52 protein-coding genes, 4 tRNA genes and 1 riboswitch (1 of these 57 only partly in view) are annotated in these 57,671 nt (G+C 38.8%); of the genes, 20 read left to right on the top strand and 36 right to left on the bottom strand.

The window, feature by feature from the left end:
• Positions 1-217, top strand: the 3' end of a protein-coding gene (locus SKA34_RS12520; RefSeq protein ID WP_006645901.1) for an ROK family protein. The gene continues 998 nt to the left of window position 1, outside the view; 217 of the gene's 1,215 nt are visible here — the last part of the coding sequence; its start codon lies beyond the left edge, outside the window; the stop codon is at positions 215-217.
• 35 nt (positions 218-252) lie between these two features.
• On the opposite strand, the gene SKA34_RS12515 is transcribed toward SKA34_RS12520, so the two are convergent.
• The 9 genes from SKA34_RS12515 to bioA form a co-directional block, all read right to left on the bottom strand.
• Positions 253-1,155, bottom strand: coding sequence for a LysR family transcriptional regulator (locus SKA34_RS12515; RefSeq protein ID WP_006645900.1), 903 nt, complete (start codon positions 1,153-1,155; stop codon positions 253-255).
• Between the two features lie 163 nt (positions 1,156-1,318).
• Positions 1,319-2,071 (bottom strand): lactate utilization protein C, encoded by a 753-nt coding sequence (locus tag SKA34_RS12510; RefSeq protein ID WP_006645899.1) that lies wholly within the window; start codon positions 2,069-2,071, stop codon positions 1,319-1,321.
• A 16-nt stretch (positions 2,072-2,087) separates the two neighbouring features.
• On the bottom strand, positions 2,088-3,500 hold the full coding sequence (locus SKA34_RS12505; protein ID WP_006645898.1) for a LutB/LldF family L-lactate oxidation iron-sulfur protein: 1,413 nt from the start codon (positions 3,498-3,500) through the stop codon (positions 2,088-2,090).
• Positions 3,501-3,512: 12 nt separating this feature from the next.
• Positions 3,513-4,232, bottom strand: coding sequence for a (Fe-S)-binding protein (locus SKA34_RS12500; protein WP_006645897.1), 720 nt, complete (start codon positions 4,230-4,232; stop codon positions 3,513-3,515).
• A 99-nt stretch (positions 4,233-4,331) separates the two neighbouring features.
• A complete protein-coding gene (locus SKA34_RS12495) occupies positions 4,332-5,915 on the bottom strand; it encodes an L-lactate permease (protein WP_006645896.1) in 1,584 nt (527 codons plus the stop codon).
• Between the two features lie 638 nt (positions 5,916-6,553).
• Entirely contained in the window at positions 6,554-7,252 is a 699-nt protein-coding gene (locus tag SKA34_RS12490) for a ChrR family anti-sigma-E factor (protein ID WP_006645895.1), read from the bottom strand.
• Positions 7,242-7,814: a sigma-70 family RNA polymerase sigma factor gene (locus tag SKA34_RS12485; protein WP_006645894.1), complete on the bottom strand. Its 573-nt coding sequence runs from the start codon at positions 7,812-7,814 to the stop codon at positions 7,242-7,244. The genes SKA34_RS12490 and SKA34_RS12485 overlap by 11 nt, the downstream gene beginning before the upstream one ends.
• A 124-nt stretch (positions 7,815-7,938) precedes the next feature.
• Positions 7,939-8,508, bottom strand: a complete 570-nt coding sequence (locus SKA34_RS12480; RefSeq protein ID WP_006645893.1) for an LON peptidase substrate-binding domain-containing protein — start codon at positions 8,506-8,508, stop codon at positions 7,939-7,941.
• A 163-nt stretch (positions 8,509-8,671) separates the two neighbouring features.
• On the bottom strand, positions 8,672-9,946 hold the full coding sequence (bioA, locus tag SKA34_RS12475) for an adenosylmethionine--8-amino-7-oxononanoate transaminase (RefSeq protein ID WP_369750682.1): 1,275 nt from the start codon (positions 9,944-9,946) through the stop codon (positions 8,672-8,674).
• A 224-nt stretch (positions 9,947-10,170) separates the two neighbouring features.
• Here bioA and bioB point away from each other — a divergent pair, with 224 nt between their 5' ends.
• Genes bioB through bioD form a run of 4 tightly spaced genes read left to right on the top strand, consistent with a single transcriptional unit; the run spans position 10,171 to position 13,884 of the window.
• Positions 10,171-11,223 carry a biotin synthase BioB gene (bioB, locus tag SKA34_RS12470; RefSeq protein WP_006645891.1) on the top strand — a complete coding sequence of 351 codons (1,053 nt, stop codon included), beginning with the start codon at positions 10,171-10,173 and terminating at the stop codon, positions 11,221-11,223.
• The gene (gene bioF / locus SKA34_RS12465; RefSeq protein WP_006645890.1) at positions 11,210-12,394 is read left to right on the top strand and encodes an 8-amino-7-oxononanoate synthase; all 1,185 of its coding nucleotides are present in this window, start codon (positions 11,210-11,212) and stop codon (positions 12,392-12,394) included. The genes bioB and bioF overlap by 14 nt, the downstream gene beginning before the upstream one ends.
• Complete coding sequence (gene bioC, locus SKA34_RS12460; protein ID WP_006645889.1) at positions 12,387-13,211, top strand: malonyl-ACP O-methyltransferase BioC; 825 nt, start codon at positions 12,387-12,389, stop codon at positions 13,209-13,211. The genes bioF and bioC overlap by 8 nt, the downstream gene beginning before the upstream one ends.
• A complete protein-coding gene (gene bioD / locus SKA34_RS12455; protein ID WP_006645888.1) occupies positions 13,204-13,884 on the top strand; it encodes a dethiobiotin synthase in 681 nt (226 codons plus the stop codon). The genes bioC and bioD overlap by 8 nt, the downstream gene beginning before the upstream one ends.
• An 89-nt stretch (positions 13,885-13,973) precedes the next feature.
• Here bioD and SKA34_RS23360 read toward each other — a convergent pair whose 3' ends face one another.
• Positions 13,974-14,135 (bottom strand): hypothetical protein, encoded by a 162-nt coding sequence (locus tag SKA34_RS23360; RefSeq protein ID WP_006645887.1) that lies wholly within the window; start codon positions 14,133-14,135, stop codon positions 13,974-13,976.
• 446 nt (positions 14,136-14,581) lie between these two features.
• Here SKA34_RS23360 and htpX point away from each other — a divergent pair, with 446 nt between their 5' ends.
• A complete protein-coding gene (htpX, locus tag SKA34_RS12445; RefSeq protein WP_006645886.1) occupies positions 14,582-15,469 on the top strand; it encodes a protease HtpX in 888 nt (295 codons plus the stop codon).
• A gap of 80 nt (positions 15,470-15,549) precedes the next feature.
• Here the strand turns inward: htpX and SKA34_RS12440 are convergent, their stop codons facing one another.
• From SKA34_RS12440 to SKA34_RS12430, 3 genes are all read right to left on the bottom strand, one after another.
• Positions 15,550-16,767, bottom strand: a complete 1,218-nt coding sequence (locus tag SKA34_RS12440) for an MFS transporter (protein ID WP_006645885.1) — start codon at positions 16,765-16,767, stop codon at positions 15,550-15,552.
• Positions 16,768-16,815: 48 nt separating this feature from the next.
• Complete coding sequence (locus tag SKA34_RS12435; protein ID WP_006645884.1) at positions 16,816-17,001, bottom strand: hypothetical protein; 186 nt, start codon at positions 16,999-17,001, stop codon at positions 16,816-16,818.
• Between the two features lie 179 nt (positions 17,002-17,180).
• Positions 17,181-17,534 (bottom strand): DUF6404 family protein, encoded by a 354-nt coding sequence (locus tag SKA34_RS12430; protein WP_006645883.1) that lies wholly within the window; start codon positions 17,532-17,534, stop codon positions 17,181-17,183.
• 267 nt (positions 17,535-17,801) lie between these two features.
• Between SKA34_RS12430 and SKA34_RS12425 the strand changes: the two genes are divergently transcribed.
• The 4 genes from SKA34_RS12425 (at position 17,802) to SKA34_RS12410 (ending at position 20,099) form a co-directional block, all read left to right on the top strand.
• Positions 17,802-18,263, top strand: a complete 462-nt coding sequence (locus SKA34_RS12425) for a hypothetical protein (protein ID WP_006645882.1) — start codon at positions 17,802-17,804, stop codon at positions 18,261-18,263.
• Positions 18,264-18,713: 450 nt separating this feature from the next.
• A complete protein-coding gene (locus SKA34_RS12420) occupies positions 18,714-19,109 on the top strand; it encodes a hypothetical protein (protein WP_006645881.1) in 396 nt (131 codons plus the stop codon).
• Between the two features lie 21 nt (positions 19,110-19,130).
• A complete protein-coding gene (locus SKA34_RS12415; RefSeq protein ID WP_006645880.1) occupies positions 19,131-19,922 on the top strand; it encodes a phosphorylase in 792 nt (263 codons plus the stop codon).
• Between the two features lie 86 nt (positions 19,923-20,008).
• Positions 20,009-20,099, top strand: a tRNA-Ser gene (locus SKA34_RS12410).
• Positions 20,100-20,276: 177 nt separating this feature from the next.
• Here SKA34_RS12410 and SKA34_RS12405 read toward each other — a convergent pair.
• Genes SKA34_RS12405 through SKA34_RS12395 form a run of 3 tightly spaced genes read right to left on the bottom strand, consistent with a single transcriptional unit; the run spans position 20,277 to position 22,554 of the window.
• Positions 20,277-21,824 (bottom strand): IS66 family transposase, encoded by a 1,548-nt coding sequence (locus SKA34_RS12405; RefSeq protein WP_006644249.1) that lies wholly within the window; start codon positions 21,822-21,824, stop codon positions 20,277-20,279.
• Positions 21,825-21,883: 59 nt separating this feature from the next.
• On the bottom strand, positions 21,884-22,237 hold the full coding sequence (tnpB, locus tag SKA34_RS12400; RefSeq protein WP_006643801.1) for an IS66 family insertion sequence element accessory protein TnpB: 354 nt from the start codon (positions 22,235-22,237) through the stop codon (positions 21,884-21,886).
• Positions 22,234-22,554, bottom strand: a complete 321-nt coding sequence (locus SKA34_RS12395; RefSeq protein ID WP_004998436.1) for a hypothetical protein — start codon at positions 22,552-22,554, stop codon at positions 22,234-22,236. Before SKA34_RS12395 ends, tnpB begins: the two co-directional genes overlap by 4 nt.
• A gap of 1,019 nt (positions 22,555-23,573) precedes the next feature.
• Between SKA34_RS12395 and SKA34_RS12390 the strand changes: the two genes are divergently transcribed.
• Positions 23,574-24,203: a DUF1919 domain-containing protein gene (locus tag SKA34_RS12390; protein WP_006645879.1), complete on the top strand. Its 630-nt coding sequence runs from the start codon at positions 23,574-23,576 to the stop codon at positions 24,201-24,203.
• 340 nt (positions 24,204-24,543) lie between these two features.
• Here the strand turns inward: SKA34_RS12390 and SKA34_RS12385 are convergent, their stop codons facing one another.
• Both SKA34_RS12385 and SKA34_RS12380 read right to left on the bottom strand, forming a co-directional pair.
• Positions 24,544-25,197 carry a nitroreductase family protein gene (locus SKA34_RS12385; protein WP_006645878.1) on the bottom strand — a complete coding sequence of 218 codons (654 nt, stop codon included), beginning with the start codon at positions 25,195-25,197 and terminating at the stop codon, positions 24,544-24,546.
• A gap of 143 nt (positions 25,198-25,340) precedes the next feature.
• Positions 25,341-25,721 (bottom strand): hypothetical protein, encoded by a 381-nt coding sequence (locus tag SKA34_RS12380; protein ID WP_006645877.1) that lies wholly within the window; start codon positions 25,719-25,721, stop codon positions 25,341-25,343.
• 213 nt (positions 25,722-25,934) lie between these two features.
• Between SKA34_RS12380 and SKA34_RS12375 the strand changes: the two genes are divergently transcribed.
• The gene (locus SKA34_RS12375) at positions 25,935-26,216 is read left to right on the top strand and encodes a hypothetical protein (RefSeq protein ID WP_006645876.1); all 282 of its coding nucleotides are present in this window, start codon (positions 25,935-25,937) and stop codon (positions 26,214-26,216) included.
• 43 nt (positions 26,217-26,259) lie between these two features.
• On the opposite strand, the gene SKA34_RS12370 is transcribed toward SKA34_RS12375, so the two are convergent.
• From SKA34_RS12370 to SKA34_RS12355, 4 genes are all read right to left on the bottom strand, one after another.
• Complete coding sequence (locus tag SKA34_RS12370) at positions 26,260-26,772, bottom strand: hypothetical protein (protein WP_006645875.1); 513 nt, start codon at positions 26,770-26,772, stop codon at positions 26,260-26,262.
• Positions 26,769-27,884, bottom strand: a complete 1,116-nt coding sequence (locus SKA34_RS12365) for a cytochrome-c peroxidase (RefSeq protein WP_006645874.1) — start codon at positions 27,882-27,884, stop codon at positions 26,769-26,771. Before SKA34_RS12365 ends, SKA34_RS12370 begins: the two co-directional genes overlap by 4 nt.
• Before the next feature lie 171 nt (positions 27,885-28,055).
• Positions 28,056-29,525, bottom strand: a complete 1,470-nt coding sequence (locus tag SKA34_RS12360) for a C69 family dipeptidase (protein ID WP_006645873.1) — start codon at positions 29,523-29,525, stop codon at positions 28,056-28,058.
• 242 nt (positions 29,526-29,767) lie between these two features.
• The gene (locus tag SKA34_RS12355) at positions 29,768-31,570 is read right to left on the bottom strand and encodes a hypothetical protein (RefSeq protein ID WP_006645872.1); all 1,803 of its coding nucleotides are present in this window, start codon (positions 31,568-31,570) and stop codon (positions 29,768-29,770) included.
• Between the two features lie 210 nt (positions 31,571-31,780).
• Between SKA34_RS12355 and SKA34_RS12350 the strand changes: the two genes are divergently transcribed.
• Positions 31,781-32,260: a mechanosensitive ion channel family protein gene (locus SKA34_RS12350; protein ID WP_006645871.1), complete on the top strand. Its 480-nt coding sequence runs from the start codon at positions 31,781-31,783 to the stop codon at positions 32,258-32,260.
• Positions 32,261-32,355: 95 nt separating this feature from the next.
• Here the strand turns inward: SKA34_RS12350 and SKA34_RS12345 are convergent, their stop codons facing one another.
• Positions 32,356-32,691: a hypothetical protein gene (locus SKA34_RS12345; protein ID WP_006645870.1), complete on the bottom strand. Its 336-nt coding sequence runs from the start codon at positions 32,689-32,691 to the stop codon at positions 32,356-32,358.
• 259 nt (positions 32,692-32,950) lie between these two features.
• Here SKA34_RS12345 and SKA34_RS12340 point away from each other — a divergent pair, with 259 nt between their 5' ends.
• The 4 genes from SKA34_RS12340 to SKA34_RS12325 all read left to right on the top strand — a co-directional run bounded on the left by SKA34_RS12340 (position 32,951) and on the right by SKA34_RS12325 (position 44,294).
• The gene (locus SKA34_RS12340; protein WP_006645869.1) at positions 32,951-37,585 is read left to right on the top strand and encodes an alpha-2-macroglobulin; all 4,635 of its coding nucleotides are present in this window, start codon (positions 32,951-32,953) and stop codon (positions 37,583-37,585) included.
• Positions 37,575-39,806 (top strand): penicillin-binding protein 1C, encoded by a 2,232-nt coding sequence (gene pbpC, locus SKA34_RS12335; RefSeq protein ID WP_006645868.1) that lies wholly within the window; start codon positions 37,575-37,577, stop codon positions 39,804-39,806. The genes SKA34_RS12340 and pbpC overlap by 11 nt, the downstream gene beginning before the upstream one ends.
• Positions 39,807-40,027: 221 nt before the next feature.
• Entirely contained in the window at positions 40,028-41,224 is a 1,197-nt protein-coding gene (locus SKA34_RS12330; protein ID WP_006645867.1) for an efflux RND transporter periplasmic adaptor subunit, read from the top strand.
• Positions 41,211-44,294, top strand: coding sequence for an efflux RND transporter permease subunit (locus SKA34_RS12325; protein WP_006645866.1), 3,084 nt, complete (start codon positions 41,211-41,213; stop codon positions 44,292-44,294). The genes SKA34_RS12330 and SKA34_RS12325 overlap by 14 nt, the downstream gene beginning before the upstream one ends.
• A gap of 81 nt (positions 44,295-44,375) precedes the next feature.
• Here SKA34_RS12325 and thiD read toward each other — a convergent pair whose 3' ends face one another.
• The 11 genes from thiD to SKA34_RS12270 form a co-directional block, all read right to left on the bottom strand.
• Entirely contained in the window at positions 44,376-45,218 is an 843-nt protein-coding gene (thiD, locus tag SKA34_RS12320; RefSeq protein ID WP_006645865.1) for a bifunctional hydroxymethylpyrimidine kinase/phosphomethylpyrimidine kinase, read from the bottom strand.
• A gap of 100 nt (positions 45,219-45,318) precedes the next feature.
• Positions 45,319-45,418: riboswitch (TPP riboswitch) on the bottom strand.
• Positions 45,419-45,681: 263 nt separating this feature from the next.
• A tRNA-Val gene (locus tag SKA34_RS12315) sits at positions 45,682-45,758 on the bottom strand.
• Positions 45,759-45,804: 46 nt separating this feature from the next.
• Positions 45,805-45,881: transfer RNA gene (locus SKA34_RS12310), tRNA-Val, on the bottom strand.
• Positions 45,882-45,927: 46 nt separating this feature from the next.
• Positions 45,928-46,004: transfer RNA gene (locus SKA34_RS12305), tRNA-Val, on the bottom strand.
• A 240-nt stretch (positions 46,005-46,244) separates the two neighbouring features.
• Positions 46,245-46,505, bottom strand: a complete 261-nt coding sequence (locus SKA34_RS12300; protein ID WP_006645864.1) for a DUF5062 family protein — start codon at positions 46,503-46,505, stop codon at positions 46,245-46,247.
• Positions 46,506-46,636: 131 nt separating this feature from the next.
• Positions 46,637-47,719: a DUF3080 domain-containing protein gene (locus SKA34_RS12295; RefSeq protein WP_050764796.1), complete on the bottom strand. Its 1,083-nt coding sequence runs from the start codon at positions 47,717-47,719 to the stop codon at positions 46,637-46,639.
• Between the two features lie 91 nt (positions 47,720-47,810).
• Positions 47,811-49,181 (bottom strand): MATE family efflux transporter, encoded by a 1,371-nt coding sequence (locus SKA34_RS12290; protein ID WP_006645862.1) that lies wholly within the window; start codon positions 49,179-49,181, stop codon positions 47,811-47,813.
• 226 nt (positions 49,182-49,407) lie between these two features.
• The gene (locus SKA34_RS12285) at positions 49,408-50,562 is read right to left on the bottom strand and encodes a hypothetical protein (RefSeq protein ID WP_006645861.1); all 1,155 of its coding nucleotides are present in this window, start codon (positions 50,560-50,562) and stop codon (positions 49,408-49,410) included.
• Entirely contained in the window at positions 50,559-50,939 is a 381-nt protein-coding gene (locus SKA34_RS12280; protein ID WP_006645860.1) for a GtrA family protein, read from the bottom strand. Before SKA34_RS12280 ends, SKA34_RS12285 begins: the two co-directional genes overlap by 4 nt.
• Positions 50,932-51,954, bottom strand: coding sequence for a glycosyltransferase family 2 protein (locus tag SKA34_RS12275; RefSeq protein ID WP_006645859.1), 1,023 nt, complete (start codon positions 51,952-51,954; stop codon positions 50,932-50,934). Before SKA34_RS12275 ends, SKA34_RS12280 begins: the two co-directional genes overlap by 8 nt.
• Before the next feature lie 10 nt (positions 51,955-51,964).
• Positions 51,965-52,612, bottom strand: coding sequence for a hypothetical protein (locus tag SKA34_RS12270; protein ID WP_006645858.1), 648 nt, complete (start codon positions 52,610-52,612; stop codon positions 51,965-51,967).
• A 288-nt stretch (positions 52,613-52,900) separates the two neighbouring features.
• Here SKA34_RS12270 and SKA34_RS12265 point away from each other — a divergent pair, with 288 nt between their 5' ends.
• On the top strand, positions 52,901-53,506 hold the full coding sequence (locus SKA34_RS12265) for a riboflavin synthase (RefSeq protein WP_006645857.1): 606 nt from the start codon (positions 52,901-52,903) through the stop codon (positions 53,504-53,506).
• Positions 53,507-53,571: 65 nt separating this feature from the next.
• On the opposite strand, the gene SKA34_RS12260 is transcribed toward SKA34_RS12265, so the two are convergent.
• Positions 53,572-53,775: a CPXCG motif-containing cysteine-rich protein gene (locus tag SKA34_RS12260; protein ID WP_006645856.1), complete on the bottom strand. Its 204-nt coding sequence runs from the start codon at positions 53,773-53,775 to the stop codon at positions 53,572-53,574.
• 244 nt (positions 53,776-54,019) lie between these two features.
• The gene (locus tag SKA34_RS12255) at positions 54,020-54,889 is read right to left on the bottom strand and encodes a fructosamine kinase family protein (protein WP_006645855.1); all 870 of its coding nucleotides are present in this window, start codon (positions 54,887-54,889) and stop codon (positions 54,020-54,022) included.
• 386 nt (positions 54,890-55,275) lie between these two features.
• Between SKA34_RS12255 and yqfB the strand changes: the two genes are divergently transcribed.
• On the top strand, positions 55,276-55,575 hold the full coding sequence (gene yqfB, locus SKA34_RS12250; protein ID WP_198138490.1) for a N(4)-acetylcytidine aminohydrolase: 300 nt from the start codon (positions 55,276-55,278) through the stop codon (positions 55,573-55,575).
• 201 nt (positions 55,576-55,776) lie between these two features.
• Positions 55,777-57,671, top strand: a 1,895-nt coding sequence (gene thrS / locus SKA34_RS12240; RefSeq protein WP_006645851.1) for a threonine--tRNA ligase, incomplete at its 3' end; no start/stop codon positions are given.

The raw sequence follows: 57,671 nt of genomic DNA, 5'->3' as shown, positions 1-57,671 counted from the left end.
TCAGCGCATTTTGATTGGAGGGGAGTTTAATCGTGCTAAATCGGTGCTTTATCCTGCGATTATGGATCGTATTAGCTCGCAAACCTTACCTGTTTATTTCGATGGTTTAGAAATAGAAGAAAGCTGTTTTTATACTCAAGCGACGATGCCGGGCGCGGCTCTGGTTAAACAAGCGCTATACGATGGACATCTATTGATGAAACTCGTAGATGGTTAATTTACTTTATTTAACTAATTGATATCACATGGAAGTTAGAACTTTTCTTTAATTTCCATGTAGCTTTCTCGAATATGTTCAATCAGTGCTTGAATTCGTTTAGCGGGCTTTCTGGTATAAGGATAGACAGCATAAATTCCCACCACTTTACCTGCATGTGTCGAGAGTAATTCAACTAACTCACCACGTTCTAATTCATCATGAATTAAGCAATTTGGTAGATAAGCGATACCATTACCTGCGAGTACATTTTTTTTCAACGCTATCGCATTGTCGGATGAAAAGTTTCCGCTGACTTTTTGATTGTAAATTTTATTTTGTTTAATAAATTGCCAGTCAAAAGGGCCGGTACTTTGAGGGTTATAACCTAGACAGTTATGGCAATTGAGATCTTCAGGTTTTTCTGGCTTACCATAATGTTCAATATAAGCAGGTGAGGCACATATTACCCAGCGAGAATTAAAAATATGACGAGCAATTAAGCTTGAATCTTCTAGGTAACCTGTACGGATCACCAGATCGTAGTTGTCAGCAACGAGATCGACAAAGTGATTGTTTAGCGACATATCAACCGAAAGGCCTGGATGTTTCTGGCAAAAATCAGACACGGCTTTTGCTAACACCAATTCGCCTGAAATCGTTGGTACTGACATCCGAACTTTACCAGAGAGTGCTTCGCTGTAACCCTTTACAGAGTCAAAAGCAGCTTGAGCAACATGGTTGATACTTTTAGCACGATGGTAAAGCACTTCACCGGGTTCAGTGAGTGTAAGCTTTCGTGTGGTGCGGTAAATGAGTTGTAAGCCTAATTCGGTTTCAAGTTTACTAATACGCTTGCTAACAACGGATTTAGTCACATTATTGAGTTCAGCAACCTTACTGAATGAGCCATGTTCAATAACTTGAGTGAATAAAACGAGATCATCGATAGCTGGCATTATTTATCCCACTTAAAGCCTAATAGGCGAAGGATTATATACTTAAAAAGATTAAATTCTAGTTAAAAAAACGCAGCCCGAAGACTGCGTTATTCATATTCCCGTAATGTGCTTAACCACTAGTATCCTACTAGTTTGCTATCACTATTGGTGATAAGTAAGCTTACATATCATCAATAATGATGTAGGTGGCAAAGACGGGCCCATGCACACCAACAACTTTGATCAGCTCGATATCTGCTGTCGAACTCGGACCTGAAATAAAGTTTACGCATGAAGGTACACGCTCACCGTTCATGGCTTTTTGATGCAGAATCTCAGTTGCTTTTGTTAAACGAGCAACGATTGAGCTTTTAGGTACAACGAATACAGAAGCTTCTGGTAATAGACTTACTGTACGCCCCTGTGCTGGATTGCTGTAAAGTACCATTGTGCCTGATTCTGCTAGCGCTTGTTCAGCGAATACAACACCGACTTTTGCGCGCTCTGCTATTGTGATGTTTGCTTCGTAACCCGCCGAGTGATCCCAAATGTAAACACCATTCTTATCGGCGCTCAAATCTTTCGGGTCAATAATGTTAAGTAGACGAGTATCTGCGGTAAAGATGGTTTCACCAACAGGATCAATGTTTGTTTCGTCTTCGCTGCAGTATTTGAAACAAACATTACGTAGTGCTTCTGCTAGCTGTGCTTTGGTTGTCACAACAGCTTGTGCGCCTAAAGAAGACTGCGTGTATTCGACCAAGATATCTTTTAATTCATCTTGTGATTTATCAGCAAATACGTCTTTGTGACAGTTATATTTTAGGTTCGGACGCTCTACTGGGGTAGTAATACGCTCACGACCAAGTTGTTTAGCGATGTTGTTAAGGAAACTATCGCGATTATAAATGCGTTGCTCATTTTGAGATGACATACGGAAAGCTCCTTAATTATTTATTTTTGTTTTTAAACCAACTGCGGAATGACTCACCCGATGTGTTTGGTAAATCACGCGTCTGAGTCCATGCGTTTAGTAGACCCACTTTAAATGGTAATTGACCATTTTTAATCAGTTTACCTGCAACGATAGCACCGATCTTAACGGTTTTATCCCATAGTGCAGGGTGAGCATTAATAAAGCTAAAACCACTAACTGAAGCTCGCTCCATGGAATCTGTGATTTTCTCTTCACCCATGATTTGACGGTGTTTAAGCAGCAAATCAGACAATGGGATTTTCACCGGACATACGTCATGACAAGCACGACATAAGCTACAAGCATTGGGTAGATCTTTAAAATCTTCATAGCCGCCAAGTAGTGGCGAAAGTACCGCACCAATAGGGCCTGAATAGATTGAACCGTAAGATTGACCACCGATATGGCGGTATGCAGGGCACGTGTTAACACACGCTGCACAACGGATACAACGTAGGATAGAGCGGAATTGAGAACCAAGAATTTTAGAACGACCGTTATCTACAATCACCAAGTGGAACTCTTCAGGACCATCACAGTTACCGTCTTCACGAGGACCTGTAAGTGCTGTCACATAACCTGTTAGAGGTAGACCTACTGCACTTCGACATAGTAAACTCGCAACAATATCGAATTCTTCAAACGTAGGAACGATACGCTCCATACCCATTACCGCGATATGCGTTTTCGGTAGGCTGGTTGCAAGACGTGCGTTACCTTCATTGGTCACAAGGGTGACGGTGCCTGATTCTGCAATAGCAAAGTTACAGCCAGTAATACCGATCTCCGCTTCAAGGAAATCATGACGAATATGTTTACGAACAAAACGTGTCATTTCTTCTGGATCAGAAGAACCTTCGTAACCGAGTTTCTTGTTGAAAACGTCACGAATTTGAGTACGGTTTTTATGAAGTGCAGGTACAACGATGTGTGATGGCGCATCACAATCATCGACTTGAAGAATGTATTCGCCAAGGTCGGTTTCAATCACTTCACAGTTATTACGCTGAATCACTTGGTTCATACCGATTTCTTCGGTCACCATGGATTTAGACTTAACAACTTTTTTCGCATTCTTTTGCTTAATAATTTTTTCGATGTAGTTGGTTGCATCTTCAGCTGTAGTTGCAAAGAATACGTGACCACCGTTCTTTTCAACGTTGTCGCTAAGTTGTTTTAGGTAGTAGTCTAGGTTTTCAAGCACATGGTTACGGATATCCATACCCATTTCGCGCCATTCTTCCCAGTTACCTAGTTTTTCCGCAGCGACAGCGCGGTTTTTGAACATACGTTCTTGTGCATTAGCAACAGCGGCACGCATAGACTCGTCTTTCATTTTTACATGAATACGATCTTTAAATTTTTGGTTGCTTGTTTTCATTGACATAATAATGACCTCTTAACGACTCATCAGCACATCAACAATGTGCATCACTTTGATTGGTTGACCTTCACGGCTAATACGACCACCAATATTTAATAAGCAGCTAATATCAGCACCGATTAAGAAATCAGGCTCTGCTGCTTTAATGTGACGCACTTTTTCTGTCACCATCTCACCTGAGATTTCAGACATTTTCACAGAGAATGTACCGCCAAAACCACAACATGTTTCTTGGTTTTCGATAGGTAGAAGCTCAAGGCCTTCAACGTTGTTAAGAAGAAGTAGAGGTTCTTCACGTACGCCTAATTTACGGATCAAGCTACAAGAAGGGTGGTAAACTCCTTTACCTTCAAGGCGAGCACCGACGTTTTCAACACCTAGTTGGCGTACAACAAATTGTGTTAGTTCGAATAGACGGTCAACGACTTTTTTCGCACGTTCTACCCATTCTGGCTCATTGGCTAAATACTCCGGGTACTTTTTAACCGCAGCTGCACAAGAACCGGCTGGGGTTACGATAGGGAAGTCATTGTTCTCAAAAGCTTGGATCATGCTTTTCATTGCCGGCTTACTTTTTTCAATGTAGCCACTATTTAATGCTGGCTGACCACAACAACCTTGACGTTCTGGGAAGATCACTTCACAGCCAAGTTGTTCTAGTAAACCTACTGTTTTTTTTGCAACTTCAGCTTTTACTGTATCGCCTAGGCAGGTGACAAAAAAGTTTACCTTCATTTTATTGCTCCAGTGGCGGCTTACCGCCTGATTGTTCATATTTGAGATTGGCTTACCCGAAAGCAAGCCAATCATTTATCTGATGTTATGTAGGGATAATTAGATAAAAATGCTGACAAATGCTGTAATCACACCGTACAAAATCATAGGGATCACAGTACGCTTAATGATGTAGCCTTCTTTATTTGCAATACCAAGAATGGTTGATACCGCAATAATATTGTTAATACACACCATATTACCCATCGCACCACCAACAGATTGCATCGCTAAAATGGTGGTTTCAGGCAACCCAACATTGTGCGCAATACTTTGTTGAATTGCGCCAAAGGTTAGGTTTGAAACGGTTGCTGAGCCTGAGAAAAAAGCACCAAGTGCACCTAAATAGGCGGCGCAGTATTGCCAGTTTTTACCCACTAGATCAGCAAAGGCATTACCCGTTGTCATAATTGGCGAGTGATCTCCACCAATCATCATAAATTTCACCATAATTAACGCACCGACTAGGGCGATAAACGGTGTTTTAATGCGTGATGCGGTATCAATAAATATTTGCTTTGTTTGCTGCTTATTCATTTTTAGAAAAGGAATTGAAATAAACACAACCACAAAAAAAGGAATTAATGCCGGCACATAGAGTGTTTTATATGCCCAAGATGTATCTGTACCTAAAATATTACTAAGCTGAATGATTAACGCTTGGCTAAGGTGTAAATCAGCAAAACCTAAATTTATATGTAACATCGGTGTTGCATCATTTAATAGGCCTTTGAGGCCAAGTTGTTTAATACGAGTTACTATTAAAATGACAATCAGTAAAAGTGTTGGCGCCATTGCTTTAAAAACAGTTTCAAATGGTAATCTTGCTAATTTTTCATTATTTTCAGCATCTTTCTGCTTTTCTAAACCAATATTGTAACGGGCAAAAATAATCGACAACGTTAAGCCAATTGCGCCTCCGATCAATGCTGGGAACTCATAGTTCCACTGAGCTAGACATACATAGGGTATGGTGCATGACCAAATGCTTAGTTGAATAAACACAAAGTTACGTTTTATTTGATGCCAGCTAACAACAAACTTAAGCGTAATTAAGGGAATAACCAAGGCTGCCGCAGCATGCATAATTGCTGATAGGCGACCAATATCAAGCAACTCTGCATCAGGAAGTCCTAAGTTACCTAAACCAAACCATGTAGGTGTACCCACTGCACCAAAAGAGACTGGAACAGAATTCATAACCAGTGCTAGCATGGCTACACGTAATGGATTAAAACCAAGACCGACTAATATCGGTGCTGCAATCGCAGCCGGCGTACCAAACCCCGATGCACCTTCAATCATAAAAGCGAACGCCCAGCCAATGATCATCAACTGGCCTACCTGATTCTTACAGATGCTTTCTAACCATTGACGAATCACATCTTCAGCACCAGATACGTTCAATGTACGGTTTAATAAAATAGCGCCAGCAATAATAGATATTGGCGTAATGGCGGATAATGCACCAGAAATGACGTTTGCGGCTAAAAGTTGGCTGTCTGTACCAAAATAGACAAGTTGTAAAAAACCAGCAATGAGTGCAGTCACTGGTAATGCGATATGTGATGGCAACGCATTCTTTTTTGTCATCATCCAAATTAAAAGCAAAATAGGGATAACCGATATTGCAAGATCTAACATATTTCCCACCTAGGTTATTTCGTTGTCTCACGAAATTGTTTTGTTGTTATTTTTAAATACTTGCTGAGTTACACGTAATAACTGAACGCATAACCGCAGTGGGAAGAGTATTTTAGGTTGGAAATAGATGATGACTATCTATTTTTTAATCCAAAAGTTGATGAATAATAAAAGAAATGTGATGTTAGTTGATAAGTATGTATTAATGATTTTTTTGTTTTTTGTTAATAATTAATTGTTTATGTTTGTTTTTGATGGTGTGGTTAATAATTGATTAGGTGAGTATTGGAAACAAATATTTTGCGATTCAAACCTAATAAAGATGCTAATTTTTTGAGTAATAGATAAGTTTAGTAAAAATAAAGTAAGACTTATTTCACATAAAAACCGTATTTTTAGTAATTAAACAAAATATACGGTTTTATGGTTAAATTAGAGTAATATTATAAATCTATGCTATTTTACTTACATTATAAACAAGACTGTTATTATAATTTAAGTTGCAAATAAATGGGTAGATATAAATATAAATTGGCAATGTATATGAAAGATTATAAATGCACTGAGATAATAAATGAATAGCCTCTTAAGTGTATTTCTTGCCATAAGGCAATCTAGTTAAGAGGCTTAAATAAGTATTAGTATATGACTTGACCAATGCTGTTAAACAGCTGGCTCACACCTTGGGTAAAATGAAGTGGGGCATTTGATACGGTGTAGCAAAGACACCCTTCGGAGGTTTTCGGACTATGTCCTGAATGTGACTCATCAAGTAAGATAAAATCACCAGCCACATAGTGTCCGTTTTCATCTTCAAAATCCCCAGCAAGTAACAGTGTAAGTTCGTAGCCTTTGTGAGTATGAGTAGGGATCGTACCGCCTTTGCTAATATGTAATAAACTTGATCTTACTTCATCTTCTTCAAAAGGTAATCGAGCACGACTAATTTTACCCAGATTTCGCCAGTTTAGCTGATGAAATTTAGTGAATGCTCTCGGTAATGTATATGTCATTCCTTTACACTCAATAGAAAGAGGGGCTTGTTCATGATAAGAAGTATTGTCATCACTGCTTTCTATAATGTCACTCAGCATTGCTGAAAAACAGGCATCAACGTTAAGATCATGTTGTAAATCACGTTGCCCAGCTTTTGATTGCGACCAAGAAGCGTTAGCAATTTGAGGCGTTAATTGTGATTCTAACTGTTGACAATGAGGGCAAAGCTCAATGTGTGCAGCTACAGCTAGCGACATAGAAAGAGGTAATTTACCTTCTATGTGTTGTTCCAGTAGTTGTTTACTGGGGTGGTGTTTAATCAACGATATATTAGTAGGCATCGTCATTCTCCAAATGCAAACGCAGCTTTTGTAAGCCTAAGCGTAACCTTGATTTTACGGTACCCACGGGGAGTCCTAACTGATCGGCAAGTTCCTGATGTGAACGCTGATTGAGGTAAATTTCTTTCACTACAACTTGCTGATTTTTTGGTAGTGTTGCTATTAAAATAATTAGTTCATCACTGAGTTGTTCATTACTTGGGTCATCAGATGCTGTGACTAATTTCTGTTCAAAAATAGGCCAAATATCATCACTGTAATTATCTTCTTTTGTTGCTTGACGTTTGCGTAGAATATCAAAACATTGGTTACGCATAATTGTATAAACCCATGTTGATACTGCACCTTTATCTGGATTAAAAAGATGTGCTTTTCGCCAAACAGTTAACATTGTTTCTTGAACAAGTTCCATTGCATTCGCTTCTTGCTTGAGGTGCTTTAAACCATAAGAACGAATTTTTGGCGAAAAATGTGAGAAGATAGTAGCAAAGGCCGTTTTATCACGATCAGTTGCTACATTAACGAGTAATTTTTTTTGATGCTCAATACTGATCTCATTCATTGCGGGTGTTCCCAACCTATAATGATGACTAGATTGAGAATTAGGGTATGTAATAATAGACATAATCTCAATGTGTATTGATATAAATAGTGAATGGTTACATAGTGATACGTCATTAAATTAGTTATGGATCATTTTTTTGTAAATTATCATCAATTACAGTGTGTAGAAAAGATAAGGCGGCAGTATGATCGTTTCTGCTCATAAACCACTGCTTTTGGTTAACTTCTAAGGGTAAAATTTCGAGCCAGCGCTGACATACCCATGTCATGTCTTCAAAATTAGGGGCAGGGTAATAGCTTGCATGATCTGGATGTTCTTGGAAAAGTACTTTAAGACTATTAGCTATCTCAACATCGGTATAGTTAATATCAGTACTTTGCCAATTAGGAACAGAGGATATTCGGCCAAAGAAAAGGCCGTCTTCATCACGCCAATGATCGTCAATAAGAAATAATTCAACGGCTTGAATTGTGATACTCAAAACACAGTCTGATAAGGAATCAAAATCAGTAATAATTACGCGTGTGCCAAAGTGGCAGATCGTATTATCGATAGACATGCACAAACCGAATCCATTTTTGTTTGTTGCTGCAATTTTTACCAGTTTGATATAACGAGGTTCAAAGATCCTTAACTTGCTGACCCCGCCTGGTAATAGATAAACATCTAGTGGAAACAGAGGTATTTGCATAATCTTAGCCCTAGCTGACGTACTCTCTTCGATGCTGTACTTAACTTAAACTATTATTATTTTTTAGTATTGGCATCATGACCTAAAGTATAAGCAGACATAAATAAGATTTTTGTCTGCTTTTTGATAAATCATGCGATATTTACACTAAAATTAATGACCGTTATATTGAACTTATAACCTTTTTAATTGACGTTGTTAGTAGAGTTAACTGTGAAGAGTTAATAATGAATGGCGGCATAATATAGACAAGTTTGCCAAAGGGGCGAACCCATACGCCTTGTTGAACAAACTTCTCTTGAATACTTTTCATTTCAACAGGGTGATGAAGTTCAACCACACCGATTGCACCCAGCCAACGGACCGATTTTACATTTTCAAGCTCTGCAATTAACGGAAGTTCCAGCGCTAATTGCTGCTCTATATTTTTGACTTGTTGTTGCCATTTATTTTCTGCCAATAAATCTAAACTGGCGTTTGCGACGGCACAAGCAAGAGGATTTCCCATAAATGTTGGTCCATGCATAAAACATTGTGCTTCACCACTACATACAGTATCAGCGACATGCTTGGTGGTCAGCGTGGCTGACAACGTCATATACCCACCCGTTAATGCTTTACCTAAGCACATAATATCAGGGCTTATTTCTGCGTGTTCACAGGCGAATAATTTACCTGTTCGACCAAATCCAACTGCAATCTCATCAGCAATAAGTAAAACATTGTATTGATCGCAGAGTTCACGAATACGTTTTAAATACGTTGGATGATAAAAACGCATGCCACCAGCACCTTGAACAATGGGCTCAATAATCACAGCAGCAAGATCTTTATGATGAAGACGAATTTTTTCTTCAAAGTCAGCAATGTCTGTTTCATCCCAATCATCTCCAAATCCACATTCTGGCGATTTGGCAAAAATATGCTCAGGTAAAAATCCTTTATAAATGCTGTGCATGGAATTGGTAGGATCAGTCACAGACATCGCCGCAAAAGTATCACCGTGATAGCCATGGCTAACCGTTAAAAATTTTGCACGAGATTCATTTTGTGCGTGCCAATATTGCAATGCCATTTTGAGAGCGACTTCAACGGCAACAGAGCCAGAATCGGCAAGAAACACTTTGTCTAAAGGAGCTGGGGTGATAGCAACGAGCTTTTTACACAAATCAACGGCTGGCTGGTGGGTGATACCACCAAACATCACATGTGACATTTTATCAAGCTGTGCTTTTGCCGCTTCAGTTAAAACGGGATGGTTATAACCATGAATGGTTGACCACCATGATGACATACCATCGATTAACTGCGTACCATCTTCAAGAGTGAGATAAACCCCTTGGGCTGATGTAACAGGGTAGCAAGGCAGGGGAGTTACTGTTGATGTATAGGGATGCCAAACGTGTTCTTTATCAAAATCAATATCCACAATGTTCATTTTTTGCACAGATGTAAACCTCTGTTGTTATCCATAGTTGACAGTCTACGCACTGTTAGTAGACTAGCCAAGTAGTAATAGTTCATAGAGTTATCATTTAATAGCTTTTTACTGAGTAAAAGTGAAACAAGACGTTAGCAACTAGAGCTGTGAAACATAGGGTAAACATTAAGGATCGAGCAAGTCCTTGTGAGTCGTAAGATAACTATAATTGAGGTCAGACTGTGGAAGTACGTAATAATTGGACAGTAGAGGAAGTCCAAGCTTTATTCGATAAACCATTTATGGATTTAGTCTTTGAAGCACAGCAAGTACATCGTCAATATCATCAGCCTAATCAAGTACAAGTCAGTACTTTGCTTTCGATTAAAACAGGCGCGTGCCCTGAAGATTGTAAGTATTGCCCACAGAGTGCTCATTACCGTACAGATGTAGATAAGGAACGCTTATTGGAAGTTGAGCGTGTCCTAGACGCTGCAACGAAAGCAAAGCAATCAGGCGCAACCCGTTTCTGTATGGGAGCAGCTTGGAAAAACCCGAAAGAGCGCGACATGCCGTATCTACTCGATATGGTTAAAGGCGTAAAAGAAATGGGTTTAGAGACGTGTATGACGCTGGGTATGATCACCAGTGATCAAGCCGATACGCTTGCCGGTGCTGGTTTAGATTATTACAACCATAACCTTGATACATCCCCTGAATACTACGGCAATATTATCACCACACGTACTTACCAAGATCGACTTGATACGTTATCTCATGTTCGTGATGCTGGGATGAAAATTTGTTCTGGTGGGATCATTGGAATGGGTGAAAGCTCACGTGATCGCGCTGGATTATTGGTTGAGCTAGCGAACCTGCCTGTTCACCCTGAAAGTGTACCGATTAATATGTTAGTTAAAGTGAAAGGGACACCGTTAGAAAGTGTTGATGATGTCGATCCTTTTGACTTTATTCGTATTATTGCCGTTGCCCGTATTATTATGCCAATGTCAGCGGTACGTTTATCTGCCGGTCGTGAAGACATGAATGAGCAGATGCAAGCGCTTTGTTTCATGGCGGGTGCTAATTCCGTGTTCTATGGTTGTAAATTACTGACAACACCAAACCCAGGTGAAGATAAAGACATGCAGTTGTTTGCTAAGTTAGGGATTAACAGTGAGCAACAAGCAGCGAAACCTGATGAAGTTCAAGAGCATGAATTATTAGGCAAAGTAGCACAACGTGTGGCATCGCGCCCGACTAAAGATGACATCTTTTACGATGCCTCTGTTTAGTCAACGCTTTCGCCATGCTTTAGCTGAACGAGATAAACAAAGGCTATATCGTAGCCGTACTTGTTTATCTCGTAAGCAGCGTAATGAATCAGGACACATTACAGCGGATCAACAATCATTTGTTAACTTTTCAAGTAATGATTATTTGGGATTAGCACAGTCACCTGAAATCATCGAAGCATGGCAGCTAGGATTGAGCCTATATGGTGCTGGCAGCGGCGCATCACCATTAGTGACAGGTTATCACTCTCCCCATGCAAATTTAGAAGCGCAATTATCGGAATGGCTCGATTATGACAGGGCGTTACTTTTCAGTAGCGGCTTTAGCGCAAATCAAGCTTTGCTTTTTACGCTATTACAAAAGCACGACAGTGTTTACCAAGATAAGTTAAATCATGCTTCATTGATGGAAGCGGGAATGCTATCACCAGCAATGATGAAGCGTTTTCCACACAATGATATTGATACTCTAGACAGGTTACTCGATAAACAAATCTCCGAACCTAACCAAGCACGAATGGTGATTACAGAAGGCGTATTTAGTATGGATGGTGATTGTTCACCTCTTAAAGCATTACGTCGTGTTTGTGATAAACAAAATAGTTGGTTAGTAGTTGATGATGCACATGGGTGTGGTGTACTTGGCGATGAAGGAAGAGGGAGTTGTGCGGCGAGCGGAATAAAAGCAGATATTTTAGTGATCACTTTCGGTAAAGCGTTTGGGCTTCAAGGCGCTGCAATATTATGTGATAACGATACTGCTGAATATTTAATTCAGTTTGCACGACACTTTATTTACTCAACCGCGATGCCGCCAGCTCAAGCCTATGCATTAAGTAAAGCATGTGAAGTGATACAGAAACAACCTTGGCGACGAGAAAAATTAACAGCGTTAAGTGATTTGTTCACGCAGCAACTCGACTCTGCTATACCGTTGCAGCATACCATTACCCCTATAAAACCGATAGTAATTGGTAGTAGTGAACAAACTATCGCGATATCTAAGCAGTTAAAACAGCGTGGATTATGGGTCGGCGCTATTCGTCCTCCGACGGTTCCTCAAAATACAGCCCGTCTTCGCGTCACATTAACGGCGACACATAACGATAAAGATATTCGTCTGCTTGCTGCATCATTAAATGAGGTGATTAATGAGCAATATAATGAATAAATTGAATACGGCGTTAAATCCCGAGCCAGCGATGCCAATAGATAAACAAGCGGTAGCATCGGCTTTTGGTAAAGCGGCGAAAAATTACGATAACGCCGCGGCATTTCAACGTAAAGTTGGGCATTTATTATTAGAGGATTTACCTCATCTCCATGCCGTAGGAAGCCATAAAAAAGCGATCGATATAGGTTGTGGTACGGGCTATTTTAGTGCAGAACTGGTAAATCTTGGTTTTAATGTGACGGCAGCAGATCTGTCTTTAGAAATGTTAGCGCAAGCTAAACAACGCTGTAAAAGCGACTGTGATTATCTATTGGCCGATGCTGAAAATTTGCCATTGGCAGACAATAGCTACGATATTGCTTTTAGTAGCTTGGCGTTACAGTGGTGTGATGATTTAGCTGTACCACTTAAAGAATTAAAACGTATTGTTCGACCGGGCGGTATGATTTTTTTTACAACGCTGGTTGATGGCTCGTTAAATGAATTAAAAGAAGCGTGGGCACAAGTTGATAAATATCAGCATGTTAATGATTTTAAGTCAAAAAATGAAATAAAAGTTGCGTTGGCGCGAACAGGAACACAAGTTGATAAATTAGTATTTTCACCCATAGTCGTTCATTACCCATCAGCACTGGGTTTAATGAAAGATCTAAAAGGCATCGGCGCTACACATTTGCAACAAAAAAGGAAAAATGTGTTATTAGGTCGTCAAACATTGAACGCGTTAGAGCATGCCTATGATGCCTATCGTGATGAAAGCAATTTATTACCCGCTACTTATCAAGTTTGTTTTGGAGTTTTAATTAATGACTAATGCTTTTTTCCTTACTGGGACGGATACCGAAGTCGGTAAAACAGTCAGTAGTCGCGCTATTTTACAAGCGGCCAGTCAGCGTAATATTCAAATGGCAGGCTATAAACCAATAGCTTCAGGCAGTGAAGAAACAGCCGAAGGACTTCGCAATTCAGATGCTTTGTTTATACAAGAAGCCTCACCGGTTGAGCTTACTTATCTAGAAGTGAACCCTTATACGTTTAAAGAGCCGGTCTCTCCGCATTTGGCTGCAGAAAGAGAAGGTAAAACGATTGATTTTGATGTGCTTTCACAGGGATTAGCGTACCTTAAAGCTAAATCTGATGTGGTGTTAGTAGAAGGAGCTGGTGGTTGGCGTGTACCTGTAACACGTACCGATTTCTTATCTACATGGGTTAAAAAAGAAAAGTTACCTGTAATTTTAGTGGTAGGTATTAAATTAGGCTGTTTAAGCCATGCGATGCTGACGGCTGAAGCTATTGAAGCTGACGGTTTAGAACTGGTTGGTTGGGTTGCTAATCGTGTTAATCCTGGGGTTGAAAATTACGCTGAAATGATAAAAATGCTTGAGCTTAATCTACCTGGTGTGAAATTAGGTGAGATCCCTTATATGACAGGTATTAATAAGCGTGATTTATCATCGTATATTCAATTAGAAAAGCTTGGGTTATAGTGTCAAATCATGGTTTTTTTATAAAAAAGAAGAAGAAAAAGGCACTGAATGAGTGCCTTTTTCTGTATAACTGAGCAGTACTACACAAATTAATTATCTTGGTTAAGGCCAATGAGTAATTCTTGTGTTTCTGTTGCTGACGTTTTTGTTACCTGATCAATACCAAGCTCTTTATGAGCTTCTTCTAAAGACATGCCAAGGTGACAACGTAAAATATCAACGGCAACTTGGTAATTCTCTTTACTAGCCATGAATCCTCCCTGGTTCAATTTCGGTCTATTTATAAACACAATCACAATAGTCGAGAATGTTTCCTTAAGCAATAAGACTAAAGTCTAATAAGTAGAATGTTGCACATGTTTTATCCGTAAGTTACTGATAGTATTGATATGAAAATCACAATTAATATGAAATTAATTTAATATTAATGGCAAAAGGAAGGGTAACAGAACATCATAGATTGGCTATAATTAAATGAATAAAAAAACCTATGTCAACGTTCGCTATTGATAAATTGCCTCTTTGAACATATATAAAGAATTAGTAACAATTAAACTCTTTAAATCATACGTATATTCATTGAATATAGTGTTAAATACAGACTTTATTTATTATAGAGTTATTATTAAGAGATAACATCGATTCTACTGGTAATGGTAGAAATTGAAATAATTTCTAAGTGGAGAATATTAGAAATATGAAGCGTATTGCATTGTTTTTATTAACAAACTTAGCAGTAATGCTGGTGTTCAGTGTTGTGTTGAACATTGTTTATGCTGTAACAGGGATGCAACCTGGTAGCCTTTCTGGTTTGCTAGTTATGGCTGCACTATTTGGTTTTGGTGGTTCATTGATTTCTTTGATGATGTCAAAGTCAATGGCCCTTCGTTCTGTTGGTGGTATGGTTATCGAAAGCCCACGTAACGAAACAGAACATTGGTTGATGGAAACAGTATCTCGCCAAGCACAACAGGCAGGTATTGGTATGCCAACTGTTGCGATTTATGATTCGCCAGATATTAACGCATTTGCAACAGGTGCTAAGCGTGATGATTCACTTGTCGCTGTTTCTACAGGTTTATTGCACAGTATGACACGTGATGAAGCTGAAGCAGTGCTTGCTCATGAAGTGAGTCACGTTGCTAATGGTGACATGGTAACAATGACGTTAATGCAAGGTGTTGTGAATACCTTTGTTATTTTCGTTTCACGTTTAGTTGCTGGCGCAATCAGTGGTGTGAACAATAGCGATGAAGAAGGCGGGAGTGGCGGTAGCTACATCACATACTTTATTGTATCAACCATCATGGAAGTTCTATTCGGTTTCTTAGCAAGTATTCTAACAATGTGGTATAGCCGTCATCGTGAATTCTATGCTGATGCTGGCTCTGCAAAGCTTGTTGGTCGTGAGAAAATGATAGCAGCACTTGAGCGTTTAAAAGTGAGCCACGAGCCACAATTAGAAGGTTCAATGATGGCGTTTGGTATTAATGGCAAGAAGTCATTATCTGAATTATTCATGACTCACCCACCACTAGAGAAACGTATTGAAGCACTTCGTCAAGGCGAATACTTAAACAAGTAATCGACGAATACACTTTCAAAGAGAAATAGCTAAATAAAGCCCTATTAATCATTGCTATTAGTAGGGCTTTTTTTTTGCGATTAACTTGCGTGGTGAGCGAGTAAACGAGGAAGAGGCTTATCGTTAATAGGTAAGTGCACTAGCGCAGCAATAAATGCCATGACAACGGTTAGCCACCAAATAGGTGTGTATGAATGGTAGTAGTCGTAAATACGCCCACCGACCCAAGCACCTAAAAAACTGCCCACTTGGTGAGTAAAGAAAACCAGACCGTACAAAGTAGATAAGTATCTCGCACCAAATATTTGTCGAACCAGGCCAGAAGTTAATGGCACAGTCCCTAACCAGCAAAACCCGATAGCTCCACCAAAAATAACCGCTGTATTTTCAGTTACAGGCAGTGTAACGAACGCTGCAATGACAACGGTGCGCATTAGGTAAAGAGAAGTCATCACAAAACGCTTGTCAAATCGGTCACCCATAATGCCCCAGAAATAAGATCCGAAGATATTAAAGATACCGACATAAGCCAGTGCCATAGCGGCTGTTTGTGCAGGTAAACCTTTATCTGCTAGGTAACTTGGTAAATGTGTGGCGATAAACATAACGTGAAAGCCGCAGACAAAGAAACCTAAGTGAATTAACCAATAGCTTTTATTTTGAAATGCTTCCTTTAATGCATCTGACAGTGTTTGGCTATCGTCAACCGCAGGTGTATTGCTAGAGTTATCTTCATTAGCCGTTTTCATAAAGGCAGCAAAAGCGATCATCATGCAGCAAAGTAGGGCAAATATTTGCATTGCTGTTTGCCAATCAAATTGATTAAGTAATGCTTGAGCACCTGGTATTACGGCAAACATACCAAATGATCCTGCAGATGTAGTTAAACCAAAGGCCTTTGCTGTGTGCTCTGCGGGAACAACACGCGCAATAGATCCTAAGATGATCACGTAACTTGTTGCACTTAAGCCTAAGCCAATTAATGCACCAATACTCAAATACAGCATGCTTGGCTCGGTTGCGATAGAGGTGAGATATAAACCTAAACCATACGCAACAGCACCACCCAAGATGATTTTCTTAGAGCCAAAACGATCTGATGCCATGCCGATAAATGGTTGGAAAAAGCCAAATAACAGGTTTTGTAAGGCGATAGCAAAACTGAAAAACTCACGTCCTGTGCCAAAAGTGTCAGATATTGGCATCATAAATATACCAAAAGACTGCCTGATCCCTAGGCTAAAAATTAAAATGCCAATGCCTAACCAAACTAGGAGAGGAAAGCGGAAAATACTCATTAAGGGTACTCGTCGAATTAAATCGTAATAATAGGGAAGTGTTAATAACTAGTGCATGTGGTGATGAGACATAGGTTGCTCATCATCCATTATGTTTTGTTGATGGCAGCCACCATTTGTCGCATGTTTAGCAAGAGCATCTAATAATGGTTGGCAATGATGAACAGCAATCAAAGCGATAACAAGGAGTACAAGCATGCGAATAAGTTGTGCAGGAGTTGATTGTGAAAACATGATTGTCTCTAAATTTTAGTGTGCAGCGTGCGTTAAAATGCGAGCGCTGGATAATATAGAGATAAATTTTCTAAGCAAATGAATAAAATACATTTCAGCCATGCGTTTTATGCATGGCTTATAATAGGAGAGAGAAAAATCCGAAATAACGTATGTAGTTTCTGTGTCTACAAATAATATTATTTTAACTGTTGCCAAAGGCTCAAATTAAAACGTTTAGCACTGTAGTAATAATAAGTCGCCATTGAAATACCTGCAGTTAGGCCGGCAAATAGAGAGCTAAAAACAGCAGAGATGAGAGTAATAGGTGTATCACTGATTATCTCTGCAAGAATGAAAATGATGGCAAAAATAAGGCTATACCATGCAAAAAAAATGGAAAATTTGATTTTGAAATGGCCATAATGAGGAAGAGGCGCTTGTAATCCTGACCAATGTAATACTTGAAAAGTTATAGGATGACTATTCGATGATTGAATGCTACAGCGAGTTAATTCTTGATGTGCTAGGGCTAATTGCTGTTCGAAATACATTATTTTATTCCTAAACATAATGTATATGAAAAAGACTGCGTTATTAATTATTATTATTTTCTAGTAATAAATGAGTTTAAACAATCAAATTAAAATGAAAAAATAATAATATAAACAAGAAATTTTTATCGTTATAATTTGTATTTTTTATCGATAAATATCTTTATTGTTTTACATGAATTATTGTTGTAAAGTTTACCTCTTAGATATAAAACAGAATTTAATTAATGTGTCTCACAGATTATTTTTCATATTGAGTAGCTATAAGTGTATAAATTATTGTATATGTTTTTAATTATCTCTTTTCCTTCATTTTCATTAAGTATGAATAACTCTTTAGATAAAGTGAAGTTGTTAAAAGTTAAGCAAGAATATGAAAACCAAATTCATCAATGTCAATTACTTGAAAATAGAAAATTAAAACCTATTAATGATCCATGGTTAAACACCTTACCTTTAGAAAGAAAAAAGATAATACTTAATGAATTAAATAATACAGCTCTTCAGCGGTGTGTTATAAAAAAAGAAAAAGATTTTACATATAAATTAATGGATTATACCGCCAAAACTGGAGATAAACTGTTTTTAAATAGTTGGCTTATATTCCAATCCGCTTTGTATGGTGAAAGTGATAATTTATTATTAACAGAAAATGAACAAGAAAATATTAATCGACTTACAGCGTTACCAAAATATTATTATCCATTCAATATAAAATCTGTAACTTAATGTTTGATAAAAAGTAAACGGGGAGAAGGATCTCCCCATATAAATTAAATGTTAATAAATGGAGATAGAATAACAACACCTAACACAGCCATAAGCAAGCTGATCCCTGTCGGTATAATCCATTGATTCTTTGTGTCTTTATTATTTTCCATTTCGATTGAACCTCCTAATCCTTTTAAGAGCTAATGCTTACTTACATCCTGTAAAGCATTCAATTTATGACTTTTAAGAATAGCTATTAAATATATAAAGTATGTAATTAAGTTGTTAACTTGTGATCTTGAGTCAATTAAATAAGTAGAGAGTAATATTTATAAAATATATGATTTTGTTAACGTTATTATTTTTAGAATAAAAGCTCAAACCGCAACACAACATTCCATTTTTATAGCTATTATTCTGTTTATATTAGGAATATTTTGTCGTGTACCTCTTTTATGGAGTTTCACAATGACTAATTTTAAATATTACAGCGAAGATTTACCTTGCTTTATTTGTCATAAAAAAATGGCGAAAACTGAACTTGGATGGTTTACACCAAGTATGATAGATAATGTTCTCGAACAGATAAAAAACGTAATATCTCAAGCAGATACAGATTATGAAGAGTATTTCTCAGTCAGTATCATATGTTCAGAAGATGAAGCTCGTGATTACTTGCTACTGAACTATTATGGTTATTCTGAACATGAAATTAACCATGGCCAAGTTAACTCAGAAGATTCAACCGAAGTTAATGATCTCACTTCAGAGCATATGACGTCAGAAGGTGTTGCAGTGTTTAAACACGAGATTGCTTTACAAAGCTGCGAAGAATGTACCCCTGAGATTGATGAAGACTACTAAATAAGTGGTAAAGGAAAGAATATGCTTTGGGATATCGGTTATGAAAAGTCAAACAAGGGTTTAGCGTCTGGTGAGTTACTACCGTTAATCGCAAACGATCTTATCATTGAGCAAAATGGGATAGAGTTTATTGTTAATGTAGAAACAGAGAATATGAAAGTTAAACATTCTCCATCTGTAGCAACTCATGATCCGTTTGTATCACCTTATAATCCCTCTGCATATATCAACACGATTGGAGAACAACACGTTTGTTTATTAAATAAATTTCCTATTGTTGTTCCTCATCTACTTATCTGTGCGAAAAATTATATTCCTCAAACGTCGCCATTAGTTTTAAATGATTTCGAAGCTTGGGTACAAGGAATAACGGATGATAGTGTCTTAGGTTTTTTTAATTCAGGTGCGATAGCAGGTTCCAGTCAAATGCATCGGCATATGCAGCTAATTAGAACATCAGTGCCTTTAGAAAAGACAATTCTTCAGGGGCTATTACCCTTTAAACATGACTTAATGAGATTCGAATATTTAAATGCAGTAGAACTTTACCAGCGTTACTTGTCGGTTATGGAATCAATGCAGCTGTATATGACATCGAGTATCAATGGTTTAACAGAATGCCACCCGTATAATATATTATTAACGCAACGCTGGATGTTGCTTATTCCTCGTACTAAGAATCAAGTTGGCGAAATAAAAGGGCATGGGGTTAATTTTATTGGCCGCTTTTTAGTGAGTTCAACGGAACAATTGGAATGGCTAGAAAAATACGGTTTTGAACGTTTTTTAACAGATTGTGGTGTTCCAAAATAAAAATCCGTTAAATTCGATTAAAGACTACCCAGTTAGAACTTACTACTATTTACACTCGATATTCACTTCGCTATTATTCGCGCCATGGAGAGATGGCTGAGTGGTTGAAAGCACCGGTCTTGAAAACCGGCATACGTTTATAGCGTATCTAGGGTTCAAATCCCTATCTCTCCGCCATATTTAAAACAAAAAAGCCGCTGATTAATCAGCGGCTTTTTTGTATCTAGCAATATGAAACTGCCCGTGCCAATGGGATGATAAAAAGGATTCAATTCAAACGATCTTCCTGTATTTATTACAAACTTTTATATACCTAAGAGGTAAACGCCCCATGAACCCACGGGGCGATATTTGTTAGTGTTTGAGGTTCCAAGGTAGGAGTGCATCGATATCGGGCTCAGCTTTCGCGAGCTCTTTCATGCACTTGACCATGTAGTCGTAGAGGATAAGGCCGTTGGCTTTCGCAGTCTCGACGATGCTGTAAAGCATCGCACTCGCATCAGCACCATTTGGCGTGTTCGAGAACAACCAGTTCTTTCTGCCAATGACCAGCGGTTTAATTGCGCGTTCAGCGCGGTTATTGTCTATCGATAAGTGACCGTCATCGATATAGCGGATCACCTTCGGCCATTGGCCGAGCGTGTATTTTATCGCTTTACCCAGCGGGCTAGACGCTATCACTTGTTGAGATGTCATCCACTCGTACAACTCGTCCAGTATCGGTTTGCTATGCAGTTGACGTTCTGCTTTTCGTGTTTCGACAGTCGCACCTTTTAAGCGCGATTCTATCCCATAGAGCTTCTGGATTTTGGCCAGCGCTTTATCTGCTTTGCCTGACTTACCTTTACCTTGAAGCTTCTTAGCCTCCATGAACTTTCGCCGTGCATGTGCCATGCAGCCAACATTGGTGACGTGATAAAGACCATCATAGGCACCATAGCCATCGGTTTGTAGATAACCACTGTAATCCCCCAAGAAGGCAACAGGGCATGCCCTCGCGCGACTGTTTTGATAGTCGTACAAGGCAATATTCTTCACATTGGGGAGTGCGGCTTCTGGCGAGTCTGCGCCCGAGCAGTAGAGCCACATGTAACACTGTTTTTCTTCCTTGAGAACATTGAGTGGCGTTTCATCCGCCTGGACCACCACTTGTTGAAGTAGGTGCTCTTTTAGAGCGGCATAGAGTGGTTTGAACTTCTCACTAACTTGGATAACCCATCTGGCCATAGTGGTTCGTGATAGCTCGATTCCCGACTGGGTAAACAGCGACTCTTGGCGGTAAAGTGGCATCGCGTACTGGTATTTGCCAAGAATGATGTTGGCAAGCAAGCTTTCTGTGGCAAAGCTCTTCGGGATAATGCTTTGCGGTGCTGGCTTTTGAACGATGTGATTGCTGTCTTCAGTTTGCTCGCACTGGCGGCAAGCATATTTAGGGCGAACATATTCCAGCACTTTGAGTACGGCTGGCGAAAACTCCAGCTTTTCACTGCTGTCTTCACCGATTTTATGCAGGTCATGATTGCAGCATGCACACTGCTTTTCATGGTCGTCTAAATCAAGTTCGATAACTTCACGAGGTAAGGTCTTTGGAAGAGGCTTACGCTTACCGCGTTTCTTCGTTGTGGTTGTGGTGGTCGTCGTAACCTCAACCTCTTCTTCCTTAGCGGCTTCACATTCCGCTTCGTTGAAGAGGTCACCTTGAGATTCATCGTAGGGCTTTAACGCCTCCGAGCGTTTTGCGAACTGGCGGTCGAAAGCCAGTTTGAGTTGCTCAAGCAGAGATTGACGCTCTTGTTTCCACTGAGATTCGCTGTGTTTTTGCAACGCCAACAACTCTTTCACCATCGCTTGTAGCTCGGCAACATCTTGGCTTTCTGGGTTGATATTTGGCGTCTTTTTCATGGCATTTATTATACTAAAGTCATGCCGTTAACGCTTGGTGGATATAGCTTTATTATCGATTAAGTCATTGTAAAATCGTTTATTTGAACGGGTTTATGGCCGATAATCGTGAAGCCAGAAAGCAGTCTATCAAGCTCGCATTGAGTCAGGGTAAACACGTCATTTTTCTCTTTTGACGGCCATTTATACTTGGCTTTTTCAAGGCGTTTATACCAAAGTGCAAAGCCTGTTTTATCCCAGTACAACACTTTGATTTTGTCGCGCTGTTTATTGGTAAACAGGAATAGTGCGCCGCTTCCCAAGGGTAAATCGGTGTCACTTTCGATAATCGCCGCGAGGCCATTGATGGACTTTCTAAAATCGACACTCTCACGATACAGATAAATATCTGGTGCACTTAGCATATGTTTCATGACAAGGCTCCAATGAGTTCTGCCAGGTAGGCAGCGGGCGTGCCTTGAGGAATACTCAGCTCAACGTCGTTGACAAAAAGTGTCATATTCGCGGTAGGTATTTGCGTCATATGGTAACGTGTTGTCTGCTCTACAACGTTTGCTTTGACGAAGCCGTTAGTCTGTGGTGTTTGAAGGTGTGTTAACTGTTGGCGTTTGGCATGAAACGTGGAAAGACTTAATCCGTGATGTTCACAAAAAGCACGTTGAGTGAGTTGGCTGGATTCATAGCACTCAAACAAAGTCTGCCATTCTTGATTGGTACGTCGTGTTGCCATTTTAAATCTCCTTTGGATTGGAGATTTGATCTTATTCTTCGAGTAAAGTGATTAGAATGCGGTGTTTATGGCACGCTTACCCTAAGAGTAGCGTTTACTTTTCTAAGACCAACTAGCTTTAATTGTGGATGTTTGAAAATCTATTACTGCCGTTTCTAACAAAGAAGTATCCCAAGCGAGCTTTGTAAGGTCGCGGTACGCTGACTTTGGAGATATAAAATGCATGCTAACGTTGGTGTTCTATTAACTAAAGTTAGAGTTTTGCTATGAATAAAGCATTTTGGGAAATAGTTTTTTATTAATGTCGCTTGGTAGTGTAGCCGCCGTTATTGCTCCAAATGTACCGAAATTTTTTTAACTGGCTTGGATGGATCTATATTCTCCTATTGCTAGGTGTGGGTATTTTGACTCTCTATGCTGAAAGAATTATAGTTTGGTACGATAAAATATTGGGTATCAATAAAGATGAGTAAATGGGGATAGCATTTATCCTGAAATTTACAAAAAACTATTGCGTATTGTACGGAGCGCAATCTAACTTATGTCTACAAATTTTTTAGTTATTAAAATGAGTTAGTTATTCGGCTAACTTATATTTGCCCTAAAACTGTTTAGAGCAAATATTTATTCATATCGTATTAACGTAGTTTTAGGTTAGTTTTTATCCGGCTAATTTATCTGTTAGCTAAACGTCACTTTTTAGGGGGCATTCGTAAACAACGCCTGGTGAAAAATAACATCATTAGCAAAATTAAAACGTCAGATTTGTTCTTATTTTATTAGCTTTTTAATTATACAAATGAATGCTCTACTGTAAAGCTGTCTTGAGCTTCTTTCATGAGGTGCGTGAAAGTTACCCTTATGTTAAATAGAGGTGACTTTGACAAAAAGTAATATTCTACAAACTATTAAGTGATAAGTCTTTTTGGGCTTAAACCATTTCGAAAGTGACTATTTTTTATGTCGCAAGTATTGTAGGATAATCCTTCATGTCAATATGTTAGGAAGCGGAACCATTAATGTCTTTTATAAAAAAAATAGTTAGAAAAGTTAGGGGTAACTTTGCAAAGTTTTATTTAATAGAAAAAGACTTTTCAATTATTAGTGATAACTGTTGGGGGGGGTCTATGTATCAATATTTTGATATCCCTTATAAAACTCCATTTGTGGGTCTATTTGTTTTTTCTCCCGATTATATTAGGATGCTAAAAAAATTAGATTATTATCTTAATAGTGATTTGAATTTTATTAATCCAAGTGAATCCAAGTACAAAGAAGAACTTATAAAATATAAAACTTATGGAACTTATCCTATAGCGCTACTTGGTGGAGATGTGGAAATTCATTTTTTACATTATAAAACGAATGAAGAAGCACGTTCTAAATGGTATCGAAGGTTAAAAAAATTAAATAAGAATAATCTAATAATAAAGTTTTGCGATCGAGATCTGTGTACAAGTGAATTAATTCAAGAATTTGATCTGCTCCGTTTTAGTAAGAAAGTGATGCTTTCATCTAAAAGCTATAAAATTAACTCTAATTTAAAGTTGAAAGGTGAGGAGGGAAATGAAGTTCAAAATGAATGGAAGTCTTTTTTAAAAACAACGTCACCAATATCATTTTTAAATAAACTTCAAAATAATAGATAAACCGTTTAGCTTCTAGTACGCATAAATAGAATTAATGTTAAATGACTGTCCATATTGGCAGTTTTTACTTTGAAGATGCTTTATGGAGAAGTTATCTATACTTTTCCTAATAGATTCCAACTCAAATAGAGCTAATTCTCTAACTCATATATGTCCAATTATGAGTTAGTCGATACGGCTAACTCATAATACTTGTATCATATATAGATATATCGATACTTTTGTCATTATTTACTTAAATACTTTTGAAAGCTTATTTAGAAATGGTTAATAATAGAGATAAAAGAAAAAGCTGCTACGAGCAGCTTTTTCATTCTACTAGCGGTTAGATCTCTAGCTGTTATATTTTATGAACAACGGTTTCTAATGGCATACGAGATTTAGGTAAGCGAGCGTTAAAATCAGACTCATCATGGTAGCCAATCGCGAGTGCGACAGGGCATGAGAAGCCATCTAACTCTTGGCTGAATTCTTTCTCAACACGCTTTACGTCAATACCTTCAAGTGGCGTTGAATCTATTTTTAATCGTGCAAGAACATGCAGAATATTACCGAAAGCAAGATACAGTTGTGCTTTTGTCCAATTAGCATTGTAACCACTCGGCTCGGTGTATAAATCCGCAAAGCTAAACTTACTCACGGCATCGTCTTTTTTCTCTGGCTTAATTCGACCATCAAGAATATTTTTATCAATCACGGCTTCAAAATCTTCAACAGAATAATGAGGGTTGTGAGTAAATAAAATGATATGGCTGGCGTTAGTTGCGTGAGGTTTATTGGCTAAAAACTTAGTCTCAAAGGTATTGCTAAATCGTTGTTTAGCATCATCTGATTCTAAAATAATAAAGCGCCATGGCTGCGAGTTGATTGATGATGCCGATAAGCGAAGTGCTTCTGAAATGATGGCAATATTTTCTGTTGAGATGGTTTTATTAGGATCGTAACTCTTGGTGGTATAACGCCAATTTAAGTCATCTAAAATAGGGCTGTTCATCTTACTTTTGCTCTTATTATTAATTGTCATATTAATAAAATGGGGCTAGTCAGCGTAATTTCAAGTCTTAGGCGGTATGTTAAGGAGAAAGGGGAAGTATGACTATGGCGTACATAGCGTACACCATAGTAAATAATATGGAATTATGCGTCAGAGCAGCACGCAGTACAGCCTTGTAGCGCAATGTCATGCTCAAGCTCAATCATGCCATCAGCATTCTTGTTTGCTTTGATTTCTTTTTCAATTTCAACAAGGTCGTCAGGATCTACGCCCGTTGTTTGCATTTCTTCTTCTGAATAAGCGAATGCATTTAACAATAGGTAATACTTAGCTTCATCAACAGAACAGGTGACAGTGGTAACAAGATCATCAGGGTAATCATTGCTCGCTGTAATGATGGTATTTACTTGCGCAAGAACCGCTTCATGCATAGCAGGGGTTAGCCAACCTAAGCTTGCTTCTGCTTTTTGTTGACGGCAATCGAAACAAGGTAAAAGGGCGGTATAAAGATTAAAATTGCTCATGGTGAATCCTAAAAATAGCTCTAGCGATGAAGGTTACATTAGCAACGATCATAAACGTATTTGAACCATGCGTATATTAGGAAATTATCCAATTAACGTCTAATCAATAATGAAGCTTTGAATCATTATCATGTTTATACTAAAACATAAGTAAGAGATGGTGTGATATTGTATGTCAAATCATTGAGATAAAGTTGAAATAAAGGATTTTTGATGAAAAAGCAGGTGTTATTTTCACTGATTGCGTTCGGGCTAGTGGGCTGTGCTGGAACGCCATCAAATAGCTATACATTAAAAAATGCAACGGGTGTATCGTCATGGGAGCTATGTAAAAATATTGGCTATCATGAGTTTTTTAATCGCAAAGAGAAAGCGGCGGAGCTTAAGCAATATGTGACTGAGCGTGGTGATATTGCACCAGAGTCATGTGCGGCAGCGGCACAAAAAGGCAAAGAGTTTGCTGAGCAAGAATACCACCGCAACACAGGTCTATAAGTTTGAAAGTATAAGCCTAAGCAATGATTGCTCAGGCTTGTTTCTACTGCTCTGTTGTGGTGATTTGCACTTTCACTAACTGGTTTGGCTTACCTGTGAGTTTCAGAGTATAGCTTCCCCATTCGTGGGTATTTAAGTGGGTAAGGTATTGTGATGGCTCTGCACATTGCAAGTTAACAATATCTGAGCCTTGAATATCTGCACCTGCCATCGATACGTGGGTTTTAGGTGTAACACCCACGATAAACTTCTCATTCCATTCTTTGATCGCTAGTTGAATATAAGCTTCGCCTTGGCTATTTAGTTGGGTGGATAAACCTAATTCTTTATTTAAAATAAATTCTTGCTGGCTGGCCTCTTCAAGTGTTGAAGCTGTAGCAATGGTCTTTGTTGGCAAGTTACATAGTGGCTGATAACTTTTGGCAAAATAATCATTACGCCCTTTGTGTTCAGGATTAATGTCGGTGTTCGCACTTACGGCCATTGATTGGCTTAGCAAGGTGCTTAATGCTACTAGCTGAATCGTCTTTTTCATGGTCTTGTTTATGGTGTTCATGACTTCACTTTAAAAGGTGGAAGACAGTTCGGGCTGTCTTTTTTATTTTTTAATGGGACTAACTGGCAAAAGGGATCTTGGTGTTGATGTGCTGGTAGTCGAGTTATGGTTAAGCTATTGAGAAAGGCAACGAGCGCTTTTTTCTCTTTATTCGATAAACTAAAGCCTGAAATCTTGTTATCTTTATTGAGATGATAACGACCATCTCCTGCATTTTTTCCTATCGTCAGTATTCGTCCACCGGTAGCATAATGTTCAATATACTGCTCTAGCGATTGTACGCTGCCATCATGTCCCCAAGGTGCTGTTTCGCTCACATTGATCAATGAAGGTATACGGTATTTTCCGTCGTCACTTTCTTTATGGCTAAAGCTGGCTTTGCCACGTTCATTTTCAGGGTATAAGTATTTGCCATCTTTATTTTTTATACCGTACAACCCTGTGCTGACATAAAGTTGATCGGCGTTGTTTTTAGGGGTATTTAATAGCTCACCACCATGGCACTGTGAGCATTTAAGGCGATCACTATTGAATAGGGTTAATCCTTGCTGTTGTTCTTTATTCAGTGCATTAGTATCACCTGATAAATAACGGTGATAGGGCGTATCAACACTTTGAATTGTTTCTACATACTTAGCTAATGCGTTAATGACTTTTTGGGTTGTGAAATCTGCTGATTGATAGCTGGCTTCAAATAGTGGGGTATAGATATCAGATGCTTGTTGTAAACGTTGCAGTAATAACGGCTCTGTCATCTCCATTTCTGTTGGGGTGGTGCCAAACAAAGGTAACAAAATAGCTTGTTCTAATGTATGCAACCCTTCGTGACTCTGCATGAATTGGTCATAATGGGCAACATTGAGTAATGCTGGCGTGTTTAGTGTCGTTGGATTGCCATTGATATCTGGCACTTTGCTGAATCGATTTGTCCAACCTAGATCGACGGCATGACAAAGGGCACAACTGCGATTGCCGGGCTTTGATAAGCGAACATCATTAAATAAATAGCGACCTAAGGTGATCTGAGCTTGTTGCTCACTTGTTTTTGCCAATGCAGAACAAGGAATAAAGACAATAACAATAAGGCTAAGAAAGGTGAGTAGTGGTTGCATTGTCGAGAGTGCTCATAACAGAATGAGCAAATGATATAAGATGCGGAAAAAAAATAGGTATAAATATTGTTTCAAAGTGCGACATTGAAAAGATAAAAACGAGAAATAACCCCTTAATTTTATAACCTTGGGCTATCTCTCATTTATTGCTAGTGCTTATGTATTACTAACTTATGCGCCTTTAAAGTGATACAGCATATCGGTGCTATGGGTCATTTTGGTCAATAAGGTATTGGTTAATTTATTGGTTAATGCTAATGCGTTATCAACTGTTTTTTGTTCAAATTGATTGATTAATGCTTGTGCTTGTTTAGGTTGCTTTTTGTATATCGCAAGGTACTGCTTTTCAAGCTCTTTTTGCTTAACGGCAGTTTGCTGTTCAAATTGTTGATAGGCTTTTTGAACAATTGGCGAGAACTCACTCCAGTTGGTCATGGCAATGGTTTGTAACTTACGGAACTGCCAGTTAGCTGATAGGTTGTCGGCTTTATCTGTGCCAATCGTTAATACTTTAGGCACTTCTGTCATACCTTGATAGTAAGGAATATAAACGCTGAGTGCTGTCATCCCATACGCAGTGTATTCGGTTTCACCGATAGCGATAGGCAGATTAGGGCGGACTTGTAATATGTGTGATTCTTGGGTTCTAAATACGGATATTGGTCGGTATGCTTCTTTCGGATTGCTATTTGCGTACGGGTCGTGTGACGTACCTTGATAGTGATTTCGTAACCCTTGCTCAACATCTGCAACAGATAATTTATGACTTGGTTTTAAAAATACATGGAAACCCTTACCTTGCGTTATCTTTGTATTTAAGCCCTTTGTATATATTTGTTGCAACGTCCAAACGCGAGGGTAATTGTACGTTTTATCATTCTTGGTATCTTGCGAATAAGCTTTGTGGAAATTAAAAGCCTCTCCTGTAACTGGAGTGTATAAGGCATGTTGTTCGGCAAAGCTAACTAGCGTTGGAGAGGCTAAATAATCGGGATTATGCGGTTTATAGGTAGTTAATCGACCTTGGTTGGCTGAAACGAAATATTTATCGGCTGGGATCTTTTGTGCCATCCATTGGTGACCACTGCCAGTTTCTAAATACCAAATACCTGTTTTATCAACAAAGGCAACGCCAAAGCCTTCAGATGCGCCCTGTTTCTCAATGATCTTGCCTAACAGTTCAACGCCTTCTTTGGCTGTTTTTACACGTGGTAAAACGACATTCTCAATCGCATCTTCACCAATACCTGTCTTGGTTACATACGGGTCAACCGCGAGTGCTTGAGCACCGTTATAAATGGTTTCGGTTGAAGACATACCAACCCCAGCAGAGTTAAATCCAGCTTCACCCATACTGGTACCATGGGTGTCGAAATCTGACAATGAAGTGTACTCCAGTGCATTTTCTGCTGCTGGGTAAGTAAAGTCATTGGCGTTTGATTTGAAATCAGCTTTTTGTTTCGCTTCAGCGGGATGATAAATAAACTGTTTTGCATTATTGGCTTGATAGTCTTCATTGCGTGCAACAATAAAAGATCCATCAGTTGTTGCTTGGTTACCCACTAAAATCGTTGTGCAGGCAAAAGCTGGTACAGTAATAGCTGAAGAAATAAGTGCAGAAAGTAATGTGATATTTTTCATTAATTATCGTTAGATTATATGCATTGAACAAATATTCTTACAGTTGAATGAAATATAAAATGTGATGTCCGTCATATAATTTTTTCAGGTTGATGCACACTAATATTGCATGGATTGCCGGAGCAAAAATGCGTAATTATTTTTAAGTTGTGATTATGATTTAATTAAACATGGCGCATAAAATAAAAAGGAGAAAATAATAAAATATTTTCTCCTTTTTATATGAATTTGAACCTAGAAAATTACTGTGGGTATTTATCTTCGTGTTCACGATGAATATAACCACCTATTTCTTCATCATGATGATTAATCGACATATTGCTTCCGCGAGTTTGCTGGTTAATTTCATGAATTTGAGAAGTGTTCATCAAATCACGTTGGCTGGTGATTGCAGCGATAGATTCTCTGTCTTTTAAGAAACTGACTAAATCACCTCGAATACTCTCTAGCTCACGATCATTTTTGTGCATTTCTAAAATAAATCGAGGGTGCTCAAGGTTATTTGTCCCAGATGAAGCAAATGAGCTACTAATAATACGGCTAACAATAATCCATGGTGTAAGACTTGAACGGACTAAAATATTCTCAGAACGAGTCGAGTCATGAATACTATTACCTGTCGAGATTCTTGATTCAGTAAACGTACCCTCTACTTTTAAATAGATAATATTGCTTTCAAACAGCATTTCGGCAAAAAACAAATGGCTAGCATTAGATAAAATGCTACCCAGTGCTTTTAAGATACAAGCAACAAAGAAAAGTTGTGTCACTTTAGTTACAGTGTGACTACCTGTAACAACACCTGTTATTGACAGTGCGGCAAACAGAACGGTAACCGCTGCACCAACAAGAAGAAGGTTACCAGTAATTAAGCTAAATATTCGAGTGCTATCTAATGCTTGATCGACTTCAATCGCTTTATACTTTGGTTGTACTTCTTGAAGTGTTTCTCCTGCAAAACTGCCTTTTGCTTGAACTTGTTCTTCTAATGTTGGCTTGAGTTCTTTATAAACACGGTTAGGCACTTCTTTATAGCGACGATTTGCCATAACGAGATTATCAAGGTTGATAAATACTTCGTTTGGGTGGACTGATTCTTGCCAGTTCTCACGTAGTTCTGAAACTTCCACGTTTGGATTAGATAGCGATAAACGCTTATTAAGCATGAGTGCCACAATAATGGTGACAATGGCTGCACCTATGATAATCGCACAGATAAACATCGTATTATGTAGGTTGGTGAAGTAGCTAATAAAATGGGTGACTCGAGTTGCTCCAGCAACAAGCATCGCCAGTTTCAGTGCTAACCCAATTGCAATGGGTAATACAACAGCAGCAATCAGAGTACGAATAAATTCACTGTTAGATAAACGAGGCACACGTGTTTGCGACATACGGTTAAGTCGTAAACTGGTTAAAATCCACATGCATAATAACCCCAATGTCAGTACCACTGAATAAACAGGAAATACTTGTTTACCGAGCGAGCCAATAAAGCCAGTTAGGGAAATAAAAGCGACAAAGCCATAACATAATAAAGCGACAATCGTATTCGTCCAAGCGGCACATAAACGTTGAGCTAAATTACGGATAGGGTAGGGCATGTAGATTAGGCTAGGGAAAATACTATGCAATGCATGTGCAATAAACCCAGTTGGTTCGACAAAAGTCGCATTTTTACGACCAATGAGCATATCGGTAATTGTCCCTTCAGAGTAGGCGACATAAGCATCTTCTTGGTAAGCGTGCTCTGATGTGTTGCTATGATTATGCGCTAAAGATGTTGGATGATTACGGCCAACAAAATACTTAAGTGTTGCTGAAATACCACGGTAGGCAGTTGTTAATCCACTGATAAGTAAAGCTAAGGCAAATAGGATCATTATCCAACCCGCTACCGTACTGTGACTTACTGTTTTTGCCGCTGAAAATAACCCATAAGCACCAAGGCAAATAACAATAATGCCACGAGCCGCTGTTATTTTCCCTTCTGTTTTAAAAGGATTTTTAAGTCCTAAATCAATTGACCCATAGTCAAACGCCATCAACAAACTCCCTGATCAGGTCATAAATACAACCTGATACATCATTCAAAATTCTGCTTGATAATATTGATATGGTTTGTGTGAATGTCAGCGTTCGTTGAATTTCTAGAGAATTCATTGTCAATAATGATACTTATTGGCATGATTTAATATTATTGAAAATAAAATCAGTAAGTTATATTTAAGTTTGTTCAAGGAAAGGAAGTACAAATGATGGATAATAACGTTGTTCAGGCAATCGGCGCCTTTTTGTTTTGTATTGTCATCAGTATTGTCATTGATAAAACATTGAAACAACTGTCACAGCGTTTTGAGTCTGAGGCATCAGGTTCATTTCGATTAATGTCCAATTCACAGAGAACGATATTAATAATTGTAGGTGCGGTTCTGGCGTTTTCAAAATTAGGTTTTGATGTGACAGGTTTAGTCACAGGATTAGGATTAACAGGATTTGCGCTAGGCTTTGCTTTGAAAGATGCGATATCTAATCTTGTTGCTGGGGTGATGATTGTTTTGTATAAACCGATAAAATTAGGTGATCATATTGAAGTCGCGGACTCTAAAGGGCAAGTCGTAGATTTGAACTTACGTTACATTACAATTAAAGAACAAGACGCGACTCACCTGATCCCCAATTCACTTTTCCTAAGTGACAAAATCACCATTAATGAATGCCCCAACAACGATTGATAAGGTCTAACGGTTACAGATGTAAAAATCCCCTTGCTGGAAGATAAATTATCAGCAAGGGGATTTTTGTATGTACGATATTTATCGATATGGACTCAGCTGTTAAGCATAACCACGATCGCGATAATTGAAATTAGAGCAACGAGATTGAGTACGCTATACAAGATAGTTTTAGGCATACTAAAAGTCAGGTGGTTAAAGTCGTATTTTGTCCCAATTGAGGTGACGGCAAGAGGGAGCATAACCAGTAAGCCGAACAGCCAACGAATATTGTTAGTAATTAAATAGCCAACCTGAACTTCTGCAATAATAAAACCAATTACCGCTAATACTAATGTCGTGATAGATACGGCGAACGTACGATTGTATGAATCCATTAATTCCGCAAATGCTTTATATTCTTCATCAGTAAAATTAGGTTGATTAGCCATATTGTCGCTACACCTGTAAGTAATATCTTTAAAAAAGTGATGATGATTATAACGGATAATGGCACTAAGTTAAAAAGGACAATTGCCTGTATTCACAGCTACCCATGAAGTCATGGTTAAATATATTATTAATTTTATTAAAAAATTTAGAACGTTTTAGAAAACATATAGCGATGTTCAGATGAATAAATCTGCTTTTCTGTATAGAATTACACCGTATGCAGTGCATAGACTTGAGTAACTTTTAAAGGGGAAAGTGATGCGAAGAATGGGAACAGAACCATCGGTAGCGGGATTATATTTAATAGCGTTATTTTTTAGTTTTATGTTGTCTGCTACCGCTTACGCTAATCAAGAGAAAGATCCTATTCGTCAGCCACCCATGGTGGAAGTGATTGGTAATGGCCCTTTAGTTCCGCAATCTCAGCACCAATCAATTCCAATTAACTTTATGAATCTTGATAAAGTTGATGTTGAAATTTTACATATTACTGACCCTGATACCTTCTTAAATGATAGCTACCTGTTAGATAACCTAGGCCCTTATGGTTTAGAACGTTTACAACACGCTTATGAAAGTGTTTATGCTGATCGTTTTACATTACCGCCAAGCAAATTAAATCAACAAACTGCAGCGCGCATCCCTCTTTCACATCACTTGCCTTCAGGTTGGTATGTTGTGGTGTTAAAGGCACCTGGCGCGTTTGATGAGCTAAAAGTTAAACATGTGTTATTAACAGATATTGGTATTCAAGCACGTTTAAATACCCATCAAGCAAGTTTTTCTGTGTCACGTTTATCAACGGGTGAAGCTGTTACTTCAGGTCGTGTTGATATTTATCGCGATCATAAACTGTTTAGAACAGCACTCATCGACCATAAAGGTGAAGCCAACTTTGATATTGTGGCGAAAAACACCGATATCGTTATTGCTCGTACCAATATAACAGCAGTAGAACGCCAACTCGATCCTTCATTGCAACAGAAATCCCAACAACAAGAAGAGATTGGTATTTTACCTTTGCGTGAAGCGCCATTAGATTTATCAGATAGCAATGTAGGAGGACGATCTTATCAACCTTATGAAGCATTTATTTACAGTAACCGTGATTTAGTTAAACCGGGTGAATCATTACCGTTAAATATTTTGCTGCGTGATCAAGATGGTCTGGCAATAAAAGATCAGCCGATCACATTAACGGTATTAGATCCACGTAATGATGTGGTGTTATCTGAGCAACTCTCTCCGCAAGCGGCTAGCTTTTATTCTAAGCAACTGAATACTACATCTAGTTGGCGTACGGGACGTTATACCGTTGAAGTAAGGCTCGACCCTGAAGCTCAAAAGCCGATCAGCCAATATTTTTTCGAACTAGAAGAGTTTGTTCCTGAACGAATGGATTTAACCTTTACTGATCCTGCAAAGCTTGTCATGGCAGGCAGTCGAACCAAGGTTGGACTGAGTGGACGCTATTTATTTGGTAGCCCAGCTGCGGGTAATAGCGTTACAGCCGAGGTAATGTATAACCCAACGTCGAGCTTTAGCGGTAAATACAGTGATTATCGAGTCGGTAAGCGATTTTCATTGGCAAGCCGTTATCAGCAATTAGATAAGCAAACACTATCTGCTGAAGGGAAAGCAGAGATTGTCTTACCAACACCTTCAGCAGCTAAAATTCAATCACCAGTTAATGCGGTAGTTAATTTCAGTTTATTAGAAACGGGTGGAGCCGCTGTGCAACGGGATTTACGTTACACGGTGTGGAAAGATAGCCCAATAGCTGGAGTAAAACCGCTGCAAAAAAGTGTTGGTTATGATGCTCAACCTCAATTTGATATCGCGCTATTAAGCCAGAATGGTCAACATCGTCTTACTGGCGATTTAACCGTGAAAGTAGATTACGATCAGGGACCTTACTATTGGTTATATGAGGAAGGTGTTGGTTGGCAGCGCAAGAAACAAGCACGTTGGAAAGCGATGTCTTCGCAAACTATTCATGTTGAAGAAGGAAAAAGTCATCGATTGTCTTTTGCGACTAAATGGGGGCAGTACCGCATTACAGTGACTGATCAAGCGAGTAAAACAGTCACTGAATATCAATTCTATGCAGGTTGGTATGATGGTTACCAGCCAATAAAAGCCAAGCCTGAGCATCTTGATATTTCTTTTGATCAGTCACGATATCATGCAGGAGAGAATATCCGTTCAGCGATCACCGCACCGATTGCAGGTAGCTTATTGGTGACGATAGAAACGGATAAAGTGATTTGGTCGCAGCGCACTAAGGTAACGAAAGGCGAACAAGATATTGAGATTCCATTGCCACAGGGGTTAAATCGTCACGATATTTATTTAACCGCTACGTTAACAGGTAATGCTGATAATGCGCCGAAACGTTATTTTGGAATTAAGCCTGTTAAGCTTAATCGTGATACGAGAAAACTCTCAATAAAAGCGACAGTGCCGTCAATTATTCGTCCGTTAACGACCTTAGATATTCCAATTACCGTTGCTGGTATTGCAAGTGCTCAGCAAAACAATACTTGGGTAACGGTTTCGCTGGTGGATAAAGGCATTATTAACCTCAGCCGTTTTAAACCACAAGATCCATTTAACTACTTGTTTGCACAGCGCCGTTATAGCGCGGATGTGGTTGATCTGTATTCACGTCTTTATGATTTACGTCCCAATCCCTTTGCTCAATCTCGTTTCGGTAGCGATAGCGTTACGCGTACTGATAATAAAAATGACGATTTAGTTGAAAGTAAAACCGTTATTTTAATGTCCAAGCCGATAATGGTAGAAAACGGCAAGGCGAATGTGAAATTAGCTATCCCTGATTACAACGGTGAAGGGCAGTTAATTATTACGACATTTAATGATTCGCAAGTTGGTCGAAGTGTATCAAGTAATAAAATTGCAGCACCTGTTGTTGCTGAATTGAGTATTCCTCGTTTTCTCGTAGCGGGAGATAAATCGAGTGTAACGGTAGATATTCACAATATTAGTGGTATAGCGCAGACGTTATCATTGGCACTAAGCGCCAACAAAGGCGTGAACTTAGCGATTGCACTTCTGCCTGCCAAGTTGACATTACAGGATGGCGAGCATATAAGTTACAACGTCCCGTTTACAGTTGACTCACCAATAGTCGTTAACCGTGCAGAGTTCAAACTGCAAGCATACTCGCTGTCACAAAACAGCAACAACAAGATCAATATTGATCGTTCATGGGCAACGCCGATCAAGTCAGTAACCCCGTGGGTTTATAAGATGCATTCGGATCTGTTAGAACCGCAACAAAAGCTGACAGTGACATCATCATTGTGGCAAGGGCTTGATACGATTCCAGATCAATTAGGCTTTGCTTATATCAGCCAAACACCGATGCTTAGTGTGATAGAACAAGCAAGAGATCTTTATCAATATCCGTATGGCTGTGCAGAGCAAACAACCAGTAAGGCATTGCCATATTTATATGATTTACCTGAATTAACTCGCTTTAAAAAAGCAGCGTTTGAGCAGCGATTGAAAGCGCAAGGAAAAGCACCGAATGCTGAAGCGATGCCATCTGATAAAGATATGATTTATCAAGCGATAATGAACTTAAAACCAATGCAAACATCACAAGGCGGTTTTTCGTTATGGCCAAGTGATGGGTATAGCAGTCGTGTTAACGATCAGCCTTGGTTAACCGTTTATGTGACGGACTTTTTGCTACGTGCTGATAAAAAGTTTCCAAATATAGTACCGAAAGCCATGCTGAAACGGGCGCAAGACGAGATCCTCGAATATGTGAAGAACCCAACACGAATGAAGCAATGGGCGTATAATCAACAAAATGCGGATAGTGCATTAACGTATGCGGCATATGTGTTGTCTCAACAAGGGCTGATTCAGTGGAGCGATATTGATAATTTAGGTCTTAAACTCTTTCCATCTGGACTCAGTGAATTACAGCTTGCGGCAAGTTATGCCAATGTGGGAGATAGTGATAAGGCATTAGCATTATTAAATAATTACCATACGGTTAAACGTTACAGCAGCTATTTTCAAGATTATGGCTCTAATTTACGTGACAGCGCCTTGTCAGTATTGATTTTGCAGCAACTAAAATCGAATAGTATTTTGGCTCAAAAAACTGCGGAAATTCAAAAGCAGTTATTAGAACAACTTGTTGCAGAATCAGGCGATAAATTGTGGTTGAGTACCCAAGAGCGTGGTGCATTGTTACAAGCTGCGATATTGACTCACACATTGAATCAAGATCAACAATTTGAAGTGACAGTTAATGGCTATGATCAGCAGCATACTGGTCCATTTTCAGTACCATTAACGGAAGGATTAACAATTACCAACCATAATACCAAGCCGCTGTACGTTAAATTACAAGGTGAGGGATACCAGCAACGAAATAAATCGGTATCAAATAGTGATAATCCGTTGAATACATTAAAAGTGAATACACTCTCACGCTCTGTCTATCAATTAGACGGCAAGCCATTTACTGGAAATACGGTAAAAGTCGGTCAGCGATTATTGGTTGTATTGAATGTTAATCTCAACCAACGAGTAAATGAAGGGTTACTGTCTAAGATGATCCCAGCTGGTTTTGTATTAGAAAATCCCGCTCTCAATCAAGGGCTTGATGTAGCAACGTTGGCACCAAAAGATATGACATTAAGCTCGCCAGATCATAGTGAATATCGAAATGACCGTTATGTGATTTCGCAGTCATTTGATAAGGATAAAACCTATTTAATTGCTTATTTATTACGTGCTGAAGTACCGGGAACCTTTACTATTCCGCCAATTTACATGGAGTCGATGTATCAGCCATCACAACATGCTGTGTACTGGTCTAAGCAAGACATGGTAACCATTGAAAAGTAATCACTCTGTTCAACAGCCTGCATCACGTTATAAAACGTGGTTGCGGGCTTGTTGTATAACCATTGCATTATTTGCTGCTGGTGGTGTGGTGCTTAATTACGTATTTCCATTACCGCCACTTTATCCTAATGGCTCTGCGGTTGTTATTAAAAGTCAAGAAGGAGAGGTACTGCGAGCATTTGCAGATATGCAAGGGGTCCGTCGAACGCAACTAAATTCACTGGAGCAAGTTGATCCTTTTTATCGACAAGCGTTATTAACCTATGAAGATCGTTGGTTTTATTTCCATCCAGGATTTAATCCCTTTTCGATCTTTCGTGCTGCATGGCAATGGGGTGTTAATGGGCATGTTGTCTCTGGTGGCTCAACATTAACCATGCAAGTCGCACGTTTAATATCACCGCATTCACGTTCATTGTCAGGTAAACTAAACCAGTTATTTCGTGCGCTTCAGCTAGAATGGTCTTTTAGTAAAGATCAGATCTTAACCTTGTATTTAAATCTTGCTCCGTTTGGTGGCAATATCGAAGGGGTTGAGGCTGCGGCGCAACGTTACTTTGGAAAGTCTGCTCAATTTCTAACAAAGTCAGAAGCAGCATTACTGGTGGTATTACCGCAAAAGCCATCGTTATATCGCCCAGACCGTTTCCCTGAACGGGCAAAAGCGATGCGTAATAAAGTGCTTGAACGATTAGTGCGTTATAACAAGCTCGATCAATACAGTGCGAACTTTTTGCAACAGGAACCCGTCGTTGTAGCCCCTTATTTTCAGCCATTGCAAGCGCCATTATTGAGCCGCATGCTACAGCAAGGTTATCCGCACCAAGCAGTTATTCAAACCACTATTCGAGCTGATATTCAAAAGCGAATTTACCGCCTGCTAACGACTGTTTCTCAACGCTTACCTGCTAAAAGTTCTGCGGCTATTGTTGTGGTTGATAATGCATCTGCCAGTGTTATTGCCTATCAAGGATCAGCTGATTTCAATGATGTTAGCCGATTTTCTTATGTTGATATGGTGCAAGCGGTTCGATCGCCAGGTTCAACCTTAAAGCCATTTATTTATGGTACGGCCCTTGATCTTGGGATCATTCATTCTCAAAGTTTGCTCAGTGATATTCCGTCATCGTTTTCAGGTTATAAGCCACAAAACTTAAATGGCAAATTTCAAGGTGCAGTGAGTATGAGTGAGGCATTAAAGCAATCACTGAATATTCCTTTAATACAAGTTTTTAATAAAGAAACGCCAGAGATTTTTGATCAAAAACTGCAACATGCTGGGATTCAATTACAGCATAAAAAACCAAATTTAGCGGTGGGGTTAGGCGGGACAGGAACCAATTTAATCACACTGGCTGCTATGTACCGAACACTGGCAATGAATGGGCAATATCAGCCTTTACAACTACTACAAAATGCCAAATCAGTTGTGAGTAAACCGCTACTTTCACCAGCTTCAAGTTGGATTATTTTTAAAACACTGAGCGAAATAAGTGCGCCAGATAGAGTCGTACCATCGATAAGACGTCAAATAGCTTGGAAAACAGGAACCAGCTATGGCTATCGTGATTTTTGGTCGATAGGTGTTAGCCCAGATTTTACCGTTGGCGTGTGGATAGGTCGCCCAGACTCTAGCCCTGTTGTTGGTTATTTAGGAGCGACACAAGCCGCACCTATTATGTTTGACGCCTTTGATCAGTTACCCCGCGATCAACACCAACGAATAAAGCCGAAAGGTGTTGTGACAAAAACTATTTGCTGGCCGAGTGGCCGTGATAAGCAAATTACGCCTCTTGCGCAATGTATTTCGCAAAGGAAAGCCTATACCGTAAGAGGAGTTACGCCACCCACGTTGGAAACTGATGGGCGTTTTTTACGTCCACCTTTGGATACGGCACAAACAACGTGGCCGAAACTTCTAGCAAACTGGCAAAAGCAACGAGGGGGTATTTCAACGCCTAAAGGGAAAGAATATTCGCATAAGGATAACGGAAATGTTGCGCCATATATTAAGCAAATAGTGACAGGGCAGCATTATTATAAAGATCAATTAGACGTATTACCGCTACAAACGCTAGATGAAAACGTAAAGGTTGATTGGTATGTTAATAACCAACCATTTACTGGTAATGAAATTAAATTAGTGAATTACTCGGGTAATGTGCATATCACTGCTTGTATTAACGGAGTATGTGATAAACGTGAAATAGTTGTTCATTAATTATACAAAACACCATTCCTTAATAATATTATTGCAAATCATCATCTTATCTTTTTCAAATTACTATTGAATAATGTTTTATATTTTACGAGTTTAATTTGAGTGTAAATTTTTGTTATCAAAGGAATAAATGGCAATTATGTTCTGACATAACTTTAACGAAAGAAAAATTTAGAGTGATATTGTGTGATCTTCCTCCATAAGTGAAGCAGAGTATTGCAATGAATAGCAAGGGCAGAGTTTTATCAAGTATGTTGTTAGTTTCATGCTCTTTAACCGCATTATCTTCTCTGGCTGAAGAGCCTGCCAATAAAGCACCGACTCCCATTAAAATTCAAGATGTTAAAAATCGACAGTTCAATCAAGACATGCAAGAAGTCGGGAAGATAACGGCTGTTGATTCTACGGCTTTAACGTTTAGTGCTTCAGAAATACTGCAAAAGAAATACTTCAAAGATGGGGCTTATGTTAAGAAAGGGGAGGTTATTGCTGCATTAGATAATACGCAAGCAAAGGCCGAACTGAGAAAATCCCAAACGCAGTACAAGATAGAACAATCAAAATTACAACGAATGCTGGCACTTGTTAAAAAGCAACCTGACTCTATTTCAAAGCAGGATATTGAGAATCAGCAATTACAAGCGCATTTAGCTAAAGTGGATGAACAACAAAAGCAAGATTCGCTGTCTAACTATGAGTTGATTGCACCGTTTAATGGACAATTAACCAACTTTAAGTACTCGATTGGAAGCCGAGTAAGCGATAGCGATACAATTGTCACTATCATCAAAAATGACCCAGTTGAAGTCGATTACTCTATTAGCCAAAAGGAACTTGCAGACGCCAAAGTTGGTCAGAAGGTCACCATTACTGTTGATGCATACAAAGACAAAAATTTTACTGGCGATGTGAATTATATTGCGCCACTTGTTGATCAATCTTCAGGTCGTATTGATGTTCATGCGGTGGTTGAAAATAGTGATAAGCTGTTAGTTCCTGGCATGTTTGCTAAAGTGACAGAGCGTTCGCATGATAGCCATACCTTTCCAATTGTGCCGCAAACGGTGATCGTTGTTGATGGTGAACAACGTTATGTTTGGCTTTACGATGGTAAAGGTGTCTCAAAGCAAACTGTGGCATTAGGGGAGAATACTAATGATGGTTTTGTTGCAATTACCAAAGGGCTTAAAGTCGGTGATCATGTTGTCGTATCCGGTCAGCAAAACTTAAACACGAACTCTAATGTTAAAGTTGAAAATCAAGACAAATCAAAGTTAACTGCTCAACCTCAACCTCAACCTCAACCTCAACCTCAACCTCAACCTCAACCTCAACCTCAACCGACTAAAGAGAAAGCGACACCAAAATCATCCTCTGCAAAGCAAGCAAAAGGGGATGTAAACAATGAAGCTGCCTGAAGTCTGTATCAAACACCCTGTTTTGGCTTGCGTGATGTCAATTGCGATTGTCTTGATTGGTTTAGTATCACTACAGAGTCTGCCAATACAGTATTTTCCAGATCATCGCTCTCCTAATGCGACAGTGAGTGCGAGTATTCCTGGTGCAAGTGCTGATTTTATGTCTAATAATGTGGCAGATAAACTGATCTCTGCAGCCACAGGTTTAGAGTCAGTAAAAACAATGAATACTGATTGTCAGGAGGGAAGCTGTAAGTTACAAATTTTCTTCAAAGACAACGTATCTGAAGTGAAATATGCAAGTTTAATGAATAACTTGCGTAGTAAAGTGGAAGCCATTAATAACTTCCCTCCGAGTATGATAGATAAGCCAGTTGTGACTGATGATTCATCGGAAAATGCGTTACCAAGTAATATTATTACCTTTGAAGCGACAGGTAAGATTACAAAAAGGCAAATGTATAATTTGATCAGTGATCAATTGATCCCTCAGTTTAGACATATATCAGGAGTCGGTGGTGTTTGGGGACCTTATGGCGGCAGTAGCCAAGCTCTTCACGTGTGGCTAAACCCTGAAAAAATGATGGCACTCGGGATCACTGCAAATGATGTCGTCAGCACATTAAGTAAATACAATGCAACATTTACGGCTGGTACTATTAAAGGTCAAGCTCGTGACTTTTCTATTAACCCCGTTAACTCTGTTAGCTCTGTTGCAGATGTTCGTAACCTAGTGGTTCGATACGATAATGGCAATATTGTCCGTGTTGGTGACGTTGCCAATGTAGTGATGGACGATTCAACTGATACGCCTTCTATTTTGCATATTAATGGCAAACTTGGCATGTCGATTCAGACCTTACCGTTAAAAAGTGAAAATCCCGTTGTTGTCGCAAAACGTGTAAAGGCGGCCATGGCAAACATGAAATTGCCAGATACCGTTAAAATGAAGATGGTTTATAACCAAGCGGATTTTATTCAGGCCTCGATTGATGAAGGATTTAAAACCCTAGTCGAAGCTATCGTGTTGGTCGGTATTGTCGTTGTTATCTTCCTTGGTTCAGTCCGTTTTGCGCTTATTCCATTAATCACTATCCCCGTTTGTGTTATTGGGGTTTTTGCTGTGATGGCTGCACTTGGATTTTCGATTAATGTGCTAACAATATTGGCGATCATACTTGCGATCGGGCTGGTGGTTGATGATGCGATTGTAGTCGTTGAGAACTGTTATCGTCATATTGAACAAGGTAAGCCACCACTTAAAGCCGCATTAGAGAGCAGTCGAGAAATCATTGCGCCAGTTATTGCAATGACATTAACGTTGGCAGCAGTATTTTTCCCCATTGGTTTAATGTCAGGGCTAACCGCAGATTTATTTCATCAATTTGCATTTACGTTAGCTTCTTCTGTATTGATTTCTGGTTTTGTCGCATTAACACTTTCACCAATGATGAGTGCATTTATCCTAAAACCTGCTTCACACACGTCTAAGTGGTTTAATTGGGTTGATGATAAGCTAGATAAAACAACGCATTACTACTTAGCATTATTAAAAAAGGCCTTCACTAAGAAAGCAGGTTTAATGGTGGTGGCCGTTATATTGATAGCAATGGCATCAGCAGCGACATGGTTTATGCCAAAAACATTGTTACCCGTTGAAGATACAGGATTTATCAGTGTCACAGCTAAAGCATCAAGTAGCGTTGGGCGGAACTATCATTTACAAAATAATGCACAATTAAATAGTATTTTTAAAGGTGATCCGGACATTGCTGCCAATATGTCTTACATCGAAAGTGAACCTGAAAATCACTTGCTCCTTACTCCTTGGAATGAACGTAAAGACTCAATTGAAGAGATCATTTCTCGTTTAATGGCTAAAGCAAAACAGCAAGTTTTAGCCTACAAAGTGTCTATGTCTGTTCGCGCTGCTGATAACCTAAATTTGCCTACTGGACTTGTGCTTGAGTTGACAACAGTTAATAAAGATATCAAGGCACTGGGTGTGTCCGCAGCCAAAGTCAAAGAGGTACTAGAACGTTATTCTGGTGTTGCTAATGTGAATAACTCGATGCAACGAGATAAACTTCGATTTGATTTGACAATAGATCAAAATGCAGCCGTTTTATCAAATGTGGATTATTCCGACATAACCAGTGCACTATCAACATTTTTAGGATCAGTGAAAGCCGCTGACTTAAAAATGAAAGATGGTTATACCTACCCAATTCAAGTACAGGTTAATCGTAAGTCGTTAAGTGACTTTAAAGTTTTAGACAAACTTTATGTAATGTCTAAAGCAGGGCAGCAACTGCCTTTGTCGCAGTTTGTCTCAATTAAGCAAGTCACTGCTGAATCACATATAAAAACCTTCATGGGGCTAGATAATGCGGAAATTACCGCAGATATTATGCCGGGCTACAGTGCAAGTGATGTTGAAACGTATGTTAATCAACACATACCTGAGTTGTTGCAACCAGGGCAAAGCTATCAATTCAATGGTGTGATAGAGAACTTACATGAATCATCCCATGGAATGACGTTACTGTTTGGTATGGCATTGATCTTTATTTTCTTGATCCTCGCGGCGCAATTTGAAAGCTTTATTGAGCCTTTAATCATTTTGCTTACCGTTCCATTATGTTTAGTTGGGGCGTTATTAACGCTTAAAGTATTCGGCCAAAGCTTAAATATCTACTCAAAAATTGGCTTGCTAACGTTAGTCGGTCTGGTTACGAAACACGGTATTTTGTTGGTTGAGTTCGCCAATAAACAGCAAAAGGAGAAAGGCTTAAGTGCTTATGATGCAGCAATTGAAAGTGCTAAGTCGCGTTTAAGACCGATACTGATGACATCATTAACCATGATTATCGGCTCCTTACCCTTAGCATTTGCGGTAGGGCCTGGTTCTGTAGGTCGAATTAACATCGGTTTAGTGTTGGTTGGGGGGCTAATTCTCGGTACTGTTTTCTCTTTATTCTTAGTACCTATTGCTTATGTGGCGATGGCAAAGCTAAGAGAGCAAGATATTATAAAACGCTTGAAGCAGTTAAGAACCTCTAAAGCATAAGCTTAACAACAATCCAACATATCAAGCGGTGAGTCAAATCACCGCTTTTTTATATCATATTGCCTGATGCTTCACGTATTATTATCTATTTTGGTCATGAGTAAAAAAATGGTTTACAGGACCATGACCACGACCAATATTGAGCTGATCAGCGGCAGAAATCGCTGAGGTAATATATTCTTTACCACGTTGTGTTGCTTGTTCAATCGAATAACCTTGAGCAAGGAAAGAAGCAATGGCAGACGAGAGGGTACAGCCCGTACCATGCGTATTCTGTGTCTCAATACGTTTTGTTTTTAGCTCTATGATATCGTCACTTAATATCAATAAATCATTACTTTCTGAATGGCTTTCTAGATGCCCACCTTTAAGGAGCGTTGCTTCGGTTTGTATATCACGGAGTTTGGTTACTAATCCCAGCATATCGGCATGATCTTGCGGGATATCACTATTTGTCAGCGCTGCGGCTTCAGGTAAATTAGGTGTAATGAGATCAGCAAGAGGAAGTAGTTTTTGCTTTAACGTACTAATGGCTGACTCTTGTAATAATAAGTCCCCGCTGGTAGCAACCATGACGGGATCAATCACAAGATAGCGTGGTTTGTATTCTTTTATTTTATTCGCGACCAGTGTGATGATATCAGCATCAGCGAGCATGCCTATTTTAACGGCCTGAATGTTGAGATCAGTAAAAACAGCATCTAATTGTTGCTCTATCATTGAAAGGGGAATAGGAAGAATAGCACTGACACCTTGAGTGTTTTGCGCCGTAATTGCTGTGATCACCGAGCAAGCATAACTACCTGTCGCTGAAATAGCTTTGATATCGGCTTGAATACCCGCTCCACCACTACTGTCAGAGCCAGCAATAGTTAAAACTATAGGGGTTGTAACATGGGATGTATTGTTTGTGTATGATGACATAACAGATTCCTAATTAAGCGTTAGGAACTGGTGCCAAGTAATGAACGGATCGGTTAATATGAAATGATCAGATCCATTGATAACTTGCCTAAACAATACTGATATTGTTTATTTAGTTCCCTCCGCCAGTGTTAACTGGTTCAGGTTCAACGGGTCCCACTTAATTGTGATCTCAGCGTAATGCCCCCCGACTAACTCTCAAATCCTAATAGATAAACCATTTGTTGTCACGTACTTATAAATAAGGTGTTGGTCAGCTTATAACCGAAAATGTACTCGTATGAGTTATCTTGTTTGAATAAATTATAATATATGGCGTGCTTTACTATGAGGTGTGGAATAACGATGGAATGTAGAAGTCGCTTTTAGTGGAGTAATACCTAAATAGGTACAAGGTTAAAAAAGATTAGGCTTAATATTTAGGCATAAAAAAACCTGCTAAAAGCAGGCTTTTTTTTGAATCTGGTGCTCGCTACTGGACTCGAACCAGTGACACCTTGCATGTCATGCAAGTACTCTAACCAACTGAGCTAAGCGAGCAAATTGTACTGCGATAAACTGCTTAAAGAAGCCATTTATATAAAACTGGTGCTCGCTACTGGACTCGAACCAGTGACACCTTGCATGTCATGCAAGTACTCTAACCAACTGAGCTAAGCGAGCAAATTGTACTGCGATAAACCGCTTAAAAAAGCCATTTATTTAAAACTGGTGCTCGCTACTGGACTCGAACCAGTGACACCTTGCATGTCATGCAAGTACTCTAACCAACTGAGCTAAGCGAGCAATCTTACTGAATAACAACCTAATCGTCATCAGCGAATGACAAGCATATTAGCGAGTCACTTTCGTCTAGGCAAGTGTTTAAACAGAGTTTTTTAGTAAATTCAGTGCGTTTGCTTGAACAATAGCCAGTTATCTTAAAATCTTGATGATGAAATAGTCGAAGTCATATTTTTAAGCAGGGCATTGCCAAGAAAATGTAATATGTAGCGCAACAGAACGTACGCTACACAAGAAGGTAATTTAGTTTAAAAGTTCGTGATCGGATGGAAGTAAACGGCTGATCCATAAAACCAGCTTATGTTTCATATGAACGCCGTCTTCTTGATTCACGGCAAGAGGAGTGATTTGTTTACAATCAACCAGTAAGCGATAAATACACTCAACACGGTCGGTAGAGCCAACACTGCGGTCTAAATCGCCAAATCCTTGTTTTTTCGCGAATGCAAAGCCTATTTCTAATGCTTTTTTAAGAAGTTTTGCTTCATTCTTGGTTTTCTTCATGCGTATCTCCTATATCCCTTAGCGAAAATATATACAAATTTATTGTCTTCGCGACTGTAGAAGCTGAGTTTAAATTTTAGTTTAAAGCTCAAATTTTTGAAGCAAAGTTATTCTATCAAATTAGAATAAAGTTATTGTCCAACTTTGAATTTACATTGTTTAAAGAGGCGTTGCCAGAATTTAACGTGCGCTAATGTGGCTTCATGAAATTGCTGATACAGATCGCCATCAACATATAAAGCTATATAGGTTTGCATCGGTGAGGAGATATGAATATTTGGTTGATTCAATTGTTGAAGTATTTGCTGTAAAACAGGCTGTATTTGTCGATATTGTGAATCAAGTGTTGATAAATAAGGCTGGATAGTTGGAACATAAAACTTATAGAAAATATTACGAAGATACTGTGCTTTTTGCTGATTCATATTCTTTCCACACAAAATTGAATCTTGTGACTGGGTAAGTTGTTCTGTCATCGTGTTCAGCAATGTCGTGGTGCGTCGCATTGAATAGAAAAGCTCACCAATATATCGGCTATTATAAATTTGTTGTTGGTGATCAAAAAGATCCTGATATTTATCCTGGTTAGAATAAGATGCTGTGATGTTATTTGTGCGTTTGATGCTATTTGAAAGTAAATTATTGATATAGCTAAATGCGCTTAGGCTAGCGTTAAATTGAGTGGTTTGATTACTATCAAGTAGTTGATGGCCTAGCGTTAATTGTTTACGCCATTCTTCTCCAGTAAAAAGCGTGTTCCAAAAAACTAATGGGATCTGCTGTTTCTTTTGCTGGTAAATAGGTGCTAGCTCGGTCAATAAATCAGAGTCTTTAGGTAGTGTTTCTAAACAATATTGTAACCCATCTAATAGTAAAAGCTCATAGCGGAGACCGCGGGTTTTATCTTGAACTTTACCCAAAATCGAGTTTCGCTCTGCAATCAATTGGAATAAGCCACATTGCCTTAATTCATAGGCATCAAGTAAACCAATTCTAATACCCGCTAAAGGCTGAGTAAGCTCTCGTTTAGTGGGTAAAGGTAGTAAGGGCATTTCAGGAAAGGGGGCTTTGTCTATATCGAGTACATTAGCTAGACGTTGATGATACGTATCAAAGGCTTCTTCATTGTTATTGTTTTTACAGCCTATCAGCATTATTGAAATGATAAGTAGCAGAGACAGTCTATGAAGGAAAGTAGAGATAGATACAGGCATAGGCGTCTCTTAAAGCATTAAGTGAATATTCATCATACTGATTATTATCAATATTAGATCAAAAAAGGCGATCTGATGATCGCCTTTTGTCTTATCGGTATGACATTTCAAGTTGCTTGCCAGCATCAAGTTTATGCACATGGTGTATTCGCCAACCAAGCATGATAGCTGCCGCACTCAAGCCGAGAATAAAACCAATCCAAAAACCTTGCGGACCCATTGCTGGCACAACCCAGTTTGTTAGGCCTAAGACGTAACCTGATGGTAGTCCTATTAGCCAGTAAGCAATGAATGTACAAACGAAAATGGCTCGCATATCTTTATAACCGCGTAACGCACCAGCAGCAACAACTTGAACGGCATCACTACATTGATAGATCGCTGCGAGTAGCAATAATTGGCCAGCAAGCACAATAACTTGTGGGTTGTTAGTATATAATTCGGCTATGTCTTCACGGAAAATAACAGTCATTATTGCAGTACAGATGGCTAAGGAAGTACCAACAATTAAGCCGCAATGGCTAGCAATACGAGCTCCATCGATATCTTTCTCACCCATTTTGTGGCCTACACGTATACTAACAGCAGCGGCAATACTCATTGGTAGCATATATACCAATGATGAAAAGTTCATAGCAACTTGGTGTGACGCGACCTTGTTAGGCCCTAGTGGCGAAATCAGTAAGGCAATCACGGCAAACAGTGATACTTCGAAGAAAAGTGAAGCGGCAACGGGAAAACCAAGTTTGAATAAGCGTGAAAGCGCATTTAATTGTGGTCGATAATAGCGCGTAAATAGACCAATACTTCTTAGACGTTTATTAATCAGTACAAAAATAAGCAGTGCGAAAAACATAAACCAATAAACAATGGCTGTGGCGACACCACAGCCAATACCACCTAACTCAGGTGCGCCAAATTTACCGTAAACGAAAATCCAGTTAAGTGGGATGTTGGCAAGTAAACCTAAAAAGCCAATAACCATACCTGGTATTGTGAAAGATAAGCCTTCAGAAAAACTTTTTAAGGTCTGGAATAATAAAAATGCAGGTACAGCAAAAAGCACAGCATATAAGTAACCTACCGTTTTTTCCGCTAGTACTGGCTCTACATTCATATAGTGGATCAAGATACCCGCTTTGAAGAGAATCAGCATCGTTGGTATTGATATTAGTATAGAAAGGTAAAAACCGTGTTGAACTTCAAAAGGAACTTTCGATTTTTTTCCTGAACCACTAAGCTGTGCCACGATCGGCACAATTGCCATAAGTAAGCCAACACCAAATAAGATTGAAGGTAGCCAAATACTGGCGGCAACAGCTACTGCTGCCATATCAGTCGCACTGACGCTACCCGCCATCACTGTATCAACAACGCCCATCGATGTTTGAGCAACTGAAGCAATGAGAACAGGCACAGCAAGCTTTATAAGCTGCGCTGTTTCTTTTTTATAGTCTTGCACTATTTTTGGCTCCAAAAAGAGGAAGATAAAGGGGAGGGGTCGAGTATTAAAATGCTTTTATGGAATTCTATTTTGTACTGCCAATGATTTTCCAAGATTATATAAACAAAAAGCATATAACCAAAATAGAATATTGGCAATTTGCATAATTATTATTCAAAAGAAGAAATAGCAGCAGCTTAGTAGATAGTGTTTTACTCATTAAGCTGCTGTTTTATTAAGAAAGTTAAACCGTAAACATCATATGACTGTAAAAGCCAATCGCGATGAAGGTACTTGCTGCACTGAAGACACATAGCATCGGTGTTTTAATATGCGGATAACGTTCGATAAGTAAAAGTAAGCCAAGGAAGGTTGGATATAACCCAAACGCATAACGAGGCATCGCATTTAAACTTGATGACAGCGGTAATACCAAACAAATGAACATAAATATGGCTTCTGCGTAGTATTTACGCACGACCAAATAAATATTTAGTATAAACGCGAGTATCGCCATGATGGCTAAGTAAAGCTTAGGTCCGCCAGTTTCAAATCCATAGAGGAGCCAGTGAAATGGATTGGTTAATTGGCGTCCCCATGCTATCTGGATGTGTCCAAAAGCCAGCGCATCACCTACATGAAAATAGAGATAAGCCATATAGGTGAAAAAGCCGAAAGGGATCACCCATATGGCTGAAATTGCTTTTAACGCAGGGGTTTTAAAGCGAAGAAAGCTATTTATACCATAGTGCTGAATCGCAATAATGAGCACGGGAAAAACCAAGAAAACGCCAAGGTTACGGGTAATAGCGGCTAATAGACCTAAAATAGCGACCCATCCCCATTGTTGACGATAACTAAATAGGAATACACCAGTAACAAAAGCAATGAAGAGCGGTTCGGTATAGCCTGCGGTTGAATACACAGTATAAGGTGAAAAACACAATAACCAGATAGCAGTAGACTGGGTTGCCTTGCTGAAATTAAGCTGCTTTAACGCCATTAAAATAATAGGCAGGCTGAATAAAAACGCTAAGTTTGACGCTATAACTAGACCTAAACGGGCATTATTAATTGAATCGTCAAAAAAGATAAATTTCGAAAATATCCAACCAAGAAAGGGCTGTAGGGGCATAAATGCCCAGTTAGCTGCATTCTTTTGACTTAGCCATTGTGGGACTAAGTCATAGCCATTCTCTATGATTTTATAAAACCATACACAGTCAAATCGGCAGATAGTTTGAAGTAAAGGCTGCTCTGCATAATGCCCAGAAGCAAACTCAGTTACTCCCCATAAACCCAAACAGTAGATAACTGTGCGACTAACAATAACGGCAAAAATAATGGTAAGCCATTCTCGTTGACTAATTTTAATCGAAGGTAAGTTAAGAGTACTCATTTAAACACCCAAAATTTAGCCAAGATAAAGGTAATTACGGGTACACAAAGGGTTGATATCGTTACCGCAAGCCAACCTGAGAACATTGCAGATTTCAACAGTGAAGCAAGGATCAAATTGTTAATAAAAAAGCCCATCAGTGATACTGCCAGGAATTTTAAAAATGAGCCTTTCTGTCCAAACGTAAAGTGGCGATGTCCAAAATAAGACACTAAAAAAGCGATACTAAAACCGATCACGTTGGCACTGTATTCTGATGGGTCTTGGATTTGCAAAAAATATAGTCTAACAACAGACAAGTGCACTGCAGTCGCAAGTAAGCCAATAATTGCAAATCGATTTAATTGCCAAAAGTGCTTTAAAAATGACTCATTCATTGGTGATTTCTAACTCTTTTTCTGTTTCTGTAACAAGGGGCTGTGTATTTTTATCACTATATTTCCCATAGACACCTTCAACAAGATAAATAGGGCGCTGTTTCATTTCGGTATAAATGCGGCTGATATAGCCACCAATTACGCCTAATGAGATTAATTGAATACCACCAAGGAACAGAACAACGGAAATGGTTGATGCGTATCCTGGTGTATGAACACCGAAGAAAACAGTACTGATTAATACATACATTAAAAAGATAAAAGATAAGAACGAGATACCAAAGCCAACAAACCCCCATACGCGTAGAGGCCAAGCGGTAAAACTTGTAATACCATCCATTGCGAAGTTCCATAGCTTCCAATAGTTGAACTTAGTATCACCGACATTTCGCTCAGGACGCTGAAAGTCGACGCCGATAGAGCGGAATGAAGACCAAGCCAACAAACCTTTCATAAAGCGGTTACGTTCAGGTAATTGTTTTACGGCTTCAATAACACATCGGTCAATTAAGCGAAAATCACCGACATTTTCAGGTAAGGTTGTTTCTGCAGATAAAAAGTTGAAGAAGCGATAGAAGCCGCCAGCAGTCACACGTTTCAAAAATGTATCTTGTGATCGGTCAACACGAACGCCATAAACCGTATCGTATTTACCTGTTTGCCATAATTGGACAAACTCAATGATGAGTTCAGGTGGATCTTGTAAATCAACATCTAAAATCACAGCAGCATCACCTGTTACGTAGTTAAGACCTGCGGTCATAGCTGCTTCTTTGCCAAAATTACGTGCGAAGTTAATTAAGCTAATAGAATCATCTTTAGCTATTTGAGCTTCAATTTCAGACTGTGTTTTATCTTTACTACCATCATTAATGAAAACAATATCAATATGTGAACGAATAGAGGAAAGCTTATTATTGATTTCATTAATAAATGGCTCAATAGCTACTTCTTCATTATATACAGGAACGATAAGTGACAGCGTATAATCTGGTTTTTTAAGGTTATTATTCATATTATTTACCTTAGTTATGGGTTATTGACGATGACGCGAATGTTGTTGCTTGATGATTATCGTTTTTAGATAAAGATAGAAATGAAAAATCTACCAACTTAAATGCTAACGGTGTTAACGTATTTATCTGCAATGTTTGTAATGTATCGCCAGACTTAAATGCAGATACAGGGATGGTGGCATCAAACACATTAGATATTTTTGTCGATGCAAAAATGCCATGCCATTGATTCACTGAAAAGTGCAATGGCGAGGCTAGTGAAGATGCTAATGTGATACTTACTTTAACATCTTGTTTTACTTTATGCGGCAGCGTGAAATAAAGCCCACCAGTATTTGTTAATAATCGAGCACCGTTATCAGCTTCTTTATTCCAGCCTTTACGTGATAAATATGGAACTTTTGTTGAAAGTTCTAACGATGATGGAATGTTTAGAGCAAGGTCTGGCTCTTTAGGCTGCCAAAAAAGAGTCTGAGTTTTAATGTAATAAGCCTTGTACGCAATACTTACGTTCGGGGTTACTGCTTTGTATAAAACCCAAAGGTAATAACACGTTAAGATCGTAATTAATGTTAGTAGCGTAATACGTAGTGTTGTAGAAAAATAGTTTTTTTTAGTGTTTATTTGCATGGCATCATTAGCGACGTCAACAGTCATAACATACCTATATGATTTTGTATTCGTTATCTTATTGCTGTAAAAATATACTCTATATCTTTATTCCAGAAAGGGATATAAATTTCATTGTTAAATTGTCTTTTTGACAATTAATTGTCATTTTTAAATAACATAGAAAAGGTTAATCAATGCTGTATAAGAAAAGTAAAACTAAAACATTGGATATTCACTTTTAAATATTAGCTTATTTGAAAGTTTTTCTATAAAAAGAGTAATTAAATTAAAACATTTATAAAAATTTAAGTTATTAACTCAGTTAGGAGCATTATGTTTACTGGAATCGTACAGGGCACAGCAGAAATTATTTCTATTACCAAAAAACAAGATTTTCAAACTCACGTGATACGTATGCCTGCTAATTTACTAAGTCACGTAGAGTTAGGAGCTTCGGTTGCTCACAATGGCTGTTGTTTGACAGTAACGGATATTAATGATGATTTATGGTCATTTGATTTGATGCAAGAGACGCTTAATGTCACTAACCTCGGTTTACTCCAAGAAGGCGATGTTGTAAATGTTGAGCGTGCAGCAAAGTTTGGCGATGAAATTGGTGGTCACTCTATGTCTGGACATATTATGTGTACAGTAGAAGTATCAAATGTTATCACATCAGAAAATAATCATCAGATCTGGTTTACTTTACCGCAAGCACAGATGAAGTATGTATTCACTAAAGGTTATATAGGGGTTGATGGTATAAGCCTCACCATAGGTGATGTGGTCGAAAATCGTTTCAATGTGAATTTAATCCCTGAAACATTACAGCGTACAAACTTAAAAAGTCGTGTTATTGGTGATGTGATTAATATTGAAATAGATCCTCAAACCCAAGCGATAGTTGATACTGTTGAGCGTGTACTTGCTGATAAATAATAAACAAGAGATTAACTAGACCAGTTCAGCATAACTGGTTTAGTTAATTGTTTATGGTATTAGCACTAAAAAATTTGTTCGTCATCTGCATCTATAAATAAATTAATGGTTTTGTGGAGGTCATCAACCTGCATATTGATATGTATCGGATTACAGCATGCAGAGCAATCATCATAAAACTCCTGGCTACCAGCGCTTGCATCTAATTCAATGCGTATGACATGTCCGCAATGGGGACAGCTCACACTTTGTTCTGAATAGTTTCTCATTGTTGTACTCCTTCACTTGCAGTCAGTTACAATCAGCAAATTTAATTTTGGTTACACGCTATTTAACATTAGCTATAACCAAAAACATTATTGATAGCCTAGTCGCTGGCAATAATGTTTGCAGATAAACTTATTTTACTGTTGTGATAATAGTCATCAATGAAAGATATTCTACGACGAAAGATATGCAAAAGCTAAATTCATACCTTTCGTAGGTGTATAAGTGGATGTCAGTTTTGAATATTTATTCATCTAATAGATTAAGCTTGGTAATAATGTATTCAGCTTGGCCCATATACTCTCCACCAAAGAGTATGCAGTGGTTAAGAATATGATAAAGGTTATAAAGCTCTTTGCGCTCTTGATACTCAGATGTTAGGGGGTAGACAGAATTGTAACCCTCATAAAAACTGTTGGGGAAACCACCGAACAGCTCTGTCATCGCAATATCACACTCACGATCCCCCCAGTAAGTGGCAGGATCAAAAATAATTGGACCAGATACGGTTAGAGCAGTATTACCATGCCATAAATCACCATGTAGTAAGGAAGGTTTAGGCTGATGGTTAACTAAGCGTTTAATGACGTTGCTAGTAATAGTGTCAATATTGCCAAACAGAATGCCTTTTTCCTCACACAACTGTAATTGCCATGCGATACGTTGCTCTGCAAAAAAACGACACCAACGACGATGCCAACGATTAGGTTGTGGCGTTAAACCAACATAATTATCAAAATCAAAGCCGTATTCAGCTTGCTCACCCCATAAATGAAGTTTTGCTAATTGCTGGCCTAATTGATAACCAGCATTATCATCGATTTGTTTTGTGGGTAAATAATTAAGTGTAAGGAAGGATTTATCGCGGCATGTACCAACATGGACATATTGAGGTACTTGAACACAATTTGCTTCATTGAGAATGCGTAAACTTTCTGATTCAGTTTCAAAGACAACTAACTGTTCTTTATCATTGAGTTTGAGAAAGAAACGTTGTTCACCATCGCTAACGCAATAGCATTCATTGACATCGCCGCCTTCAAGTGTTTGTCGCTCAACAATCTTAAATGGTCGACCTAGTACATCTGACAGTTGGTGAGAAATGGCTTGCCACATAATCATCCTCCGCACTGAAACGTCTGTATACAACTTGTCTATCAACATCTTAGACCATATATCGTGTGAAGAAATGTGAACTCAGCGTGATTTTAGTTACTGTTTTTAAAAACTTAGCATTCAGGAGATAGAAAGAACAACAAAAACAAAGTATTAAAATAAACGCACGCATAAAATATATGTTCTTCTTTTTTAAATAAAAAATAATCCTATCGTAAAAAAATGCATAAATGTTAGATAGTGACTCATTAAAAGCTAAAGAGACATTAATTGATAAAGACACTTACAAAACAAAATGTATTCACAATGCAAATGCATGTAATCTATTAGCACACTACTTTTTATGAAAAGAATAAAATATGAGCCAGAAAATTATACCAACAGAAATGACATTTTTTGAACGTTTTGAAACCGATATTCTTTCAGGAAAAAAGACAATTACTATTCGTGATGAATCTGAAAGTCACTATGTTCCAGGTACACAAGTAAAAGTATCAACATTTGAAGATGGTCGTGAATTTTGTACATTACAGATCGATAAGGTAGAGCCCATCTTATTTTCAGAGTTAAATGATTTTCATGCTAAACAAGAAAATATGACACTCGATGTGCTTAAAAGCGTTATTCAAGATATCTATCCTGGAATAGAAAAATTGTACGTTGTTAGTTACACGCTCGTTGACTAAATTATTGTTATTAATTTAAGAGGATTCTTTGCAATCCTTTTAATCGGTTTGCTATAGTACGACCTCGCTTTTCTTTTAGTGTGCCGCTCAGTATTGCGGTATCGAAAGTAAAGCGTTTTTTATTCGTAAAAGCTTCTGAAAGCTTTATAAATTCAACATGTGCTACTTGGTGTGTGGCACCACTGTTAAAGGACATTATTCATGCCTGTAATTACTCTTCCTGACGGTAGTCAACGTCAATTCGACGCGCCTGTATCAACTATGGACGTGGCACTTTCAATCGGTCCTGGTCTTGCTAAAGCAACGATCGCAGGGCGTGTTGATGGTGTGCGCGTAGATGCATGTGATCTAATTGAAAGCGACGCAAGCCTCGAAATCATCACAGCAAAAGATGAAGTAGATGGATTAGAGATTGTACGTCACTCATGTGCTCACCTATTAGGCCATGCAATTAAGCAGCTTTACCCAGATGCGAAAATGGCTATTGGTCCTACAATTGATAACGGTTTTTACTACGATATCGATTTAGAGCAATCACTAACTCAAGAAGATCTTGAAGTGATTGAAAAGCGCATGATTGAGCTTGCTAAAACTAAATATCAGGTTGTTAAGAAAAAAGTAAGCTGGCAAGAAGCACGTGATGCATTTGATGCACGCGGCGAAACTTACAAAATTGAAATTCTTGATGAGAACGTAGCGCGTGATGACCGTCCAGGTCTTTACCACCACGAAGAATACATTGATATGTGTCGTGGTCCACACGTACCTCACATGGGCTTCTGTCAAAACTTCAAGCTATTAAGCGTTGCTGGTGCATACTGGCGTGGTAATAGCGACAATAAGATGCTTCAACGTATCTATGGTACTGCATTCCACGATAAGAAAGCATTAAAAGCACACCTTACTCGTTTAGAAGAAGCGGCTAAGCGTGACCACCGTAAGATCGGTAAGCAACTTGACCTGTTCCATATGCAGCAAGAAGCACCGGGTATGGTGTTCTGGCACCACAACGGTTGGACTATCTTCCGTGAGCTAGAAGTATTCATTCGTGAAAAACTAAATGAATACGATTACCAAGAAGTAAAAGGTCCTCTAATGATGGATCGTGTGCTTTGGGAGCGTTCTGGTCACTGGGATAAGTACGCTGATGCGATGTTCACAACAAGTTCTGAGAACCGTGAATACGCTATCAAGCCAATGAACTGCCCAGGTCACGTACAGATCTTTAATCAAGGTCTGAAATCATACCGTGATCTTCCATTGCGTATGGCTGAGTTTGGATCATGTCACCGTAACGAACCATCAGGTTCACTTCACGGTATTATGCGTGTACGTGGTTTCACCCAAGATGATGCGCATATTTTCTGTACAGAAGCTCAAGTACAACAAGAAGTTACATCTTGCATCGAAATGGTGTATGATACGTACAAGACATTCGGCTTCGACAACATTGTTGTTAAATTATCTACACGTCCTGAAAAACGTGTAGGTTCTGATGCAATGTGGGATAAAGCTGAATCAGACTTAATTACCGCGCTTGAATCAATGGAAATTCCATTTGAAATTCAAGAAGGTGAAGGTGCGTTCTACGGTCCTAAGATCGAATTCACTCTTCACGATTGCCTTGATCGCGCATGGCAGTGTGGTACCGTTCAGCTAGACTTTGCTTTACCAGAGCGTTTAGGCGCTACTTACGTAGGTGAAGATAATGAACGACACACACCGGTTATGATTCACCGTGCAATTCTTGGTTCACTAGAGCGTTTCATCGGTATTCTTATCGAAGATTATGCAGGTTTCTTCCCAACATGGTTAGCGCCTCAACAAGCTGTAGTGATGAATATTACTGATGCTCAGTCAGAATATGTGCAAGAAATTGTAGAAAAATTGAAAAAATGTGGAATTAGAGTCAATGCGGACTTGAGAAATGAGAAGATTGGCTTTAAAATCCGCGAACATACTTTGAAGCGAGTGCCTTTCATGCTCGTTTGTGGCGACAAAGAAGTCGAAGCAGGCGTAGTAGCAGTTCGTACTCGCAAGGGTAAAGATTTGGGTAAATTTAAGATTGATGAACTTGTTGCATTTATGCAAGAAGA

It is taken from the genome of Photobacterium sp. SKA34 (assembly GCF_000153325.1).
Classification (GTDB): domain Bacteria; phylum Pseudomonadota; class Gammaproteobacteria; order Enterobacterales; family Vibrionaceae; genus Photobacterium.
This window is presented reverse-complemented; position numbering and strand designations above follow the sequence as displayed.

What these genes read in the sequence shown, in the direction of transcription:
- bioF (WP_006645890.1), top strand. Translation starts at nt 11,210, where the DNA reads ATGCCTCTGTTTAGTCAACGCTTTCGCCATGCTTTAGCTGAACGAGAT.
- SKA34_RS12275 (WP_006645859.1), bottom strand. Translation starts at nt 51,954, where the DNA reads ATGAATAATAACCTTAAAAAACCAGATTATACGCTGTCACTTATCGTT.
- thiD (WP_006645865.1), bottom strand. Translation starts at nt 45,218, where the DNA reads ATGTCATCATACACAAACAATACATCCCATGTTACAACCCCTATAGTT.
- SKA34_RS12350 (WP_006645871.1), top strand. Translation starts at nt 31,781, where the DNA reads ATGATGGATAATAACGTTGTTCAGGCAATCGGCGCCTTTTTGTTTTGT.
- SKA34_RS12355 (WP_006645872.1), bottom strand. Translation starts at nt 31,570, where the DNA reads ATGGCGTTTGACTATGGGTCAATTGATTTAGGACTTAAAAATCCTTTT.
- SKA34_RS12285 (WP_006645861.1), bottom strand. Translation starts at nt 50,562, where the DNA reads ATGAGTACTCTTAACTTACCTTCGATTAAAATTAGTCAACGAGAATGG.
- yqfB (WP_198138490.1), top strand. Translation starts at nt 55,276, where the DNA reads ATGACATTTTTTGAACGTTTTGAAACCGATATTCTTTCAGGAAAAAAG.
- SKA34_RS12340 (WP_006645869.1), top strand. Translation starts at nt 32,951, where the DNA reads ATGCGAAGAATGGGAACAGAACCATCGGTAGCGGGATTATATTTAATA.
- bioA (WP_369750682.1), bottom strand. Translation starts at nt 9,946, where the DNA reads ATGAACATTGTGGATATTGATTTTGATAAAGAACACGTTTGGCATCCC.
- SKA34_RS12435 (WP_006645884.1), bottom strand. Translation starts at nt 17,001, where the DNA reads ATGTTTTCACAATCAACTCCTGCACAACTTATTCGCATGCTTGTACTC.
- tnpB (WP_006643801.1), bottom strand. Translation starts at nt 22,237, where the DNA reads ATGAAACATATGCTAAGTGCACCAGATATTTATCTGTATCGTGAGAGT.
- htpX (WP_006645886.1), top strand. Translation starts at nt 14,582, where the DNA reads ATGAAGCGTATTGCATTGTTTTTATTAACAAACTTAGCAGTAATGCTG.
- SKA34_RS12440 (WP_006645885.1), bottom strand. Translation starts at nt 16,767, where the DNA reads ATGAGTATTTTCCGCTTTCCTCTCCTAGTTTGGTTAGGCATTGGCATT.
- SKA34_RS12370 (WP_006645875.1), bottom strand. Translation starts at nt 26,772, where the DNA reads ATGAACACCATAAACAAGACCATGAAAAAGACGATTCAGCTAGTAGCA.
- SKA34_RS12270 (WP_006645858.1), bottom strand. Translation starts at nt 52,612, where the DNA reads ATGACTGTTGACGTCGCTAATGATGCCATGCAAATAAACACTAAAAAA.
- SKA34_RS12490 (WP_006645895.1), bottom strand. Translation starts at nt 7,252, where the DNA reads ATGCCTACTAATATATCGTTGATTAAACACCACCCCAGTAAACAACTA.
- SKA34_RS12365 (WP_006645874.1), bottom strand. Translation starts at nt 27,884, where the DNA reads ATGCAACCACTACTCACCTTTCTTAGCCTTATTGTTATTGTCTTTATT.
- SKA34_RS12325 (WP_006645866.1), top strand. Translation starts at nt 41,211, where the DNA reads ATGAAGCTGCCTGAAGTCTGTATCAAACACCCTGTTTTGGCTTGCGTG.
- SKA34_RS12500 (WP_006645897.1), bottom strand. Translation starts at nt 4,232, where the DNA reads ATGAAGGTAAACTTTTTTGTCACCTGCCTAGGCGATACAGTAAAAGCT.
- SKA34_RS12385 (WP_006645878.1), bottom strand. Translation starts at nt 25,197, where the DNA reads ATGAACAGCCCTATTTTAGATGACTTAAATTGGCGTTATACCACCAAG.
- SKA34_RS12495 (WP_006645896.1), bottom strand. Translation starts at nt 5,915, where the DNA reads ATGTTAGATCTTGCAATATCGGTTATCCCTATTTTGCTTTTAATTTGG.
- SKA34_RS12430 (WP_006645883.1), bottom strand. Translation starts at nt 17,534, where the DNA reads ATGTATTTCGAACAGCAATTAGCCCTAGCACATCAAGAATTAACTCGC.
- SKA34_RS12480 (WP_006645893.1), bottom strand. Translation starts at nt 8,508, where the DNA reads ATGCAAATACCTCTGTTTCCACTAGATGTTTATCTATTACCAGGCGGG.
- SKA34_RS12510 (WP_006645899.1), bottom strand. Translation starts at nt 2,071, where the DNA reads ATGTCATCTCAAAATGAGCAACGCATTTATAATCGCGATAGTTTCCTT.
- SKA34_RS12330 (WP_006645867.1), top strand. Translation starts at nt 40,028, where the DNA reads ATGAATAGCAAGGGCAGAGTTTTATCAAGTATGTTGTTAGTTTCATGC.
- bioC (WP_006645889.1), top strand. Translation starts at nt 12,387, where the DNA reads ATGAATAAATTGAATACGGCGTTAAATCCCGAGCCAGCGATGCCAATA.
- SKA34_RS12380 (WP_006645877.1), bottom strand. Translation starts at nt 25,721, where the DNA reads ATGAGCAATTTTAATCTTTATACCGCCCTTTTACCTTGTTTCGATTGC.
- SKA34_RS12265 (WP_006645857.1), top strand. Translation starts at nt 52,901, where the DNA reads ATGTTTACTGGAATCGTACAGGGCACAGCAGAAATTATTTCTATTACC.
- SKA34_RS12280 (WP_006645860.1), bottom strand. Translation starts at nt 50,939, where the DNA reads ATGAATGAGTCATTTTTAAAGCACTTTTGGCAATTAAATCGATTTGCA.
- bioD (WP_006645888.1), top strand. Translation starts at nt 13,204, where the DNA reads ATGACTAATGCTTTTTTCCTTACTGGGACGGATACCGAAGTCGGTAAA.
- SKA34_RS12515 (WP_006645900.1), bottom strand. Translation starts at nt 1,155, where the DNA reads ATGCCAGCTATCGATGATCTCGTTTTATTCACTCAAGTTATTGAACAT.
- SKA34_RS12390 (WP_006645879.1), top strand. Translation starts at nt 23,574, where the DNA reads ATGTCTTTTATAAAAAAAATAGTTAGAAAAGTTAGGGGTAACTTTGCA.
- SKA34_RS12260 (WP_006645856.1), bottom strand. Translation starts at nt 53,775, where the DNA reads ATGAGAAACTATTCAGAACAAAGTGTGAGCTGTCCCCATTGCGGACAT.
- SKA34_RS12300 (WP_006645864.1), bottom strand. Translation starts at nt 46,505, where the DNA reads ATGAAGAAAACCAAGAATGAAGCAAAACTTCTTAAAAAAGCATTAGAA.
- SKA34_RS12255 (WP_006645855.1), bottom strand. Translation starts at nt 54,889, where the DNA reads ATGTGGCAAGCCATTTCTCACCAACTGTCAGATGTACTAGGTCGACCA.
- SKA34_RS12405 (WP_006644249.1), bottom strand. Translation starts at nt 21,824, where the DNA reads ATGAAAAAGACGCCAAATATCAACCCAGAAAGCCAAGATGTTGCCGAG.
- SKA34_RS12395 (WP_004998436.1), bottom strand. Translation starts at nt 22,554, where the DNA reads ATGGCAACACGACGTACCAATCAAGAATGGCAGACTTTGTTTGAGTGC.
- SKA34_RS12345 (WP_006645870.1), bottom strand. Translation starts at nt 32,691, where the DNA reads ATGGCTAATCAACCTAATTTTACTGATGAAGAATATAAAGCATTTGCG.
- SKA34_RS12360 (WP_006645873.1), bottom strand. Translation starts at nt 29,525, where the DNA reads ATGAAAAATATCACATTACTTTCTGCACTTATTTCTTCAGCTATTACT.
- SKA34_RS12415 (WP_006645880.1), top strand. Translation starts at nt 19,131, where the DNA reads ATGCTTTGGGATATCGGTTATGAAAAGTCAAACAAGGGTTTAGCGTCT.
- SKA34_RS12485 (WP_006645894.1), bottom strand. Translation starts at nt 7,814, where the DNA reads ATGAATGAGATCAGTATTGAGCATCAAAAAAAATTACTCGTTAATGTA.
- SKA34_RS23360 (WP_006645887.1), bottom strand. Translation starts at nt 14,135, where the DNA reads ATGGCTAGTAAAGAGAATTACCAAGTTGCCGTTGATATTTTACGTTGT.
- SKA34_RS12505 (WP_006645898.1), bottom strand. Translation starts at nt 3,500, where the DNA reads ATGTCAATGAAAACAAGCAACCAAAAATTTAAAGATCGTATTCATGTA.
- SKA34_RS12375 (WP_006645876.1), top strand. Translation starts at nt 25,935, where the DNA reads ATGAAAAAGCAGGTGTTATTTTCACTGATTGCGTTCGGGCTAGTGGGC.
- SKA34_RS12420 (WP_006645881.1), top strand. Translation starts at nt 18,714, where the DNA reads ATGACTAATTTTAAATATTACAGCGAAGATTTACCTTGCTTTATTTGT.
- SKA34_RS12295 (WP_050764796.1), bottom strand. Translation starts at nt 47,719, where the DNA reads ATGCCTGTATCTATCTCTACTTTCCTTCATAGACTGTCTCTGCTACTT.